46 protein-coding genes (1 of these 46 running past the window's edge) are annotated in these 57,671 nt (G+C 52.2%); 11 read left to right on the top strand and 35 right to left on the bottom strand.

The window, feature by feature from the left end:
- From AC2YIT_RS23350 to AC2YIT_RS23285, 14 genes are all read right to left on the bottom strand, one after another.
- Window positions 1–2,166, bottom strand: partial view of a zinc-dependent metalloprotease gene (locus AC2YIT_RS23350; RefSeq protein ID WP_487280761.1) — the 5' portion only. Its footprint begins 372 nt before the window's first position; only the first 2,166 of its 2,538 coding nucleotides appear in the window; it begins with the start codon at window positions 2,164–2,166; the stop codon falls past the left edge of the window.
- Between the two features lie 32 nt (window positions 2,167–2,198).
- On the bottom strand, window positions 2,199–2,645 hold the full coding sequence (locus AC2YIT_RS23345; protein WP_430843595.1) for a hypothetical protein: 447 nt from the start codon (window positions 2,643–2,645) through the stop codon (window positions 2,199–2,201).
- Window position 2,646: 1 nt separating this feature from the next.
- A complete protein-coding gene (locus AC2YIT_RS23340; protein ID WP_487280760.1) occupies window positions 2,647–3,810 on the bottom strand; it encodes an ABC transporter permease in 1,164 nt (387 codons plus the stop codon).
- Complete coding sequence (locus AC2YIT_RS23335; protein WP_487280759.1) at window positions 3,776–4,444, bottom strand: ABC transporter ATP-binding protein; 669 nt, start codon at window positions 4,442–4,444, stop codon at window positions 3,776–3,778. Before AC2YIT_RS23335 ends, AC2YIT_RS23340 begins: the two co-directional genes overlap by 35 nt.
- Before the next feature lie 119 nt (window positions 4,445–4,563).
- A complete protein-coding gene (locus AC2YIT_RS23330) occupies window positions 4,564–6,156 on the bottom strand; it encodes an amidohydrolase (protein ID WP_487280880.1) in 1,593 nt (530 codons plus the stop codon).
- 93 nt (window positions 6,157–6,249) lie between these two features.
- Window positions 6,250–7,911, bottom strand: a complete 1,662-nt coding sequence (locus tag AC2YIT_RS23325; protein ID WP_487280758.1) for an amidohydrolase — start codon at window positions 7,909–7,911, stop codon at window positions 6,250–6,252.
- An 85-nt stretch (window positions 7,912–7,996) separates the two neighbouring features.
- Window positions 7,997–9,475 carry a RagB/SusD family nutrient uptake outer membrane protein gene (locus AC2YIT_RS23320; protein WP_487280757.1) on the bottom strand — a complete coding sequence of 493 codons (1,479 nt, stop codon included), beginning with the start codon at window positions 9,473–9,475 and terminating at the stop codon, window positions 7,997–7,999.
- Between the two features lie 2 nt (window positions 9,476–9,477).
- Complete coding sequence (locus AC2YIT_RS23315) at window positions 9,478–13,005, bottom strand: SusC/RagA family TonB-linked outer membrane protein (RefSeq protein WP_430843590.1); 3,528 nt, start codon at window positions 13,003–13,005, stop codon at window positions 9,478–9,480.
- Window positions 13,006–13,177: 172 nt separating this feature from the next.
- A complete protein-coding gene (locus AC2YIT_RS23310) occupies window positions 13,178–14,134 on the bottom strand; it encodes a FecR family protein (protein ID WP_487280756.1) in 957 nt (318 codons plus the stop codon).
- A gap of 292 nt (window positions 14,135–14,426) precedes the next feature.
- Window positions 14,427–15,017 carry an RNA polymerase sigma factor gene (locus tag AC2YIT_RS23305; protein ID WP_487280755.1) on the bottom strand — a complete coding sequence of 197 codons (591 nt, stop codon included), beginning with the start codon at window positions 15,015–15,017 and terminating at the stop codon, window positions 14,427–14,429.
- 346 nt (window positions 15,018–15,363) lie between these two features.
- Window positions 15,364–16,062, bottom strand: a complete 699-nt coding sequence (locus tag AC2YIT_RS23300) for a DUF4097 family beta strand repeat-containing protein (protein WP_487280754.1) — start codon at window positions 16,060–16,062, stop codon at window positions 15,364–15,366.
- Window positions 16,063–16,085: 23 nt separating this feature from the next.
- A complete protein-coding gene (locus AC2YIT_RS23295; protein ID WP_430843586.1) occupies window positions 16,086–16,874 on the bottom strand; it encodes a DUF4097 family beta strand repeat-containing protein in 789 nt (262 codons plus the stop codon).
- 138 nt (window positions 16,875–17,012) lie between these two features.
- The gene (locus tag AC2YIT_RS23290) at window positions 17,013–17,786 is read right to left on the bottom strand and encodes a HEAT repeat domain-containing protein (RefSeq protein ID WP_487280753.1); all 774 of its coding nucleotides are present in this window, start codon (window positions 17,784–17,786) and stop codon (window positions 17,013–17,015) included.
- Window positions 17,770–18,288 carry an RNA polymerase sigma factor gene (locus AC2YIT_RS23285; RefSeq protein WP_309990810.1) on the bottom strand — a complete coding sequence of 173 codons (519 nt, stop codon included), beginning with the start codon at window positions 18,286–18,288 and terminating at the stop codon, window positions 17,770–17,772. The genes AC2YIT_RS23290 and AC2YIT_RS23285 overlap by 17 nt, the downstream gene beginning before the upstream one ends.
- 193 nt (window positions 18,289–18,481) lie before the next feature.
- Here AC2YIT_RS23285 and AC2YIT_RS23280 point away from each other — a divergent pair, with 193 nt between their 5' ends.
- Both AC2YIT_RS23280 and AC2YIT_RS23275 read left to right on the top strand, forming a co-directional pair.
- Window positions 18,482–18,826 (top strand): PadR family transcriptional regulator, encoded by a 345-nt coding sequence (locus AC2YIT_RS23280; RefSeq protein ID WP_487280752.1) that lies wholly within the window; start codon window positions 18,482–18,484, stop codon window positions 18,824–18,826.
- Window position 18,827: 1 nt separating this feature from the next.
- Window positions 18,828–21,461, top strand: coding sequence for an ABC transporter permease (locus tag AC2YIT_RS23275; protein WP_487280751.1), 2,634 nt, complete (start codon window positions 18,828–18,830; stop codon window positions 21,459–21,461).
- A 78-nt stretch (window positions 21,462–21,539) separates the two neighbouring features.
- On the opposite strand, the gene AC2YIT_RS23270 is transcribed toward AC2YIT_RS23275, so the two are convergent.
- From AC2YIT_RS23270 to AC2YIT_RS23210, 13 genes are all read right to left on the bottom strand, one after another.
- Entirely contained in the window at window positions 21,540–23,174 is a 1,635-nt protein-coding gene (locus AC2YIT_RS23270; protein ID WP_487280750.1) for a hypothetical protein, read from the bottom strand.
- Window positions 23,175–23,200: 26 nt separating this feature from the next.
- The gene (locus AC2YIT_RS23265; RefSeq protein ID WP_487280749.1) at window positions 23,201–25,429 is read right to left on the bottom strand and encodes a hypothetical protein; all 2,229 of its coding nucleotides are present in this window, start codon (window positions 25,427–25,429) and stop codon (window positions 23,201–23,203) included.
- Window positions 25,422–26,540 (bottom strand): BatA domain-containing protein, encoded by a 1,119-nt coding sequence (locus AC2YIT_RS23260; protein WP_487280748.1) that lies wholly within the window; start codon window positions 26,538–26,540, stop codon window positions 25,422–25,424. Before AC2YIT_RS23260 ends, AC2YIT_RS23265 begins: the two co-directional genes overlap by 8 nt.
- Window positions 26,540–27,433 carry a DUF58 domain-containing protein gene (locus AC2YIT_RS23255; protein ID WP_487280747.1) on the bottom strand — a complete coding sequence of 298 codons (894 nt, stop codon included), beginning with the start codon at window positions 27,431–27,433 and terminating at the stop codon, window positions 26,540–26,542. The genes AC2YIT_RS23260 and AC2YIT_RS23255 overlap by 1 nt, the downstream gene beginning before the upstream one ends.
- 285 nt (window positions 27,434–27,718) lie before the next feature.
- Entirely contained in the window at window positions 27,719–28,702 is a 984-nt protein-coding gene (locus AC2YIT_RS23250; protein ID WP_430843578.1) for an AAA family ATPase, read from the bottom strand.
- 276 nt (window positions 28,703–28,978) lie between these two features.
- Window positions 28,979–29,596, bottom strand: coding sequence for a DUF4159 domain-containing protein (locus AC2YIT_RS23245; RefSeq protein ID WP_487280746.1), 618 nt, complete (start codon window positions 29,594–29,596; stop codon window positions 28,979–28,981).
- A 2-nt stretch (window positions 29,597–29,598) separates the two neighbouring features.
- Complete coding sequence (locus AC2YIT_RS23240) at window positions 29,599–30,936, bottom strand: TldD/PmbA family protein (RefSeq protein WP_487280745.1); 1,338 nt, start codon at window positions 30,934–30,936, stop codon at window positions 29,599–29,601.
- A gap of 172 nt (window positions 30,937–31,108) precedes the next feature.
- Window positions 31,109–32,746: a TldD/PmbA family protein gene (locus AC2YIT_RS23235; protein ID WP_430843575.1), complete on the bottom strand. Its 1,638-nt coding sequence runs from the start codon at window positions 32,744–32,746 to the stop codon at window positions 31,109–31,111.
- Between the two features lie 137 nt (window positions 32,747–32,883).
- The gene (locus tag AC2YIT_RS23230) at window positions 32,884–34,200 is read right to left on the bottom strand and encodes a TldD/PmbA family protein (protein WP_487280744.1); all 1,317 of its coding nucleotides are present in this window, start codon (window positions 34,198–34,200) and stop codon (window positions 32,884–32,886) included.
- Window positions 34,201–34,382: 182 nt separating this feature from the next.
- The gene (locus tag AC2YIT_RS23225) at window positions 34,383–36,026 is read right to left on the bottom strand and encodes a TldD/PmbA family protein (protein WP_487280743.1); all 1,644 of its coding nucleotides are present in this window, start codon (window positions 36,024–36,026) and stop codon (window positions 34,383–34,385) included.
- A gap of 200 nt (window positions 36,027–36,226) precedes the next feature.
- On the bottom strand, window positions 36,227–36,580 hold the full coding sequence (locus AC2YIT_RS23220) for a response regulator (protein WP_291193868.1): 354 nt from the start codon (window positions 36,578–36,580) through the stop codon (window positions 36,227–36,229).
- Between the two features lie 234 nt (window positions 36,581–36,814).
- The gene (locus AC2YIT_RS23215) at window positions 36,815–37,627 is read right to left on the bottom strand and encodes a sugar phosphate isomerase/epimerase family protein (RefSeq protein ID WP_487280742.1); all 813 of its coding nucleotides are present in this window, start codon (window positions 37,625–37,627) and stop codon (window positions 36,815–36,817) included.
- Between the two features lie 24 nt (window positions 37,628–37,651).
- Window positions 37,652–38,503, bottom strand: coding sequence for a phytanoyl-CoA dioxygenase family protein (locus AC2YIT_RS23210; protein WP_487280741.1), 852 nt, complete (start codon window positions 38,501–38,503; stop codon window positions 37,652–37,654).
- Between the two features lie 136 nt (window positions 38,504–38,639).
- Here AC2YIT_RS23210 and AC2YIT_RS23205 point away from each other — a divergent pair, with 136 nt between their 5' ends.
- Complete coding sequence (locus AC2YIT_RS23205) at window positions 38,640–39,536, top strand: AraC family transcriptional regulator (protein WP_430843570.1); 897 nt, start codon at window positions 38,640–38,642, stop codon at window positions 39,534–39,536.
- Between the two features lie 59 nt (window positions 39,537–39,595).
- Window positions 39,596–40,108 carry a heme-binding domain-containing protein gene (locus tag AC2YIT_RS23200; RefSeq protein WP_430843569.1) on the top strand — a complete coding sequence of 171 codons (513 nt, stop codon included), beginning with the start codon at window positions 39,596–39,598 and terminating at the stop codon, window positions 40,106–40,108.
- A gap of 56 nt (window positions 40,109–40,164) precedes the next feature.
- Here AC2YIT_RS23200 and AC2YIT_RS23195 read toward each other — a convergent pair whose 3' ends face one another.
- Window positions 40,165–42,576: a glycoside hydrolase family 9 protein gene (locus AC2YIT_RS23195; RefSeq protein ID WP_487280740.1), complete on the bottom strand. Its 2,412-nt coding sequence runs from the start codon at window positions 42,574–42,576 to the stop codon at window positions 40,165–40,167.
- 286 nt (window positions 42,577–42,862) lie between these two features.
- Here AC2YIT_RS23195 and AC2YIT_RS23190 point away from each other — a divergent pair, with 286 nt between their 5' ends.
- The 5 genes from AC2YIT_RS23190 to AC2YIT_RS23170 all read left to right on the top strand — a co-directional run bounded on the left by AC2YIT_RS23190 (window position 42,863) and on the right by AC2YIT_RS23170 (window position 48,009).
- A complete protein-coding gene (locus AC2YIT_RS23190; RefSeq protein ID WP_487280739.1) occupies window positions 42,863–44,023 on the top strand; it encodes a homogentisate 1,2-dioxygenase in 1,161 nt (386 codons plus the stop codon).
- Window positions 44,024–44,203: 180 nt separating this feature from the next.
- On the top strand, window positions 44,204–45,331 hold the full coding sequence (hppD, locus tag AC2YIT_RS23185; protein WP_487280738.1) for a 4-hydroxyphenylpyruvate dioxygenase: 1,128 nt from the start codon (window positions 44,204–44,206) through the stop codon (window positions 45,329–45,331).
- Window positions 45,332–45,349: 18 nt separating this feature from the next.
- Entirely contained in the window at window positions 45,350–46,078 is a 729-nt protein-coding gene (locus AC2YIT_RS23180) for a phenylalanine 4-monooxygenase (RefSeq protein WP_487280737.1), read from the top strand.
- Window positions 46,079–46,090: 12 nt separating this feature from the next.
- Complete coding sequence (fahA, locus tag AC2YIT_RS23175; RefSeq protein ID WP_487280736.1) at window positions 46,091–47,326, top strand: fumarylacetoacetase; 1,236 nt, start codon at window positions 46,091–46,093, stop codon at window positions 47,324–47,326.
- 80 nt (window positions 47,327–47,406) lie between these two features.
- Window positions 47,407–48,009 carry a TetR family transcriptional regulator C-terminal domain-containing protein gene (locus tag AC2YIT_RS23170; RefSeq protein WP_487280735.1) on the top strand — a complete coding sequence of 201 codons (603 nt, stop codon included), beginning with the start codon at window positions 47,407–47,409 and terminating at the stop codon, window positions 48,007–48,009.
- A 69-nt stretch (window positions 48,010–48,078) separates the two neighbouring features.
- On the opposite strand, the gene AC2YIT_RS23165 is transcribed toward AC2YIT_RS23170, so the two are convergent.
- From AC2YIT_RS23165 to AC2YIT_RS23155, 3 genes are all read right to left on the bottom strand, one after another.
- Window positions 48,079–49,239: an efflux RND transporter periplasmic adaptor subunit gene (locus AC2YIT_RS23165; protein WP_487280734.1), complete on the bottom strand. Its 1,161-nt coding sequence runs from the start codon at window positions 49,237–49,239 to the stop codon at window positions 48,079–48,081.
- A 13-nt stretch (window positions 49,240–49,252) separates the two neighbouring features.
- Window positions 49,253–53,638 carry a CusA/CzcA family heavy metal efflux RND transporter gene (locus AC2YIT_RS23160; RefSeq protein ID WP_487280733.1) on the bottom strand — a complete coding sequence of 1,462 codons (4,386 nt, stop codon included), beginning with the start codon at window positions 53,636–53,638 and terminating at the stop codon, window positions 49,253–49,255.
- Between the two features lie 96 nt (window positions 53,639–53,734).
- Complete coding sequence (locus AC2YIT_RS23155; protein WP_487280732.1) at window positions 53,735–54,070, bottom strand: DUF6660 family protein; 336 nt, start codon at window positions 54,068–54,070, stop codon at window positions 53,735–53,737.
- Window positions 54,071–54,277: 207 nt separating this feature from the next.
- Between AC2YIT_RS23155 and AC2YIT_RS23150 the strand changes: the two genes are divergently transcribed.
- Window positions 54,278–54,649 carry a hypothetical protein gene (locus AC2YIT_RS23150; protein ID WP_487280731.1) on the top strand — a complete coding sequence of 124 codons (372 nt, stop codon included), beginning with the start codon at window positions 54,278–54,280 and terminating at the stop codon, window positions 54,647–54,649.
- Window positions 54,650–54,710: 61 nt separating this feature from the next.
- Here AC2YIT_RS23150 and AC2YIT_RS23145 read toward each other — a convergent pair whose 3' ends face one another.
- The 3 genes from AC2YIT_RS23145 to AC2YIT_RS23135 all read right to left on the bottom strand — a co-directional run bounded on the left by AC2YIT_RS23145 (window position 54,711) and on the right by AC2YIT_RS23135 (window position 55,728).
- Entirely contained in the window at window positions 54,711–55,178 is a 468-nt protein-coding gene (locus tag AC2YIT_RS23145; RefSeq protein WP_430843558.1) for a hypothetical protein, read from the bottom strand.
- Window positions 55,179–55,262: 84 nt separating this feature from the next.
- On the bottom strand, window positions 55,263–55,550 hold the full coding sequence (locus AC2YIT_RS23140) for an SDR family NAD(P)-dependent oxidoreductase (RefSeq protein ID WP_430843807.1): 288 nt from the start codon (window positions 55,548–55,550) through the stop codon (window positions 55,263–55,265).
- Between the two features lie 34 nt (window positions 55,551–55,584).
- On the bottom strand, window positions 55,585–55,728 hold the full coding sequence (locus AC2YIT_RS23135; protein WP_487280730.1) for a hypothetical protein: 144 nt from the start codon (window positions 55,726–55,728) through the stop codon (window positions 55,585–55,587).
- 395 nt (window positions 55,729–56,123) lie between these two features.
- On the opposite strand from AC2YIT_RS23135, the gene AC2YIT_RS23130 reads away from it, so the two are divergent.
- Complete coding sequence (locus tag AC2YIT_RS23130; protein WP_487280729.1) at window positions 56,124–56,930, top strand: hypothetical protein; 807 nt, start codon at window positions 56,124–56,126, stop codon at window positions 56,928–56,930.
- 84 nt (window positions 56,931–57,014) lie between these two features.
- Here AC2YIT_RS23130 and AC2YIT_RS23125 read toward each other — a convergent pair whose 3' ends face one another.
- Complete coding sequence (locus AC2YIT_RS23125; RefSeq protein ID WP_487280728.1) at window positions 57,015–57,566, bottom strand: carboxymuconolactone decarboxylase family protein; 552 nt, start codon at window positions 57,564–57,566, stop codon at window positions 57,015–57,017.
- Between the last annotated feature and the right edge of the window lie 105 nt (window positions 57,567–57,671).

The following is a 57,671-nucleotide window of genomic DNA, read 5'->3' as shown; positions in this document are numbered from 1 at the left end:
CCTGTCGATCACCGGCATGAGTCCGGGTTGCTTCGCGTCGCGTGCATTGTACTCGATCAGGCGCGCGGCGCGCTCGGGATTGAGCAGGTACGAAAGCGTGGTACCGGCGGCGGTTTCGGCAGCTGCAATGGGATCGAATGTCGGGCCCGTGTGGCCGGTGAACGTCTCAAGGCTGGCCGGATAGCCGCTCGGGCGCGGTGGGATTTTGCTGATCAGCGCCTCCGGCAGTGCCAGGGCTTCCGGCGTAATCGTGCCCAGCAGCGACTCCAATGCGCGCCATTGCTCCCCGGGCTCTACCATCCTCGTTGTCACCTGGCCATCGTTTTTCACGGCGTGGGTAAAATACAACCCGCCTACCGACTTTGCCACGGCTTCGATCTGATAACGGTGCAGGAGATAGATTGGCACAAGCACTTCTTCGATGGTCGCCATTGGCTCCCCTTTCTGAATCGCCTTTTCAGAGAAGTTATCCAGAACCTTTCTGCGGACCTTCATGATGTTCGCCATCTGGTCGATCGGGTTGGCGCCGTCGTCCCACTGATGCGAGGTCGGGTGGGCATTACCGCCGATATCCGGGATGTACAAAAAGCCTTGTCTCAGTGTTTCCTGCATGATTTTTTCGAGTCCTGCCTCTTCGTCAGCGCCCTTGGAGAACTCGGTGTACCCCCACATCACGGCGCGCTTGTCCCAGGCACCGATACCTTTTGCGTAAGAATCCGAGATATCGACAGTGCCGTCCGCTTTGAGGGAAAATCTCGGGAATGGGTAGTCCATCACCGAGCCCCGGTCTTTCGGACTAGCGGCAAAATTATGGTTAAAACCGAGCGTATGCCCTATTTCGTGGGCCGAAAGCTGCCTTACGCGCGCCAGGGCAAGCTCCTGCATGGCATTGGTCGTTTTCTTCCCATCTTCGTAGGGTTGCAAAAGGCCTTCGGCGATGAGATAGTCCTGACGATGGCGATCCGACCCGAGCGTCACCACACCTTTGATGATTTCACCCGTCCGGGGGTCGATATACGAGGCACCGGACGAAAACCCGCGCGGCGAGCCGGTGCGGTTGATCCAGTTCACTACATTATACCGGATATCCATCGGATCGGCACCCGCCGGCAATTCCTTCACCTGAAATGCATTCTTGAAACCGGCCGCTTCGAACGCCTCGTTCCAGTAAGCCCCACCTTCGATCAATGCGGTTTTCACCGGCTCCGGCGCACCGCGATCGATGTAATACACAATGGGTTCGACCGCCTCGCTCGGCGCGTTACCGGGGTTTTTCTTTTCCAAACGGTGCCGGCGGATGAAGCGTTTGACAATCGGCTCGGTCATCGGCGCCGAGAAATCCATGTAGCTGAACATCCCGAATGCAGAGCGCGGATCAAAACGCCGGGGTTTATAATTACCATCGGGCAGCTCCACAAAGGACTGGTGCATATTGATCGTCACCGCCCCGGGATCGGGCGCCAGACTGCTGCCACCGCCTCCAAAACGGTTCACATTCGGCGAGCCGCCCGTGAACGTGATCATCGCTTCGAATTCGGTGTTCTTGGGGAAGTTTTTGGTGTTGTCGAGGTATACCACCGAGCGGGATTCGTCGAGCCGGTAGGTACCGCCTCCGCCGCTGCTCGGCTGCGGAACGCTCACGGGCCCGCTCACGCGACGTACGCCCAGGCGTGCCGCGATGTTCTGGCTGTCGCGGATAATGAACGGCGTAAGGTCCACAAGTACTTTCTCGCCTTCCATCGCTACCGGCGCAAAGCCCCAAATCACCGATTTGGCAAATGCATTATTCACCGCTTTTTGCTCGTCGGCGTTCTGCGTAATGGCCCGGTAGTTGGTTACGGGTTCCACGAGCAGGACCTTCGGGCCCACTTTGATGAATTTAGCCAGCGCCGAAGACGCCTGCCCGCGTTCGGGGCCACCATTTCCTACCCCCTCGGAAAGCGAGGCAAAATAGAGAAACTCTTTGTCGAGCTTATCCACTTCGAGCAGCACCTTCCCTGTTTTTTCATCATAATAAAAATTGAAAAAGCCCTCGTACTTCTTCATGCCCTGCGTGGCGGAAGCAATGGTGGCAGCCGTTCGCTGACCTGTTCCGCCCTGATTTTGCGCAAAACTGAGGGTTCCGGCTGCCAGTAAAACAGCCAATGCATAGAATCTCAACTTCATAGGAATCGGGTTATGGATGAATGATTTAAATACTATTTCACCTGCTCCGCTTGAAGCAGGAACACTTCCGACCGGTAATCGCCCGTTTTGTTCAGCATCAGCTTACCCCTGATCTTCACCGGCTTGTCGGTATAGCCGAGTTCTTTCACCATTTTGACCTCCACCATTGAAGGAATATCCCCCTGGCCGCAATAGGGGCATTGGTCCATCGGTACCACCGCGAGCATAAACTCCTTATGGTTCAGGTCGGCATTGATCGGGATCATGTAGCCGGGCAGTTCGACAGCCTTGTTCTGCAACGCTTCCAGCCGGGCCGGAAACGCAGGGACCATCTTAAAATCGGCGTTCTTCTTGTAGGTACGTTGCGCGATAAGCTTCCAGGTATCGTTCATCAGCGGAATATGCGTCGGTGGCTGGGCCATACCGGCATAGCCCGCCAGCAGTAAAATCAGCAAAAGCCATTTTTGGGTAAACATCATTTTAAATTTTCGACATGGTTTCAGAAATATCGGTCCGGTAGGCTTGGATGGCCGGCAACAATGCAGCCACCAACCCAATGAGCAGGCCCATAGCAAACAGCCAGCCTTCTTCCGGCAAGAACGTGAGGCCATCCATCCGCGCCTGCGGCGACCCTTGCCAATAGCCAATCGCATGCAATGCACCGTGGCCCAGTAATATCCCTACAAGCGAGCCAAGGGTCGTCAGCAGCGTCCCTTCCAGTATAATCATGGTAAAAATCACCTCTCGCGACGCGCCCATGACCCGCATGACTGCCAGATCATACACGCGCTCGCGCAGGGAGTTGTATAGGCTCACAAAAACGCTCACACCCGCCAGCAGCATCAATGCCACGGCGAACCAGCGTACCGCATCCACACCCACGCCAATCAATGCAAACAGCCGCGCACTTTCCTTGGCCGGAGAGGCTGCCTGCATGGCCGTTGAACGGTTGATCGTCGCCGGTAATGTCACCATCGCCATCCTTGACCGGTATTGCAGAAGCATCGACGTGATTTCGCGTGTTCCGTCCTTACCGTGCATTTCCCAGATGCTTTCGAGACTGGTAAGCACCAGATTGTCCGCTACATTTCCTCTCTTTTTCAATACCCCGGTAATCACGTAAGAATGATCGTCGTGCAGATCCTCCTCCGATGTCAACCCGTGCGAACCGTAAATGCGGTCGCCGGCTTTCAGTCCCTGTGCATGCGCTACATCCGCTCCGATTACAATTTCAAATGGTTTCGCCCAGAAACGCCCCGCTGCCAGTTGCAGTCCATAGAGGCTCACATAGCCCGTATCAGTCCCGACAATGCGAAAACCCGCGTAGTTATCGCCCAATGCAAGTGGTACTGCCTTTTTCACCATCGGATGCACGGCCAACGAATGCGCGTTTTCCTCGCTGATATTGCCGGTGGGAAAATCAATAAAATAAATACTGCTCAGTATCAGCTGTAACGGACTGCCCTTCGCCCCTGCTACGAGATCCACGCCCCGGGCATTATTACGCAGCCGCTCTCCTACCTGGTTCATTCCCAGCAAGAGCATCGCCAGCATACCCGTACCAAATGCGATCAGCAGCAGATTCAACGCGAGCGTCAGCGGGTTGGCTTTAAGATTTTTCCAACTGATCTGAAATGCGTTCATGGCGGAGTTCAAATACAAAATCCTTGAAAAAAGACTCTTTCACCCGATCGTCGTGCGTGGAAATAATGAGCGTGGAGCCTTGCGATGTGGCCAGATCCGACAGCAGGCGGACCACGGCGTCGGCGTTCCGGTTGTCGAGGCTACTCGTGGGTTCATCCGCCAACAGCAATGCCGGCCGGTTCACGAGCGCCCTCGCAATGCCTGCGCGCTGCGCCTGCCCCTGGCTAAGCTCCTGCGGATAGGCATGTCGCTTGTGCTCCATTTCCAATGCATGGAGCACCTCCCTGATCCTGAAAACGTCTCTTCCGATTCCCGCAAAACTTTGGGCGAGAAGCAAATTCTCCTCCACCGTCATGCTGCGGATCAAATGCGGCTGCTGGAAAACGATGCCGATATGTTGCCCGCGGAAGCGGTCGAGGGCACGTGCGGGAAGGGTATACAAATCAGCTCCATTCACTACTACTCGCCCCGATGAAGGTCGTAACAATCCGCCGAGCATATGCAACAGCGTTGTTTTCCCGCTGCCCGATTCTCCGAGTAGCAGCCATTGCTCACCACGTCCGACTTTCCAGTCGGGGAAGTGTAGCGAAGTGCCATTGGGAAAGGTTTTCGTCAAAAGGGATGTTCGCAGCATGGGTAAGTTTAGTCAGGTGTGGTCAGGGTTTGTCAGGTGTGGTCATTTATTGTCTCGCGCTGTCTGCTCCGGGAAATTCTAAGGAGGCCAGGGAATTACAACACCTGACAACACCTGACCTACTTCCCAGCCCCCGCGCTCTCCCGTACGGTGGGATATTTAATCCCCAGTTGTTCAAGATACGTCGGGTACTTCGCCGGATCATAATAGTACTTCTTCATTTCCGGACGGAATTCGGACATAATCTTTTCGTTCAGGTGGATCGCCGGTTTGTCGGTGTCGGAAATGAGGGCTTTGTATTTGACGTCTTTGGTCTGGACATTATTGAAATAATCCCAGGCATAGCGCAGCACTTCGGGTTTCACGAGCAGATCCAGCAAGGTCATGGCCTCCACTTTGGCACCGGCGGTAACTCCCTTGTGTGCAATGGGCGTCGCCATGGCAATCGAATTCGCCCAGTGGTGGCCCGGCAGGCCGGGGATATTGGCTGGATAGCGCAATACCACCGTCGGCAGGTTCCAGGAAATGTCGGCGATGTCGTCTGAGCCGCCGCCGCCGCTGTTAGGCGTCGCCGATGGCTTGGAAAGCTGGCTCAATGTGGTCGCCAGCCCATTGGTTTCGAGCGCGCCGCCTTCCGGGTTTTGCATTTCCTTCTGGGCCGCCCTCGCGAGTATCTGGTCATCTTCCGACCATTTCGGCAAGCCCACGCGCTTGATGTTCTCATACATCGTTTCGGCAATGGCCTGGTTGAAATGCCCCGGCCAGGCGCTGCCCAGTACCTCGTAGGTCATTTTGGTCTCGGTCATTTGCGCCGCGCCCTCCGCAATCCGGATCCCATCCTTAAACATCTGCGTGATCTTCGGGTAAGTGCGTTCGCGGAAATAATACCATACCGACGCTTTGGAGGGCACCACATTCGGCTGGTCGCCGCCGTCCTTGATCACGTAATGTGACCGCTGGGTGGTTTCCATATGCTCGCGGTGGAAATTCCAACCGATATTCATCAGTTCCACGGCATCGAGCGCGCTCTTTCCGCGCCAGGGCGCCGCGCCCGCGTGAGAAGCCTGGCCTTCGAAGTTGAACTGCACCGATACCATTCCGTTATTGCCGCCGTCGCCATACGAAACCGAGAGATTATTGGCTACGTGTGTGAAAATGCAGGCATCCACGCCCTTGAAAAAACCATCGCGGACGTAATAGGCCTTGGTTCCCAGCTGCTCCTCGGCCACGCCCGGCCAGAGCATAATCGTACCGGGTATCTTCTCCCGTTCCATGATTTTTTTCAATGCCAGCACAGCGGTAATATTCAGCGGCTGGCCCGAGTTGTGCCCCTCGCCGTGGCCCGGCGCACCTTCGATGATCGGGTCGTGGTAAGCGACACCGGGCTTCTGGGAAGCTTTGGGAATACAATCAATATCGCTACCGACAGCAATAAGCGGCTTTCCGGAGCCCCATTTGGCCGTCCAGGCGGTTGGGATACCGGCGATGCCCTGCTCGATGGTAAAGCCATTTTTCTTCAAAATATCCGTCAGGTATCTCGAAGTCTCGATCTCCTGAAAGCCCAGCTCGCCGAAGCTGAACACCATGTCCACCATTTCCTGCGTGAACTTCGCCTGGCTGTCGATCTCTTTGGCCATTTCTGTTTTCAGCGCGTCGATTTTGGCGGGGCTCATTTTCACTTGCGCCGTTGTTTTCAACGGCAAAGCCAGCATCGTACCTGCCGCACAGCCTATTCCCCAATGCCGCATTCTCCGGAACAAACCATTTGTTTTTAAAAGCATCTTTAAAACCGTTTAAATATTGACCTATTTACCTGAACCTGAACTCTTTTCCTCGCCTGGCGCCACAGCGCGGACAGTAGGATACTTAATACCCAACTGTTCGAGGTAGGTCGGATATTTGGCAGGATCGTAATAATACTTCTTCATTTCCGGCCGGAACTCCTCCATGATCTTCTTATTCAGATGAACAGCCGGCTTGTCGGTTTTGGAAATCAGGGCCGTGTACTTGGTGTCCTTGGTTTGTACCTCATTGAAATACTTCCATGCATTGGTCAGGATTTCAGGCTTTACAAAAAGGTCGAGCAATGTCATAGCCTCGGCTTTGGCGCCTGCGGTAACCCCCTTGTGCGCGATGGGTGTGGCCATGGCAATAGCATTGGCCCAGTGATGACCGGGTAATCCCGGAATGTTGGCCGGATACCCGAGGACAATTGTCGGCAAATTCCAGGAAATATCGGCGATATCATCCGATCCTCCCCCGCCCGACGACGCTGTTGCCATCGGTTTTCTCAACTGGCTGAGCGAAGTACTCAAACCATCGTTCGCCCGCTCGCCGCCGAAACCGACAGCAGGACTTCCCACTTCTTTTTGTAATGCACGGGCGAGTTTCTGGTCCTCTTCGCTCCATTGCGGCAAGCCTACGCTTTTGATATTCTCATACATCGCCTCGGCAATGGGCTGGTTCATATGCCCCGGCCATGCGCTTCCGAGCACTTCGTAGGTCATTTTGGTTTCGGTCATTTTCGCCGCCGCCTCGGCAATGCGGATACCGTCCTTGTACATCTGCGTGATTTTCGGATAGCTCCGCTCGCGGAAATAGTACCATACCGATGCCTTGGAAGGCACCACATTGGGTTGGTCGCCGCCGTCGGTGATCACATAGTGCGATCGCTGGGTGGTTTCCATGTGTTCGCGGTGGTAGTTCCAGCCGATATTCATGAGTTCCACGGCATCCAATGCGCTTTTCCCGCGCCAGGGTGCGCCGCCTGCGTGTGAGGCCTGCCCTTCGAAATCGAAGCGGACCGAGATCATGCCATTGCCGCCGCCATCGCCATATGAGGTGCCCAAGTTGCTGCTCACGTGCGTGAAAATGCATGCATCGACATCTTTGAAATAACCGTCACGGACAAAATACGCCTTGGTAGCCAACTGTTCCTCGGCCACGCCCGGCCAGAGCATAATGGTACCGGGGATTTTCTCACGTTCCATGATCTTTTGCAATGCCAATACAGCTGTCACGTTCAGCGGCTGACCGGAGTTATGCCCCTCGCCATGGCCGGGTGCTCCTTCAATGATCGGGTCGTGATAGGCCACGCCGGGTTTCTGTGACGCCTTGGGGATACAATCGATATCGCTGCCGACAGCGATCACCGGTTTCCCCGATCCCCATTTGGCCGTCCAGGCAGTCGGAATACCCGAAATGCCCTGCTCGATTGTAAATCCATTCTTTTGAAGAATATCCGTCAGGTATTTAGAAGTTTCCACCTCCTGAAAACCCAGCTCGCCGAAGCTGAAAATCATGTCCACCATCTCCTGGGTGAACTTTTTCCGGCCGTCGATGTCTTTGGCGAGTTCAGTTTTGAGCGCGTCGATTTTGGCGGCGGTAAGTTTTGCCTGAGCGCTCGCGAGCCCGGGTAGCAAGGTAAAAGCTGCTACCGAATTGAGTATGTACTTGAGTGTTTTCATGGGATCTTCGGTTTAGGTACCGTGCTTCGACTGCGCTCAGCATGACTTAAAGCATTGTCGTCCTGAGCGGAGTCGAAGGACAGCACTAGATTAGTTTATTCGTTGATAATTCCGCATTCGGGATCGGGAAAATGTACTCGGGCTGGGAAGGAGCAATGGACGGTGCCGAAAGTCCGCCGCTGCCTTTGGCCGGGATCGTAAGCAGGTTGCGCAGCAGGTCATTGGAACGCAGGCCTTCTCCGAGAAACTCGATACGGCGTTCGAGCCATATCGTTTTCACCAACGCATCGGCCGTGGCAATGTCGGCAGCAGGAAATGCGTAGGCAGCATCCGAGCGCGTACGGACTGCTTTCAGCAACTCCACCGACTTGGCGAAGTCGCCGGTTTTGGCAAGCGCCTCGGCGTAATTCAGCAATACTTCCGAATAGCGGAGCAAGGGCACGTAATCGATCGTCGGGTTGGTCTGATTGTATTTTTTCAAATAGGTCAATCCACCTGCAACACGTGTGAATGCGGTTTTCCGGACATCGGTATTTGGCCAGGTTGGTTCGCCCAGGATGCCGGTCGGATTCAGGTTGTATTCCAAATTGAGATTGTACTCGTAGGCCAGCGAATTCTGGCCACTCACGAGGTTCAGAGCCGTCATAGGCATTGAGAAAATCGATTCCGTAGTCGTGTAATCCGTAAAAAACACCGTGGTAATGTTCGATTGCAGCTGGTGTTTCACGCCCGAAGGAGCCACGAATGGCGCTGCATCTGACACGATTTTCTTCGCTTCGGTGATTGTTTTGGCATAATCACCCATGGTCAGATACACCCTTGTTTTCAAGGCAATGGCCGTGTTTTTATGGGCGCGGGTGGTATTCAACAGGGCCGTTGAGTAGCTGGCAGGCAACCCCGCTTCCGCCTCTTCCAGGTCTTTCAGGATTTGTGCATACACTTCGGCTACCGTGCTCCGCGCCAGGTCGTTATTGGCAGGGGTACTCTCGCCTTTCAGCCGCAAAGGAATCCCCGGCGAGGCGCCTTTGTCTTTCACATACGGCTGTGCATAGCGGGTGATCAATCCAAAATAGCAGAATGCCCGCACAAACCTGGCCTCGGCGAGGTACTGGGTGGCAGTAGCAGCGTCCACCACATCGGGGTGCAGCGGCAAGCCATCGATCAGCAGGTTGGCCGAGTTAATGGCCGTGTAGGAAGTGCCCCAAGCGGAAGAAGCGTCGTTCGAACCGGAGGTAACGGTGTGGCTCCACGCGTCGTAGCCGGTAAACACGTTCTGGGTTCGGTTGATAAACTCCTCGCCGCGGATATCCGCCAGCATGAGATAGCGCCCGCCATACAAGCTGCCGTTTTTCATCGCACCATACAAGCCATTCACCTGCCCCAGCACACGGGCCGGCGTATCGAAAATGTAAGCATCCTGCAAAGCAATGTTAGGCACCGGGTTCAGCAGTTCCTTTTCATCACACGAGGTCATGAGCGGTGTCAGCGGCAATGCCATGCAGGCCACCCGGAACACCAGGTTATTCACAGGCAACATAGGAGTGTTTTTAAATATCTTTTTCATAATCAGAAACCGAGGTTTAAACCAAATGTGAATGTGCGGCCTTGCGGAATGGAATTCTTCTCCACACCAGGGGTCGTGTTGGAATTACCATTGACCGAAATCTCGGGATCGGTACCGGTGTATTTCGTGAGAATGAATGCATTGAAAACCTGTGCATACAACCGCACCGAACTCAACCCCAGCTTGCTCAGAACCGGCCCCGGCACGCGGTACCCTAGCGAAACCGACTGCAACCGCAGGAAATCGCCCTTTTCAGCATTCTCAGAGATGGGCCACGACGAGCCGTTCGAAAGCAGATCGCCATATACGACGCGCGGTATCTTGGTTACCTGCCCCGGTGTAGTCCACCGGTCGAGCACCTCCGTGGTGTTGTTCCAGAAGCGCTGGTCGCGCCAGGTAGCCTTGGTACCGTTCATCACCAGGTTGCCCCCCGAATACGTGAAATTCACGCCCAGGTCCCATTGCCCATATTTGACATTATTGATAAAACCGCCGTAATACGTCGGCAGCGCATTGCCGAGCAGGTAGTAGTCGTCCACCGCGATTGCAGGAGCGGGAGTGCCGTCCAGATAAGTCCAGCGGCTGCCTCCCGCAGGTACCACGTGGCTGTACTGCACACGTTCGCCCGCTTTGTTGATGAAGATGCGCTGGCCGTTTTCGGGGTTCACCCCATCCGTTTTCGCCCCATACAAGCTGCCTACCGAATAGCCGACGCGCGTGATATTGGTCGCCTCCGCGGCCGTGGAAGTGGTTCCCACCAGTTCGGTTCCCTGCCCGTACAGCTCGGTGACCTTGTTTTTATTATGGGTAAAATTGAGACTCGCATTCCAGCTCAGCTTGCCTTTACGGATAAGGTTGGCATTCACGCCCAGCTCGATACCATGATTGTACATCGCACCAATATTCATGAATATGGCATCGCCCGGAATACCTTTGGAAGGCGACTGCGGCACATTGAGGATCAACCCGTTGACGCTGTTGGCGTAGTAAGTAGCTTCGAGGGTAATGCGGTCGTTCAGGAAGCTCACGTCGGCTCCCACGTTGGTCTGGTTGCTCGTCTCCCAGCCCAGATCGGGGTTACCACCCTGACTGAAATTCCAGGTAGGTACGGCGGCATACAGGTTTGATTCATACAATGCGAGCGAGCCGTACGCGCTTACGCCCGAGTTACCCACGCGCCCCCAGCTTGCGCGGAGTTTCACGCTGCTCATGATGTCGGCCAGCTTGGAATGTTTGTAAAAATCCTCCTCCGAAATGCTCCATCCGGCCGATACGCCGCCGAAATTTCCGTATTTCTTACCGCTTCCGAGCGCAGAATTGCCGTCGCGGCGGTAATTGAGGGTGAAGAAGTATTTCTTGCTAAAATCATAGGTAAACCGGGAGAACACCGAAACCAATGCACTCTCCGTCAGCACGTTCGCAGCCGGCGAGATTTGCCCGTAGCTGCCCTGGAACTCGTCGAAGAACGGATCTGAAAGCTGGGTCCGGGTCGCCCCCCAACTCGATGTTCCGAATTTCTGCACATCATAACCGGCCAGCAGGGAAATGTTGTGATTAGTGGCAATGGTGGTCTGGTAGTTTAATGTATTGGTCCAGTTCCAGTTGCTGATCAACCTGCTGCTATTGGTAGCGCTGCCGTTGGACGAGTTTCCCGGGCCGTGCACGGGGCTGTTGAAGCTCACATTCTCGACTTTCAAGCGATCCATCGCATAGCTCATTTTATACTGCAAGCCTTTGAAAATCTTGACGGTAGTCCCAAAATTGGCAATAATGCGATCGTTTTCAGAGGTATATTTATTCAAATCCAGCAAAGGAACCGGGTTGTAAAAGTTGCTCGCTACCTTGTTATTTCCCATACCCAGCGTATTGGACGAACTGAGGTTGTAAGAGCCATCGGGATTCACGGCGTACACGTTCGGCGCCGAAAGCCAGGCGAGGCGGGCAGATCCCACCAATCCAAACGCATTACCGCTCAGCGACCCGGTATTGGGCGAGGCATTCAGGCTGGTATTGTAGTTGATATTCCCTGAAAACGATAACCAGGAGTTCAGCTTGTGATCGATATTGAAGCGGGCCGCTTTCCGCGTAAACTGGTTGGTTTTCAGAATACCTTTCTGGTTGCTGTAATTCGTGGAAAAGTAATATTTCGTCGATTCCGAACCGCCGGAAACACTGATGCTGTGGTTTTGCGAAACGCCGGTCTGATATACTTTGTCGTACCAATTGGTATTCACGATGGAGCCGTCCTCCTGAATGATCGGAAAGAACAGCGCCGACGCCACGGCATCGTTATTCGCATTGCCGCCGAGGATTTTGGCATTCATCACGCCTTCATTTTTAATATCCATAAACTGCTGCGCATTCAGCATCGTGGGCAAGCGGGTCGCTTTGGTCATACCTGTCCAGCCTTCGTAAGTCACTTTTGCCTTGCCGGTTTTACCGCTTTTGGTCGTGATCAGGAGCACGCCCGCCGCCGCACGCGACCCGTAAATGGATGTCGAGGCGGCATCTTTCAGCACGTCAATCGACTCGATGTCCGCAGGATTAATATCACCCAGCGGGTTGTTAGCCACGGTAGAGTTGGCCGAAACGTCGCCGGTATTAATAGGGATACCATCCACCACGACCAGCGGAAAAGAGCTAAGCGAAATGGAGTTGATCCCGCGGATACGGATTACCGGCGGGTTATTCAGCACGCCGTTCGGCTGGCCGATGCTCACACCGGTAGCCCGGCCGGCCAGCCCCTGGTCGAAACTTTGCACCGGCATATCCTTCAATTTATCCCCGGAAACCCGCGCCGCGGATCCTGTAAATTCCTCCTTCGATTGCGTGCCGTACCCCACGACCATCAGTTCATTCAACTGCTTTGTGCTGCTCGCCAGCTTGATATCGATCGCCGACTGCCCTCCTACGGCCACTTCCTGTGCCACGTACCCCACGTACGAGAACACAAGCACCGGCGCGCCGGAGTCCGACACCTTGATGAGGTACTTGCCGTTCATGTCGGTAATCGTGCCCGTGGAAGTGCCTTTCACAAGCACCGCCACCCCCGGTAATGCCTCGCCATTGTCGTTGTCGGTCACCACGCCTGCTATCTCGCGATCGGCAGGGCGAACGAGCGACGCCAGCAGGATTTCCGTTTTCTGAATCTGGCCGGTTGTCTTCGCTTCTTTTTCCACAATCACCACCGTGCCTCTTTGCTCCCGATAATCGAGGCGTGTCGGGCCGAGCAGTTCGTCGAGCACCTCGTCCACCGGCTTGTGGCTCACCGCAATATTGACGCGGTACGGTGCCACGAGCTCTTCATTGTACACAAATTTGAAACCGGTTTTTTTCTTGATCAGATTGAACGCCTCTTTAAGGCTCCGGTCGCGGAGCGTAAGGTCGATCGTCACTTCCTGAAGACTCTGCCTGGCATCCACTCCCGCCCCGACGGAGGGAAATCCTATCAGCAGCGCGAAAAGTAAGAAGAACGTGGTCAGGCGTGTCCATTTGTGTATGGACAGTAAACTTCTGGTACAATTTTTCATACCTTTGAATGAGTTGGGGTTAATCGTAAAACATTAATTCCAGCTTCCGGATAGCAAGATCAGTCAGTGATTGGCGTTACGTTCTGATTTTCACTATCACTCGGTCCGGCAGGCTCAGGCTTGCCGGATTTTTTGCATTGAAGGGCAATCGTTCATTCCATAGGCGCGGGGTTCAAATGGGTCTTCTTTTTTTGCTGAGTGTTATCTGATTGTCTTCCAGGCGGTATTCCAGATTGTTGGCAAGCGATAGTAGATCGAGTATGTGAGGGAGGGAGTCGGTTGAGGCAAATTCGGCAGACATGTGGTATTCCCGTATCGATTCCTCTGCCTGGATCTTTACATCGAATTTATTTTCCAAAATGGCGATCACGTTGGCAAAGCTCTCATTATCGAACAGTAGCCTGCCTTCCTTCCAAGCCACCGCATTGGCGCTGTTTACATTCACTTTTTTGATCTCACGGGTCGTCACATCGTAAGACACCTGCTCATTCGGCAGCAATAGCTTCCGTTCCGGCCCGGCCGTGCCGCCCGCCCGTTCCACCTCCACTTTCCCACGAGTAACGGTAACCAATATACTTTTCAGAAAATGGTAGGACCGGATATTGAATGCTGTCCCCAAAACGCGGGTCGTGGTACCGGAAGCCGCCACAAAGAAGGGCTTCGACTCATCCCGTTTGATATCAAAGTATGCTTCGCCGTCGAGCAGCACCACCTTCCGCTGGTGTTCCGCGAAATGCCGGGGATATTTCATTTTGCTCGATTCGTTGAGCCAGACCGTCGAGCCATCCGGCAGCTTTATTTCCTTGCGCTCGCCTTTGCCAGTAGCTACTGAAATCGTATTTCCAAAGAGCTGAAAGGCATTATGTTTCCAAACAAAGAACGACAGCGTGAGTACCAGCAATACCGATGCCGCGACACGGAATGTCCGGGAAACAATTATCCATGGTCCTTCTCGCAATGGCCTGGTAATTTCCGGTTCCGGTGCGGCCTTCTCGTCAAGTTGCCTGTCAAGCGGTTCGTCGAGTTGGCCTTCGGCCAGCAAACGGAAGAAAATATCCAGTTCGTCCCTGCTCAACGCATTGGCAACGTAACGTTTGACGAGTTCTTCCAGGAATCTCTTGTCCTCCATTTTTCCGGCTATTTATAGTGAAGACGGGCGATACGGGTTCTAGGGTACCCCCTCGGTCAAAAATTTTTTGTCATTTTGGTCAGGTGCTGTCATTTGTTGCCCGTTTCGTGTAAATCTCTTGATTTGCACACACTATTCGCAGGCCTCCGGCCGGCCCATACGGCAAGGGCAACCATGCGATATCAATCGGCCAGAGGCCTGCGAATAAAGAGTCACGAAGGGAACCTTCGCACCATTTCGCCACTCATGACTAAACATGACCACACCTGACTATACATGACCATACCAACGTTCACCAAACCACCATAACGCAAATTACCAGCGAGTTGAACGACAACCCAAAGCTCTTGTGCGCGGAATATTTAATGAATTTGATGGCTTTGACCATGTGTTTTTTGATCGCATTGCGTGACACACCCAGTACTTCGGCGGCTTCGTCGTAGGAATGCTCCATTTCCCGGCAAAGGCGGAACACCTCCTGGTCGCGCGGGGAAAGCTGATGAAGTATTTTTTGCAGATAATGCTGATATTCTTCCGATTGCAATGCCTCTTCCACATCGCTGGCATGTTGCAGCGATGCTCGGATCACCTCCTCCCGCACCGATCGCTCGGTAGCCGCGTGGCGCAGGAAATCAAGGACACGGTTTTTGGAAACCGTAAAAATATAGGCTCTGAATGATTGCAGATTGGCGAGCGTCTCCCGCTTTTCCCACACTTTCAGGAAAATCTCCTGACACAAGTCTTCGGTATGCTCGGTGGATTTGACAAATTTGAAAACATAACGGCTGATTTCCCCCTTATAATGACGATACACCGCGTCGAAAGCCTTGCTGTCTCCCGAAGCGAGGTCTTTCAGCAAAACAGTTTCGTCGAACGCGTCCATCGTTGAGGTTGTCTTTTATACCGCCAAATATCGTTTCCCTAATTTAGGCACATAATCATTAAAATTTCAAGGTTTCAAAATTTGATACACCATTAATTTCGTCATTTCATCAAATAGATTAGTATAATTATGATTTTTATAAAATAGTTGAAATAATATATCGAACACAAAATGACAGCGCGAGACTAAACATGACCACACATGACAAAACCTGACCACACGGACTAAACATGACAACGCCTGACCACTCCTGACAAAACCTGACTACTCTTGACAACACCTGACCACAAAAAAAAAAGACGCCACCTGAATCCGGCGACGCCCCTTTACTGCAAAACACTCCTGATTAGTCCTTCTTGCGCAGGTACACATTATTACTGATCGATTCCAGCTTCACATCCGGCCCGCCACCCTTGAATTTCCCTTCGAGCAAATAGCCTACGATCGGGTTTTTCTCTTTTTTGTTTCCGAAATCAATATCCAGATCTGAGTACACTTCGCCCGTAACAGTTTTCACCGCTACATTAGCACCTTTGGATTTCGGCCAGCTCATATCCACGAATCCACTGATCGTTTTGGCGGCCACGGCCGCAGTAGCTCCCTGAATATCGATGTTCCCGTTGATGGTTTCGAGTTTCAGCTTGGCCTCGCGCGGCAGGGTTACCTGATAGTTGATCTCGCTGCAAACGTAATAGCGGTTCTTGCCATCGTCGCTGCTCCACGTGCTTTTCTCTCCCGGGCAATCCTCGCCTTTGCCTTCCTTTATCTTTTCCTTGTCGATGTCGGTTTTCAGGACAATTTCGTCGGCAGTAGTCATGTCGGTGACCCGAAATGCGTCATTCAGTTTGTTCTGATTGATTTTGACGGACATGTGCACCGAAACTTCCTGCTTATCCCAGTAGCGCACGCGAATACTGTCACCGAAGCGCAAATTGAGGTTTACTGTCTTGCCTGATTGGTACGGCAGGCTTTTATCGATGATTTTCTGGGCAAATGCGGACGCGCATACCACGCCCAGAATGGCTGATAACAAAATCTTTTTCATGGTAACAGATGCAGGTTTAGGTGTTATTTCTGCTTGCGGATATAAATGTTGCTGCTAATGGTGTTGAGGGTCATTTCTACGCCTCCGCCGTTGATCGCGCCGTCGACGTTGGCCATACCGCCGACTTTCGACATGCCATCTTTGGTACTTTTCACGCCGAGATCGAAATCCGTGTACATTTCGCCATTGATCGACCGCAATTTCAGGTTCGATTTTGCCGTCGCGGGCAAAGTAATGTCCACATCCCCGCTGATTGATGAAATGGCCGTCGGCTTACCTTGCGCGAGTGTCGAGAAGGTCGCCGTTACCTCGCCGCTGGTGGTATTGGCTACCACAGGCCCGGTAATATTATTGAGGATAATGTTGGTGTTGTTCGTTTTAATTTCCAGGTCGCCGTCCATATTCGAGATCGACAAGCCTGATCCTCCCTGCCAGTTGGTTTCCACGAACTTCACCGCTACCTGCCGGGGCAGTTTGATCGTGTACTTGATCGACTTGCGCGTCGCTTTCTCGATTTTCAGTCCCGAAGCGTCGGGAGTTACCGATAAGCCTATACCAGAGTTATCGACGGCCGTATAATACAACGGTTTCAGTCCTTTCGCGCGATCGGGCGGCGCCTCGAAGCCGGACGATGCCTGGATAATGACCTCGTCGCCATTATACCCTTCGATCTTCACCGTGCTGGCCGAAAGTTCGAACACGACTTTTTTATCCTTCGAATTGGCTAGTTTGGTCTTGTATTCGGGCGTTTGGGCACACGCAATGCCGAGGCTCCAAAGGAAGCCCGCACTGATTAACAGTACTTTTTTCATGGTTGTTTATTATTAGGATTTATTTGCTTGTTTGGTCCAGGGGTTGAAAACCCCTGGTTAAAATATCGCTTTTGCACAGAGGGCCAGAGGCCCGGCCCATATCCGGCCAGGGAATTTATTCCCTGGTAAAAGGCATTGTCAGACGTCAGTGTTGAGACGGTTCATGCCTTCGGTTGCTTTCAACCGTACCACGTCGAGTACCTCCTGGTTCCGCGCAAGTTGCTGAAACTGATCCACCGCCCGTTTTTCCTTGATCGCCACCAACGTTTCGATGAGCGAAATCTGGATGTTAGGGTCCGTCTGGATTGCCAGCGACTGGATCAGCGCGTCCTTTACCTCCGCTTCATCGGCAAAGTGCGTCAATGCCTGGCAGGCCGCCAGCCGTACATTCACATTCGGATCGAAATTGAGCGTGTTAATCAGCAGCTGCGTAATGTCGCGGTCGGCATCGGTGATTTCATAGCTATGGTTCACCGCCTGAATACGTTCGCTCGCCGACGTATTGTTCATTTGTTCGAATGCGAGAACTTTTTTCATTTCGGCCACTTCCGTAGCTTCCTGCCCTCCGAGAACAGCCAGCGCCCCCTTCTCCGACTTCGACTGAAACATCCAGCCTGCTCCAAAACCGACGATCAGCAACGTCAGTCCCGCCGCAATGCGGATCAGCCAGCTTCCCAGCCGCCGCATTGGCCCCTGCCTGGGCGGATCGAGCATCAGCGCCAGCTCATGATGGAAAGTCAGCGAAGGCTGCTCCTTGCGTGCATTCGCAAAATAGCCGAATTGCACCGCATGGCTCTGCAAATGCTCCGGCACCTCGCCATGCTGAAAAAACTGCTTCAAGGCACGTTCCTCTTCCAGCGACGTTTCACCGTCGTAATATTTTTCTAATAACTTTTCAATATCCAGTGCCATAATTCTCCGCTTTTAAATAATTCTCACGCAACTTCTGCCTTGCCCGCGAAAGGATCGTACGGATATTCGCATTGCTCAGCCCGGTTACCTCCTCGATCTCCTCCAAAGTATACTCCTCCACGTCGCGGAGGTGCAGTACCAGTTTCTGTTGCTCGGGCAGCTCGCCGATGAGGCGGTGCATCAGGCCAGCGCTGTCGCTGTTCTCGACTTGCCGATAAGGCGATACGTCCGCGGCCTGCATGGCTACCATATCCGTTTCGTTGCTCGTTTTCTGTTTATGATGCGATTTCAGCCGATCCAGACAGAGGTTTTTCGTCATCTGCACCGCCAGCGCCTCCACGCTCTGGTAACTTTCCAGCTGCTGCCGGTTCGTCCAAAGCCTCAGGAACACGTCCTGAATGGCATCCTCTGCCTCCTCGCGGTTGCGAAGAAACATCTGCGCCAGTCGGAACAGGCGACCCTGAACGGGAAGAATGCGTTGGTTGAAGGCTTGTAAATCCATATTCAATGGCATAGACGACCGGCTTCCGGAAACGTTACAGGATTTACGAAAAAATTTTTATTTCCGAACATTGCTGTCCGGTATCGGACAAGGGTGGCCGGGTTGAAACCCGGCGCAATAGCCTAAAAAGCCATTTTTGAGCGCTGGCAAAGTATTTGTTTTGCATTATTATAACTAATAAGCTGCGCGGGTTATGAAAAGAACTTTTCTTGGAGAATTTGAAGAAATCGTCCTGCTGGTAGTGGCTGGCTGCACCGAAGAAGCGTACGGCGTCACCATCTGGGAACGCGTCCAGGAATACACAGGCCGGTCGGTTTCGCTGAGCGCGATACATGCAACTTTATACCGTCTGGAAGAAAAAGGCTTCCTTACTTCTGAAATGGGCGGTGCCACAGCCGAGCGCGGCGGTCGGCGGAAGCGTTTTTTCAGCATTACTAATTACGGTAACCGCGCTTTGCAGGAAATCAACGAGATCCGCCGGCAGCTATGGCAAGCCATTCCGGCAGAGAAGCTGCAACCCAAACTCAGCTTTTCATGATATGGAAAAGGTCCCAAAACACTGCAGCCCACCCCGCTGGGTCGACCGGCTGCTGACGATCGTTATCGCGCCGCATTTCCTGGAAGATATCCTGGGCGACCTGCACGAGGTATATGCGCTGTACGCGAGCCAGGGAGGCGCCCGAACGGCGCGCCTGCGATACCTACTCGCCTGCCTGCGCTACATACGCCCGTATTTCATGAAACGCAAACCCCGCACCTATTCCCCCACTTATATTTTCAGTCCCGCCATGATCAGAAACTATCTCAAAATCTCGCTCCGAACATTAGGTAAAAACAAGGCTTACAGCTTCATTAACATCTCCGGACTGGCCATGGGTATGGCCGTAGCCATCCTGATAGGCCTCTGGATCTACGACGAGCTATCGTTCGACCGGTATTTCGAAAACCACGACCGCATTGCCCAGGTCTGGCAGCACCAGACATTCAACGGGCAGGTCGGCACGCAGACTTCCCTCCCCTTCCCCATCGGTGATGAAATCAGGCGCAACTACGGGGCAGATTTCAAATATGTGGTCATGGCTTCCTGGAACAGCAAGCATATTCTGGCCGTCGGCGACCGGAAATTCAATAAAAACGGAACGTATATCGAACCCGACGCACCCGAGATGCTGACCCTGCGGATGATCCACGGCACGAGGGCAGGTCTGAAAGATCCCTACTCCATCATGCTTTCCGAATCGGTCGCGAAGGCGTACTTTGGTGATACCGACCCCCTCGACAAAACAATAAAGGTCGATAACAACCTTAATGTAAAGGTTACAGGTGTGTATGAAGATTTTCCTAATAATACCACTTTCCGCGAAGTCTCGTTCCTGATGCCCTGGCAACTGATGATCATCGCCAATCCATGGCTCAAAACCATGGAAGATCCGTGGCGCCCCAATTCCTACCATACCTTCGTACAGCTGATCGACAATGCTGACATCGACCAGGCTACTGCACGCATCAAAGACATTAAAAAGAGAAATATCAATAAGGAGCAATTGAAATACAAGCCCGATGTGTTCCTGAACCCGATGAGCAAATGGCACCTTTACTCGGAGTTCAAAGAAGGTCATCGCGTGGGCGGGCGCATCGAATTCGTGTGGCTCTTCGGCACCATCGGCGTATTCGTATTGCTACTCGCCTGCATCAATTTCATGAACCTCAGTACGGCTCGTTCCGAAAAACGTGCTAAGGAGGTAGGTATCCGCAAAGCCGTCGGTTCGGTGCGCAAACAGCTCATTACGCAGTTCTTTTCCGAATCATTTCTGGTGGTCGGCTGTGCATTTGTGCTTTCGATCGTGCTGGTAATACTGTGCCTGCCGTTCTTCAACGAGGTCGCCGACAAGAAAATCGCCATGCCCTGGTCCCAGCCTGAATTCTGGCTGGCGGGCATTGGTTTCAGCATCATTACGGCCATTATTGCGGGCAGCTATCCAGCATTGTACCTGTCTTCCTTCCAGCCTGTGAAAGTGCTGAAAGGAACTTTCCGGGCGGGCCGCTTCGCAGCGGTGCCGAGGAAAGTGCTGGTAGTAGTGCAGTTCGCGGTGTCGATCATTCTCATCATCGGAACTGCCGTGGTGTTCCGGCAGATCCAGCACGCCAAAAACCGGCCGGTGGGTTACAGCCGCGACGGACTGCTCTCCATTTTCATGGCCACGGGCGACATTCACAAACATTTTGAAGCAGTTCGTCAGGAACTGAAAAGCGATGGCGCCATTGCGGAAATGGCCGAGTCGGGCAGTCCTACTACCGAAACCTGGTCATCTACGAGCGGTTTTGAATGGAAAGGCAAGGACCCCGAGCAATCGGTTGATTTCTCATTCGACGAGGTTTCGCATGACTACGGCAAAACCGTCGGCTGGCAATTTGTGCAAGGCCGGGATTTCTCGCGCGAGTTTGCGACGGACTCGGTAGCGCTGGTCGTGAACGAAACAGCCGTGAAATTCATGGGCCTGCAACACCCCGTGGACGAGCCGATGACCTGGTTCAAAAAACCGTATAAAATCATCGGGGTGATCAGGGACATCGTCGTGAACTCGCCCTATGCTCCCGCCAGACCCCAATTTTTCTGCCTTTCGTCTGGCCAGGGTAATGTGATTAATATCCGGCTCAATCCTGCGATAGGCTCATCTGCTTCGCTCGAAAAAATCAAATCCGTTTTTGAGAAATACGATCCGGGCTCCCCTTTCGAATATGAATTCAACGACGTTGCATACGCCCGGAAATTCTTTGATGAGGTCCGCATCGGCAAGCTGACGACCTTCTTTTCTATACTGGCTGTACTGATCAGCTGTCTGGGGCTGTTTGGAGTAGCTTCATTCATCGCCGAACAGCGGACCAAGGAAATCGGCGTGCGGAAAGTGTTGGGCGCGACAGTGATCAATGTCTGGGGCTTGCTTTCCCGCGATTTTGTCATGCTGGTATGCATCGCGTTCCTGATTGCCACACCCGGCGCATACTATTTCCTGAATGGGTGGTTGCAAAAATACGAATACCACACAACGATCTCATGGTGGATATTCGCACTTACCGGCCTCGGCACGCTGCTGATTACCTTGCTGACAGTAAGCTTCCAGGCCATCAAAGCGGCCATGATGAACCCTATCCGCAGTCTGCGGTCTGAATAATGCGTAGTTAGCCATGATATGATTTCAAAAAACCGGGTTTCTGGCGCTCGTCGCAGTCGCTATCGCGGAATAGCATTTTCATAGTTTCGGTTCAATCCAAAGTGCAGCCAGGCAGAGTATCAGCCAGGTAAACCAGGCCCAGCCGGGAAGTTTCCGGGTCGATATTTCGTTGCCCTTTATAGCGGTTGCTGTATTTAGTTCTTGCGTAGATCGAATAAAATGCTGCATGCGCGAAGCATATCGCAACGGGGAATAATCCTGCACATGCAGCTCGGTTTGCAAAGAATCATGCACGGGTGACCAACCGGCTTTATCCGGCAAAAAACGAGCAGCAGCCGACCGGTCATTCATTACGGAGGTAATGGTTGAAACAGTATCCTTACCGACCGTCAAAAACTGCGGCATGGGCTGAAAATTATTCAAATGCATCATAACTGGCACATTTTGAAAAACCGGGGCGTCCCATTCAATCACGGGCGCCACCACAGGACGCACGTATGTGAGGATTTCGTTCCAAATCTTGCCATAAGCAATGCTATCTCCCGACAGCTGCATCGGAAACGTCTCATTCAATAAACTTACCGCAATTTTCCCGGTCGTTTTTTCGATTGCCACAGGGTAATGCGGTACCCGTACCTGAAAATCATTCGGTTCGAAGCGGAAAGGTAATGCAGTCAGTGAAGCGGATACAGTAATCGATTCCCCATTGGAAATTTTCACTGATTGAAAACGCGTACCCAGTGCATTATTGATTGCCCGGAGGTCGGTAACCGGATCGCCCAATTGAAGGAAGAGTACACTTCTGCCTCTATTCACAGCCTTTCTTACATCTGTGGTGGCAGCATTTGAAACACTCGTCACAATCAAGTCCGGCTCAGCGGCACGGTTGATATTCAACTTGCTCCGGATATCCCTCGACAATAACGATTCATACAACACGGAATGTCCCTGCTTTCCGAGCCAGGTCGCCAGGGTGCGTGTTTCAAAATCGGGGTTATCGAGTAGAAAACGGACGGTCAGTTTTTGCTCTGGCCGGGTGAAAAAGCGGAGCGTATCGATGGTTTGCCCGTCGAGGTCAAGGGTCGTGGTAGTACGACCCTCAGAAAATGTGGGGAATGCCAGTCTGAACCGGTTTTTACCGGCATTCAGCATGACGCTGTCGAGCGTTCTGCCGGCGTACCGCACCTGTAATATCTTTTTATCGGACAACTCAATACTGCCTTCAATCCGTTGCATTTCGCCTTTGCACAATATTCCCTTCCATTGGAGATCGCGGAGTGCGTCCGGGGCAAACCAGGGCTTCCAACGCAAATGGGGCATATTCTTCCACTGCCTTATAGAGGTAAAAAGGCTTTCTTCGAACTCCTGGCCCACTATTACCAGTGTGTCTACCGCGCCGTCGGCAGTTTCATCCACACGTATCGATTCCGCGCCCGCCAGACTATCCCGAATGCGCCCGGCAACCCCGGAAGGTACATTTGCGGCAATCAGCAGCCCGGTTTTCGACCTGGCATTAGATTGAAAATAGGGATCGAACAGCCACGCCACCAAACTCACCCAAAACAAAGCATTCAAAATCAACCTGATGCCTACCCTTCCCGAATGACGATGGCGCGTATAAAGCAAACCGCATTGCAATACGAGCAGCGCCAATGCCGCCGTAAGCAGGGTTACGTTTAAAGGTTCGGTCCAGTTGAAATCGGTACGGATCATTCAGGTGTTTTATTCTTGCTAAAATCTCAAAGAGGCTGGCGCAATGCCTTCCGGAACGCCGCCTCCAACTTTTTGTCCCCCGACCATGATGACCGGCTTTGCAATGCAGCATTCGTTCGCCGGTACAAATCGCGCTTCAAGCTAGTTGTTTCGCTGTTGCTCAATATCCTGCCCGCCGCGAGTTTCTGCAATGCAGCGAGCATATTCCAGTTTTGCAAACCGCCATTGAATGGCCCGCTTTCCGCCAACCGCTCCGCCATTTCCGAGCTTAATGCTGCCCGTTTGGCTTGCTCGTTTTGGGGTAACCTATCCTTTTCCAGGTAGCCCAGCAATGCGGCGGCAAGCGTAGCTGTTTGTTTCTCGTTAAACTCCTTTTCAAACTCCCATTTCGTCGAAAGGTCTTTAAGCTCCCCGGTAAGCCGCTTCTCCTTTTCCTTGATAGGCGGCGGGTCGTAGCCGCTTTTCTTCACGTACGTTCGCGCTTTTTGCTGGGCAGTTTTGAGATATTCCAGTGCCTTATGCTCGAATGGAAGTGCTTTTTCGGGCTCATAAGTGCGCAAATGCAGCTCCGATTGCCACATTTGTTCCAAAGCCATTTTCAAAAGGCTGCGTGTGGATTGCTCGTAAAAAGTATTAGTCTCGGCATCGTCGTGCGCATGTGTGTATTGTTCCATGAGCGCGGCAAGCGGATCTTTCTCTCCCGCAGGTTCATGTTCATGCGCGTGTTCATGTACAGGCTCGCCGGTGCGCGCCTCCGCTCCCTCGCCCTGTCCGTCAGAATGGTGTGTGAATGCGTCGATGATATTGCCATTATCCGCCGCGGGATTGTCAATGCCATGGGCTTCTCCGCTAGGGGGCGCCCCGCCAATGGTCGTTTCAAATTCCTCGCCCAAATATTGCCCGTAACGCAACCTGAGCACTTTCTGATCGAAACCTATCTCGTTGGATGTCGCATTAAAATCTCGGGTATTAAGCCTTTTGCGTTTCGCAATCAGCTTCTCGGTATCGATGATAATTTGCCGTTGGCTACGGAAATATTCGGGCATAATGTTCACCGCCATGGTCGCAAGCTCTGCCTCTTCAATTTTCGCAGTATCCTTATACACAATAAAATAAGTATCCGACTTGCTGAAATTCGCTTCCGGCTGGCGGTTGTCGACCGCTGCCCAATAGTAGTAAAGCTCATCGCCCGGTGTGAAATTCAAGGCATTCAGGTCAATCGTTTTTTGAATATTTGCTTCTTTAAAATCGGATGGACTGAGCGGCATGCGCACCTCACGGAACTTGACATTTTCGCCCGAGCCACGCGCCACGGTAGCCACAATGAATGCCTGCTTCACCCGGAAATCGTCCGATATTTTGGCCGACACCCTGATACTTTTCGGGTCTTTGAGGAAATGATAGCGGTACAACTCTTTCGAACCAGGTTCAATGCGCGGCGCGAGATCAGGCAATGCTTCAAGCTTGTAAAAATCGGACTGGTATATCAGCGAATCCTTCCAGTAACCTTTAATTGAATACAAACCCGAACCCGTAAGGCGGTCCTGATGCACAAACACGCCATTGACTTCACGCAAACTCACTTCGTCACCACGACTGTTGGCAAGGCGGACGGATAACTGCTCCGCACGATCAAACCACACCGACCATTCAATCACCGAGCCGACGATCGCGCTGATGCTCAGGTCGCCCGATTTCCTTTGCGGCAAGCCCGTATAGCCGGGAGGCACTATTTTCACCGCCGAAGATTCGAACTTTGGAATAATCTCCTCAGCAACGCTTGTAGCTGCCCTCGCCGCCGACACAGGCTTGTCTTGTTCACCCTTCCGCTCACGGACATTCAACACACCGTGGTAAATGAACGTCGCCAGAACCACCGCTACGAAATATTTCCAGATGCCGCGGTACAATATGTGCCTTGGAAGGGTGATGTTCCGCGCTGCAACGCGTTCGAGCTGCATTTGTTCGGCGATGTTCAGGTCAGTCCGATCAAAGAGGTCGAGGCTGTATTCCGAACCCTGGTCATAACTGTGAATCCATGAAATAGCAATCTTTCGCTTATCGGTAAATGCCCTGGTTCTCCATATCCCAATCAACGAGCCGATAGACCCCAGCGACGAACTCAGCCATGGGCTATCTTCCAAAAAAGTATCCGCCAGCACATGCGTAGCCAGGCCCAGCAGAAAGCACTTCAAAATCGCAATCCATTGCAAATGCGTATTTACCGATTTGACCAGTTTTCTCACATCAGCCATGATTCCTTACTGTTTTGCGCAGCGCCAACCAACGTTCCGCGGCCATTAACAATATCAAAACCAACACCAACCAGGGACGCAGTGCCGCCTGCTCCTGTACACGCGACGCAGTTACCTTTTTAAACAATGCGTTCAGCTGGCTTTTGCTCGAAGGCGCAGTATGGGTTTGTAGACCCAGCTGCTTCACCAGCAAATCGCCCAGCCATTCGGGCAGCCTGCCGCTCTCGACCAATTCCGAGTCGGCCATCCGCAGCGTGTCGCGCAGCTGGACTACCTGAGCGGGGGCATTCCATTGCGGCGCATTGCCTGAAATCACATAGATTGTCCCGGGCTGCGGATTAGCCCACGGGTGATCGGCAAAAACCCAGTCATACCGGCTTGCAGGGCTCATTTCCTGTTGTATTTCAAATGAAAAACCATAAACTTCGGTCAGCGCGGCAAGCGCGGCCCGGACGGTTTGTAATTCCGCCGCATTCTGGTAATCCAGCAATACTCTGATAGCACCCTTATACACCGGCTTGTTTTTCAAAAGATCGATCTGCTTTGTTTTCGACGAATCAGTGGCAGGGAAAAGCCGGTATGCCCCCGGCACATACACCCGGGATTTAAGACTGCCATCATTCAGAAAATACAACCTGAAATCCAATGCATTACCATCTGCTAATACATTGATATTCTGCTGCAAATACGCTACGGAAGAAGCACTTCTCTTTATGTCGACGAGATTAACGACCTTTTCCGGCGAACTACCGAGCCAGTAAACGGGTTCTCCGTCCCGCAGGGCATTTTCGAGCTCGAAGCGGTAAGTCTCCGTGACAAACCGGTCGGCCTGAACCAAATGGACCACCTTCGGTTTGCCCTCATTCGCAAACCAGTTGGCGACGGGTTTGCTCAATATTAATGCAAGAAGTATAACCAAAAGGCACCGAAGAATCATCAGCCACACCTCATTCAGCCGAAGACCGCGGTGTGGCAGCGTGGTTTGCTCGCCAAGCCAGCGCATGGCCGCCCATTCAATCGTTTTACCCCGTTTTTGATACCAGAAATGAATAGCCACTGGTACCGCCACGGCCAGCATCCCCCAAAGCATGTATGGTTGCAAGAATGCCATCAGCCTTTTCTTCTTGTTAAAAATGCTTTCAATACCATCCCGACCGGCTCGCTCATGCGCGCCCTTATGAGACGCACGTGCGGGATTTGCAACGCGGTTTTTAAATCGGTCAGGTAAGTTTGCATCGATGCCCTGAACTGCGTACCCACGGCTTCCGCATCCAGCTCCATTTCCCTGCTGCTTTCCAGGTCTTTGAACCTGTAAAACCCTTTCAAATCAAATTCCATTTCCTGGTTACCGAGTATCTGGAAAATCGCAATTTCGCGGTAAGGCCCCGCCAGTGATCGTATCCACGACAGCCATTCATCGTTCGTTTGCAGCAAATCGCTCACAAAAACGAGCTGCTCTTTCTTTTTCGACTGAAATTCTGAATGCCGCAGCCCCGAAAGTCCCCATGCTCCCGCTGCGGTAGCTTTCTCCAAGCCTACCAATATCTTCTGGAAAGCCTGCCGCGCCGATGAAACCGAGCCCGTGCCGCTGATCGTTTCCACGCGTCCTTCCGTCAATCCATACAAACTCATCTGGTCGTTCTGGATGTAGCACAGGTAGGCCAGCGAAGCCAGCAGAATTTGCGCATATTGCAGCCGGCTGACGCCGTTTTCGGTATAATTCATCGATCCCGACAAATCCAGTACAAACCTGATTTGCCGGTCACTTTCTGTCGACGACTCACGCACGAGGTGTTTGTCGGTTCGCGCGAATAGTTTCCAGTCGATCCGTTTCGGGTCATCGCCGGGTTCATAATGCCGGTATTGCTCAAATTCAATGCCTATCCCCGACCGCTTACTGGAATGGATGCCCAGCATCAGCTCCTCGCTCACCAGTTTTCCGGTCAGTTGCAGGTTTTTGAGCTTGATCAGGCTGGACGCCAAGAGGCCGGTTGTTTTTTGCATTGTCTGTTAGGGTTGTTTCTGACGAAAGTTCGCCATTGTTTTGTTGTTACATGCCTGACGGCATTAGTCAACTAATATGAGCAACGTCCTGGCATACGATCGTCGACATTCAGGCGACTCTTCCGGAGTCTCTCCCGAAATGCTTCCATTTTGCTGCTACCAGAAGGCAGCCACTCCGTGGCTTGCGATACAAATCGCGTTAGCGATGTAATATTGGTAGTAATAACCATGACAACCGGCTCCCAAATCCCGTCAGGGATGTAACAACAAATCCGTTGCCGAACATTATAACCCATTCAATAACTCCTGAATCGCGTGGTCGCTGGTAATGCCTTCGGCTTCCGCCCGGAAATTCATGGCCATGCGATGGCGCAACACCGGAAAGGCTAATGCGCGGATATCCTCCGGCACGACAGAAAATCGCTCATGCAACACTGCGCGCGCCTTCGCACACAACACGAGCGCCTGTCCCGCGCGAGGGCCAGCGCCCCAGTCACACCATTCCTTCACGAAGTCGGAAGTAGTCGTCTCGGGCCTCGTAGAGCGCACCAATGCATTGATTCTCACTAATAATTCATCCGCAATATGCACCTGACGCGTGAGCTTTTGCAGATCGGCCATTTCCATATCCGACAATATTCGCCCGATTTCCGGCCTTGCTGTACCAGTCGTAGTACGCAAAACATCCAGCTCCTCCTGCTCGCTGGGATAACTCAGTTTGATATACAACAAAAACCGGTCGAGCTGCGCTTCTGGCAGCGGGTAAGTACCCGCCTGTTCGATCGGATTCTGTGTGGCGATGATCAGGAACGGGTTGGGCAACGGATAGTTCTCGCCGCCGTAGGTTACACTTTTTTCTTGCATGGCCTCCAGCAATGCAGCCTGCGTTTTCGGCGGTGTCCGGTTGATCTCGTCGGCCAGTACCACATTGGCAAATAGCGGCCCTCGATTAAATTTGAAAAACTTCTTGCCGGTTTCGTGGTCCTCCTCCAATATCTCGGTGCCCACAATATCGCCCGGCATTAAATCGGGCGTGAACTGGATCCGCCGGAAGCTCATATGCAATGCTTCGGACATTGTTTTGACCATCAGTGTTTTCGCCAGGCCCGGAACACCTTCGAGCAGGCAATGTCCCGATGCCAGCAAAGCAATCAATATTTCTTCAATAGCATCCTGCTGCCCGACGATCACTTTCGCAATCTCGGCTTTAAGTAATGGCAGTTTCGCTACCAACGCCCGGTAATGGGAGGTTGTCGTCGAGTTTTCCAAGTTTTGATAATTAAATAGTTACCATATCTAACAAATAGGTCCGGAGGACCATCCTGTTTATAGTACAACCGATCACAATCATTTCCCTGGCCCCGGCGGGGCCTCCTTTTCGTAAAACCGTCGTTCATACAAGGCGACTCCGCCGGAGTCCATCGGAAAATGGTTCCGTCGGGTTTCTATAAACAGGGAGCCACTCGGTGGCTATTTCTTCGGTTTCTACCTTCCATTCACTCCATCCTCCCTTTCCCCCTTCTTCCTTCCTCCATTCTCCCTTCCCTACCCCGTCAACGCATACACTACAATATTCACCCCAAACCGCGTATTGTCAACCGCCAGGAACCGTTTGTTCCGAAAATCGTAATCCCATTCGCAACCATAGTCCTTGTTGCTGTACAGGACGCCGATCCTGCCGTTGATTGTGATCGCTTTGAGGTAATCGTGCACGAGGTCGTCGCCCCAGCCGTTCAGCTCGAAGGAGGTGGTCGGCGGGCCGTCGTCGAATTTGAAAAAACTGTGGTAGATAGGATGGTTGTTCGGGATTTTCTGCAAGGCTTTCGGGCCGAACGTCCGGGCCATTTCCTGCTCGAACGATTTGGCAAAAAGTCCGTCGATATCGTGGTTGCAGTCATCGACGAATACGAACCCGCCATTCTGCACGTACCGTTTGAAATGGTCGCGCTCTTGCGTTGAAAATTCAACCAGCTTATGCCCGCTCAGGTAACAGAATGGGCTTTTGAATATCTCGTTACTGCTCAATGGCACTACTTTTTCCTTCTCGTCGACCGGTATGGTGGTGTACTCAACCAGCGAATGCAGCAAATTGGACGGCATTCGCTGGTCGGTATCCCAGTTACCGGAAGTGTATTGGATTCTGGTGAAGAAAAAAGGTTTCAATACTAAACTGCGTCGGATAACGATGAGAATGTGAATTCCCGGATTTTCATCGGCGGGATCAGGTAATTGCTATTGCTTTCGGTGCTCACCACGCGTTCGGGCTTGCCTAGCGCTTCGAGGTTATTGAGCATAATCACCGGACTTTCATTAAAACGGAAGTTTTTGATCGGATGTTTGATCACCCCGTTTTCGATGTAAAAAGTACCGTCGCGCGTAAGGCCCGTAAGCAGGAGCGTTTGCGGATCCACCTCACGGATATACCAGAGCTTGGTAACCAATATCCCGCGCTGCGTGGATTTGATCAACTCCTCCATACTCGCCGTCCCTCCCGCCATAATCACGTTCGTCGGGAATGGCACTGGCTTCATATTGTTCTTTTGTGCCCAATAACGCGAATAGACGAGGTTTTTAACGACCCCGTTCTCGATCCAGCTGATCTTGTTGGCCGCTTGCCCGTCCCCTGCCCAGGGCGAGGCTGGTAAGTCCGGGTGCGTCGGATCCGAGTAAATATGAACCCGCTCATCGACGATCTTTTCGTTCAACTTGCTCTTACCCCCCGCTTTGCTCAGGAACGAACGGCCTTCGTCGGCGCTCCGGGCATCGAGATTGAAAAATATATTTTCCAAAAGCACGGCGGCGGCGGTCGGTTCGAGGATCACCGTGTATTTGCCGGGTTCCAGTGCTTTGGCATCGACAGAACCTTTGGACTTTTGAATGGCAACCTTCGTGGCAGCGGCCGTATCCAGTTTGGTTACATCGCTATAACCCTTAGCCACATAGCCCGAGCCCTTGCCGTCCGGCGTGCGTACGGTAAGCGAGAAATTCACGCTCGTACTTGGGTAGTAGGCAAAAAGCCCTTTGGAATTCATCATGGCCGAATAGCCCTTCTGATTTTCCAGAAAACCGGCTGCGGTCATATTTTGTGTACGCGTCAAGTCGAGGCTTTTGGCGACGGCGTCAGCGCGATAAGCAGGGTTAATGCCTGCCGTGGATTCGAAGAAACCGTTGGATTTCAGATAGGTCTGCGGTTCCAGCACGCCAACATACTCGGGGTTTTCCGGCGCCAGCCGGGCCAACTCTTCCGATCTTCTGACGACTTTTTCAATCGACTCGTCGCTGAATTCGTCGATCGTGGCAACGCCAACTTTCTTGCCGAATGCGGATTGCACCTGCAAATTCTGGTTGATAAGCGCCCCGCTCGTCGACACTTCGTTGCGGGCATAGCGCAGGTTGCCGCGCTCCTCGCCCAATATATTCACCTCGCATTCATCTGCTTTGGAATAGCTCAGCACTTTTTGCAACAGCGCCTTTGCTTCTGTTTCTGTTAGTATGATGGCCATGTTAATTTTGAATGATTGAATGATTGACCGGGTCGCCGGAGCTGTGACCGAATGAGTGAATAGAAAGTCAAGTGTGGTCAAGAGTGGTCAAGGGTTGAATTTTTGACAATTTCATGACCACATCTGACTCAATGACGATTATTTAATCATCCATAATTCACTCATTGACTCACTATATCTTCCGTGCGGTATTGATGACGTTCACCCCGTTAAACCGTGCTGTCGAACTGCCGTGTGATACGGCGCTGGATTGCATGGGTTGCCCCTTGCCGTCGAAGAACGATCCGCCCAGGCGGTAGTCACGCTCGTCGCATACCTGCACGCACGAGTTCCAGAATTCCTGGGTGTTCGACTGGTAAGCCACATCTTTCAGCATACCGGCAATCTTTCCATCTTTGATTTCGTAGTACAGCTGTCCCCCGAACTGGAAGTTATACCGCTGCTGGTCGATTGAGAATGAGCCGTCGCCGATAATATAAATACCTTTTTTAACATCCTTGATCATCTCCTCCACCGACAATGGCGTTTTGCCCGCCGCCAGCGACACGTTCGGCATGCGCTGAAACTGCACTGAGCTCCAACTGTCGGCATAGCAGCAGCCATGCGATTCCTTCGCGCCTATGATATGCGCCTGGTCACGGATGGCCTGGTAGTTCACCAGTATACCGTCCTTCACGAGGTCCCATTGTTTGGTATTAACCCCTTCATCGTCCCAGCCTACGGCGCCGAGCGAGCCAGGCTGCAGCTTGTCGGCCACGAGGGTCACCTGCTTGCTGCCGTACTGGAAGTTCTTGGACTGCCATTTATCGAGCGTCGCGAAAGATGTTCCCGCGAAATTGGCTTCATAACCCAGTACCCGGTCGAGTTCCAGGGGGTGACCGACCGACTCATGGATCGTGAGCCACAAATGCGAAGGGTCCAGCACGAGGTCATATTTTCCTGCCTCCACAGATTTGGCCGTCAGCTTTTCCCTTGCCTGTTTGGATGCGGCGACGGCATCTTCGAGCATATCATAACCTTTGTTGTAGCGGGTCGTTACGCCGGTCACTTTATCGGCCGGGTTCGACTGTAAATAGTCGTACCCCATGCCCATCGGTGCGCTCAAAGAACGGCGCGTTTCAAACTTACCTGTTTTGGGGTCAATGGCCGTGACATTGAAGAGCGGCCATATGCGGTGAATGTCCTGATCGATGTAGGAGCCGTCGGTTGAAGCAAAATATTTCTGCTCATTCACCTGAAAAAGGATCGAGTTCACATAATTAGCTCCGTTTTTCATCGCTGCGTCGTTCACTGAGAGCAGGAGATCCACCTTTTCCTTAATGGGTACTTCAAACGCATTCTTTTTGAACGGCGCTTTCCAGCTCACTTCGCCAAAGCCTTTTTGCGGAGCAAGCTGCACAGGCTCTTTCATGAGTTTTGCATTGGCTTTGGCAATGGCGACCGCTTCTTCCGCCGCTTTCGCCAGTTGGGCTTCACTTTTAGCATCGACCACCGCAGCAAAGCCCCAGCAGCCGTTGGCGATCACACGCACCCCGACGCCATAGGATTCGGTATTGACGATATTTTCGACCTTGTCTTCCCGGGTCGTCACATATTGGTTGAGGTACCGGCCAATGCGCACATCGGCATAGGAAGCTCCTTTCGATTTCGCAGCATTGAGGGCTGCGTCGGCCAAGCGTTTTTTAACGGCAACATCGTCGCCGGGTGCCAGAAATACCTCCGGCGACACGGGACGGCTCATTGCAAAGCCCGGCAACATAAACGCTCCCGTTCCGAGCCCGGCCATTTGAATAAAATCTCGTCGTTTCAAAGTGTAGATGTTTAGCGAATAGTGTTTGATTGGGTGAGTTAAAAAAGTGCAATTCATAAGTTAATGAATGGCCGTCCTTGTTTCAACTCACCTGTTATGGATGGCAGGATAGCGGTTTAAATGGATTACGTTTGCCGCTAGACAGCGTCTGAAAGGCTTGTGAACGTAAAATCACGGATTTTCAGCGGCGGTATCAGGCTGCCGTTGGTGCGTACCGGTTTCCCGATCGCCTCCACGTTGTTGAGCATGATCACCGGGCTTTCATTGAACCGGAAGTTCTTGACCGGATATTTGATCTGCCCTTTTTCGATGTAAAAAGTACCGTCGCGCGTAAGGCCCGTGTAGAGCAGCGTTTGCGGATCAACGGTGCGGATGTACCAGAAGCGTGTTACAAGAATACCTTTTTCAGTGCCTTTGATCAGGTCTGCAAGCGATTCGTTACCGCCTTGAAAAATAATGCCATCCGGTGATGGAACCGCCTTCACGCCCTTTTTATCCGCCCAGAAACGCGAATAGTACATGTTTTTCACGACACCTTTTTCAAACCAGGTTACTTTCTCCTGCGGGCGGCCATCGGCGGCAAATGGCGAACCAGGGATTTCGGTATTCGTGGGGTCGGAATAAATGGTAACGCGCTCATCCAGAAGCTTCTCGCCCAGACGCGTTTGTCCGCCTTTCTTCCCGAGAAAACTCCGGCCTTCGTCCGCGCTGCGTCCGTCCATATTCCGCATCATATTGAGAATGAGGTCATGCGCGGCGGTAGGTTCCAGGATGACCGTGTATTTACCCGGCTCCAAGGCCTTCGCATTCACCGATGCCATTGCCTTTTGCATCGCGATTTCCGTCGCGGTTTGGGTATTCAACTTGGAAACATCGTTGTAATCGCGCTGTACAAAGCCAGAGCCCGTACCATCCGCTGTTCTTACAGTTACGGAAAAATCCACAGAGGTGGATTTGTTATAACCAAAAAGGCCCTTGTTGTTGCCTAATGCCGTAAAACCGCTAGTGTCTTCCATATAGCCAGCGGCGGTCAGGTTCTTCTTGGAACAAGGTTCAATGCTGCCGAAAGCTGCCTTTGCCCGATGTTCAGGGTTAATGCCTGCGGTGCTGTCTACAAATGCATTAGTGTTCACATATGGCTGGGCCCCGAGCATGGGCATGTATTCAGGATTGTCGGGTGCGAGCTTCGCGATTTCCTCCGCACGGCGCACGGTCTTTTCGAGTGACGCATCGTCGAATTCGTTAATCGTAGCCGTTCCCGATTTCTTACCAAAAACAGCTGTGACAGAAAGCGACAGGTCGGTGGTTTCTCCGCTGGTCGACACCGAATTGCGCGCATAGCGGATATTACCTGTCCGGTTCCCCGAAAGCGACGCGCTGATCTCGTCTGCCTTCGAAAACGCCAGCACTTTATCTATGATTTTTTTAGCTTCTTCTTTTGTTAAAATAGCCATGTTGTTAAGAGTTTGGAGGTGGCAGGAAGATTTAATTTTGAATGATTGAATAAGTAAATGATCGTGTGTAGTCATTGATAGTCAGGAATAGTCATTGATGTATCCAAACAATCAAAACAATACCTGACAACTCTCGACTAAACCTGACCATTCGGTCATCGCTCCGGCGACCCGGTCACTCATTAAATCTTCCTCCCTGTATTAATAACATTCACCCCATTAAACCGCGTGGTCGAGCTGCCATGAGAAACGGCGCTGATCTGGGAGGGCTGCCCCTTTCCGTCGAAAAACGAGCCGAATGTCCGGTAATCGTCCCGATCGCAAAGCTGCACACACGAATTCCAGAACTCCTGGGTGTTCGACTGATAGGCTACGTCATCGAGCATGCCGGTGATTTCGCCATTTTTGATCTCATAGAAAACCTGGCCCCCAAACTGGAAGTTATAGCGCTGCTGGTCGATCGAATAAGAACCTCTTCCGATAATGTAAATACCTTTTTCAACACCTTTGATCATATCCATCACGCTCCGTTTCTCGGTTCCGGGTTTGAGGCTGATGTTTGGCATACGCTGAAACTGAACGGAACTCCAATCATCGGCATAGCAGCAGCCGTGTGACTCTTTTTCGCCCAAAATCTGCACCTGATCGCGAATGGCCTGGTAATTGACCAGGATACCGTCCTTAATAATATCCCATTCCTTGCAAGGTACGCCTTCATCGTCGTAGCCCACCGCGCCGAGCGTATGCGGCTGCGTTTTGTCCGCCACTATATTGACAAGCTTGCTGCCATAGTTGAAGTTCCTGGACTTCCACTTATCCAGCGTCGCAAAGCTGGTACCGGCATAGTTGGCCTCATAACCCAGCACACGGTCGAGCTCCGTGGGATGCCCTACCGACTCGTGAATGGTGAGTCCCAAATGGTTGGGGTCCAAAACAAGATCATATTTACCCGGCTCCACGGATTTGGCTGTTACCTTTTCTTTTGCCTGCCTGGCGGCCACAATGGCATCCTCCACCATATCGTACGAATTGCGGTACCCCACCAGGCCATTCGGGCCGGCGATTTTCTCGCTGGCCAGTCCGTCGAGATACTCGTATCCCATGCCCATTGGGGAACTGATCGCGTCGCGCGTTTTGAATTTACCGGAAGCCTTGTCGGTTACCGTGACCGTGAATGTCGGCCAAATCCTGTGGACATCCTGATCAATAAAGGAGCCGTCAGTGGAGGCGAAATATTTCTGCTCGTTGATGAAAAATAGGTTCGAGGTTACAAAGTTGGCCCCATTATCCATTGCGGCGCTATTGACCTTCATCATGAGGTCGATCTTTTCCTTCACCGGTATTTCAAAAGCATTTTTGATGATCGGCGTTTTCCAGGTCTTGTCGCCAACGCCTTTCTGTGCCGCAAGCACCACCGGCTCCTTCTGAAATTTCGAATTTGCCTTGGCAATTGCCACGGCCGTGGCGGCGCATTGGGCAATGCCATCCGGCGTGACATCGCTCGTAGCCGAAAAGCCCCAGGTACCATTGGCGATCACCCGGATACCGATGCCGTAAGATTCGGCATTGACGATATTCTGCACCTGCTTTTCCCGTGTAAACAGGTATTGCTGCAAATAGCGGCCGATGCGGACGTCAGTGTAAGTTGCCCCCTTGTCGCGGGCGGCATTCAGCGCGGTTTCCGCGAGTTTTTTCTTGGTAGCGGCATCGAGCCACGGACTGAGCAGTTGCGCTTCGGCCACGGGACTCCCGACGACCGGGACCTCGGAGAGCATCATAGCGCCCAAGCCAAGGCCCGACATCTGCATGAAGTGTCTTCTTTTCATTTGGTTAAAAGGTCGGATATTGAATCTCCAATGTAATCAATATATCCTCAACAAATATTCGTGTGGCAATTTTTTTTGTACCAAACAAAAAGCGCCGGAAGTTATTGAAACTTCGGCGCTCTTCTGGTGCGGCCGGCCGCCGCAGTACTTTCGATGCTAGTAAAATACCACGCCCTGCATGGTATTTTGATAACCTTAACCTAATACAAACGCGATATCATCAGCGTCCGCAGCTGTTGTTCATCCCAGGGTTTGTTGACATAGCTGTGAAAATATCCCTTTCCGGCGGCCCAGCGAAATTCATCCGTATAGGCATTGCCCGTGAGCAACACGCGCATACTGGAAGGATACTGATTGGAAGCCAGTTTGAGAAATTCGAGGCCAGTCATTTCGGGCATCTGGTGGTCAGCGAAAATGACGTCGATTTTGTGCTCGCCTAGGATTTTCAGCGCTTCTTCCGTTGAGTTGGCCAGATAAATCTGGGCGTCTCTCCGGAAGGTCGCTTTAAAGGAATTCAGATTATTAATTTCATGGTCAACATAAAGGATGCTCATAGTTATTAGATCGATCGGGGGTTACTACAAAGCAAATTTATGAATTAACTCATTATCCGGAACAAAATCCCGGACCGCATAAAACAACCGAAGGCTCTGTCAAATTCCCAAAGATATCACATTTCGCACCCTGGTAATGAAAACCAGCTCATTGTCAGCATTTTAATGGTAAAAAATTTATTTAACGGTAAAATTTATTTCAATTAAAATGTTAGAAAAAATTAGCGCTGCCGCTCAAATCCGTTGGTAACGATCTTTGAGAAGGTTCATCATGTGTACGTTCACATCCCATTGGCTAACGAGCGGCATTTGCGTGTAGGGCATCGCCGGCATGTAAGGCGCGGGACCAAACTCGGTGGTGACGGTGAGCGTAGTACCGTTTTGCGCGTGAAGCGCCGCCACGCGATCCCACCAGCCGAGGTGTGCATCCAGCACCTCCTCCCACTCGGGCGCGCGCGGATCGTTCACTTGCGGGCCTTCGGGGTGGCCCACCCGGCTGTGGATGTGATCGGTACGTGCGACAGCGAGCGCCACCTCGTCGGGGAGGTCGGCGAGCAGCGATTCGTGGACGGTGCACCAGTGCGAGATATCGAGCGCAATGCGGAGGCCGGGATCGGATTGCAGGTAGCCCATCGTGATATGGGCAGCAAAGAGACTTTTACCACGGTGCGTTTCGTGAATAATAGGAATGCCGGATTCGGTCGAAAGCCTGGCTGCCAACGCAAAAAGCCTCTGATTTTGTGCTGTATTGAAGTAGTCCTTGCCGGTTTGACAGTTAATCAGCACAGGCCGGGCTTCAATCAAGTTGAGAAGGTACTTTTCGTAATTCGCGGCATGCTCGTCGATATCTTTTTCAAAGGATTGCCAGTACTGGCCGATCAGCCGGAGGTCATAAGCCGCCAGCGTGTCCAGAACAGTCCGCTTTTCATTCGGATTGAAAGGCAATGCCATTTCAACGCCATCATAACCGGCAGTTTTTACATTTTGGCAAAAAGTATCAAACGGAAGGGTATTTCCCCACTCCGGCGCGTAAAATTGAATGGTCATGGGATGGGTAATCAACTTTTAAATCTATTTTAATGAAACGTCTGCTTCCTTACTCAGAAAATCAGCCTCTGACTCCGTGAGACCAGCGGCGTCCCAGGTAAGCAACGCTTCATCCGGGACGATATCGATGGGTGTAATGCTCGACGCCGATGAGGACGACTCGTGATAACCTATATTCGTCGACCGATTGTAGCACGAAATCAGCGACCAGCGCGGATGATCCGACAGGTTAGCCTCGGAACGGTGCAGGATATTGCTGTGAAAGAAAAGAGCATCACCCGCATCGAGCTCCACAAACACATGCTCCATTGTTTTCAGCGCCAAATCCACATAACGCTGCGACGCACCTACCTGCTCACCGGAGAAACCATGCTCTACCCGGCCCATTTTGTGGGAACCTTTGATCACTTGCAGGCAGCCGTTTTCAACATTGGCATCCGTTATGGCAATCATGACCGACATAAGCTGTTCAGGAAAGAGAAATTCGTTTTTATACCAATATCCATAATCCTGGTGCCATTCCCAAGCTCCGCCTACACGGGGTTCTTTTTGCATGAGTTTAGAATGGTAATGACAAACCGAATGGCCCTCGTCGCCGGGCCGGCGATCCAACAGCTGATCCACCGACCCCACGAGTGTTTTGCCCCTCGTCAGCAACCCGTACACATCATCGCCCGGCTTGTACCACAGCGAAAGCTTGCTCCGCTTACCGGTACTGTCGTTGACATTGATGGCATGCTTACTGATCATCGCATCGTCGAGCGCAATGCGGTAAAGTTTCGAAACCTCCTCGTTATCATAAAACCCGCGAACGATCAGATAACCGTCCGTATGATACTGCTGAATTTGTGCGTGGGTCAAAAGTTGCTTAGCCATGAGAATGGGATTAGGAATAGTACTTTAACATTTCAAAATTCAGCTATTCCATGAAATAAACGAATGAACGATTTTGTCCAAAACATGGATTATTCTACCTTTATCATATCCGTTATAGCTCTTTAAAACACACATTATGCGCAAAAGCAGAGGCTTCGAAGGCGAGCTTATCATCGAAATACCCAAAGTGGCCACATCCCACTGCGAACAGCTGCCACTGATCAGCCAGTTGTTCATCTCCCGAATGGGTTATTATCCCAAGGCATTGCACCACTACTACCAGCGCCCTAATGGCATTTCTCAGGCCATTCTGCTGTATTGTACTGACGGTCAAGGATGGATCGAACTGAATGGGAACACGTCGCGGATGCATGCGGGCGAGGTGTTTATTCTGCCCGTCGACGTACCGCATTCATATGGGGCTGATCCGCAAAATCCCTGGAGCATTTACTGGATTCATATCCACGGTACCCATTGCGGCGCGGTTACTACGACGGTCATGGAACGCGACGGCCAGCCGTTCAAAGCTATTCAGGTGGGGTTTTCGGACGAGCGTAACGCACTCTTCACCCACATTGCCCGTACCCTGCTGAAAGGATACAGCGCTTCCAACTTGCTGCAAGCCAATCTCGCGCTGCCGTATTACCTCTCGTCGTTCATCGGTCCCGAGCATTTCGGCTCGCAGAAACCGTCGGCATCGGATGCAAGTCCTACCGAAAAGGCGATCCTATATATGCAGGACAACCTGTCAAATTCCCTTTCACTGGATAATATTGCCCGTTCGGTAAATTTATCGGTCTCTTTCTTTTCCCGGAAATTCAAAAAGGATACAGGCTACGCGCCGATCGAGTACTTCAATTACCTACGCATCCAGAGGGCCTGCCAACTGCTGCATTTCAGCTCGTGGCGGATCAATGAGGTAGCCTCCGCCATCGGGATCGACGACCCGTTCTATTTTTCGAGGCTCTTCAAACAGCAAATGGGCCTGTCGCCGGCCCATTACCGAAAAAATAAGGGTATAGAGCGGCAGTAAAAAGTGGTCATATCGGAATTATTGTACATATTAAGACCTAATCTAAATCACCACCGGACATGTTAAAAAAAATCCTGCTTGCCCTCCTGGCCGTTTTTATCATCATTCAATTTATCCGCCCCGAAAAAAACCTCTCTGACGACCAGTCCATGAACATCGCGACGAAATATGACGTCCCTGCCGATGTGAAGAACATCCTGGAAGTGGCTTGTAACGACTGCCACAGCAATAAAACCGTTTATCCATGGTATTCCAATATCCAGCCTTTGGCATGGTGGATGAACGAGCATGTCGAGGACGGCAAACGGCACCTGAACTTCTCGACGTTCACAAGCCTGTCCATCGCCCGGCAGAACCACAAGCTGGAAGAGACGGTGGAAATGGTAGAAGACGACGCCATGCCCCTCAAATCATACACCGCATTGGGTATGCACCCGGAGGCCAAGCTCAGCACCGCTCAGCGCGAGCGCCTTATTCAATGGGCAAAGGCCCAAATGGATACGCTGAAAGCGAAATACCCGGCCGACAGCCTGATCATGCCGAAAAGAAAGCCCGAACCAGGACAGCACTGATCCCATTCAAAAGCAACGGGCAGCTGCGCATTCGTTTGCCGCTGCCCGTTACCGGTTTAATTTTTGAAAATCCTCTGTGTAAAAAGCCTTTCATTTCCCTGCTCCACATGCAGGAGATAAATCCCCCTGGCTACGTCAGGTATCCGCATACGGCCACTGCCGTCCATATCGCGGCGCATTACCTCCACCCCGGCCATATTGATGAGCCTCACCGTGGTCTTACCAGTGCGAGGCGGCATTTGCAAATCCACGTAATCACTCAACGGATTCGGGCCGATGCGGAATGCGGCATCGCCGTTGCGATATAATGCGATGATTTTGGAATACTCGAACTTTCCGTCGAAATCGACCTGTTTCAATCGGTAATAGGTCGTAACCGCCGGTGCCTCGGTGTCGGTAAATGTATAATAATGTGTCGTAGCGGTGGTGTTTTGCCCCTTTAACTCCCCTATCATCCGGAAATCGACACCGTCCGTAGAACGCTCGATCTCGAAATGCTCATTGTCTGTTTCCGAAACAGTTTTCCAGTAAAGCTGCACCTGGCTTTTTCCTATGTCGTTCAAGTGAAAATCAGCGAGTTCCACAGGCAGCGGGTCCTCCACGGGCAGCGTCGAGTGAGCAAGTAAGCGAATGTAGGCGGCCTGGTAATAAATAGCCGGCTCGGTGATTTCCCAACTGTTGGTCGGCCAACCGGTATTGAAATCCAGGTAACTTTTCTGGCGCGGCTGACCAAACGGCGGCGACTGGCCGCTGATCGTGTAGTCGGCATTGGGCCCACCCACCACATAACCCGGCGCCGGACCGTTCGGCGACGTCAGCGCATTGTCGTAAACAGTGCCGTCGTTGAACCACGTGTGGTAAATTTCATTGGCACAACGGTCGCCGCCCACCCCGTACATATTCGACAAATACACCATCCCTTGCGGGTTAACGCCGTGAAAATAGTGGATTTGTTCCGCAGCCTTGCGCGTGAGGCTGGCCGCATTGCCCAGCCCGGCTTTAAGCATGCTGCGGTTCACATTGGCATAATCGGCCTTGGGCATATTACTACCCCAGTGGTACGACCAGTCGGGCATGAATGCACGGTAGAGATCGGCCGTCGTCCAGCCGAAGAAATCGTTCCAGTTACCGTCCACAGCTGTTCCCGCCGAGTTCAGGATTGCCGAGGCGACAGTCGGGTTGGCGCCGGGAAGCTTCGCATAGCGCAGCAATGCATCCTGCAATTCGGTAGCATCCACACCCCAGTAACCGGAGGTCATGACATCAGTACCCGCGTAATTATTAACCACAAACTGATTGTAAACCGCATTGCCGGTCCGCTCGAAAAGGTAAATCGCGGCAATCACCATCATGCTCCGCTGCGGTCCTACACCCACATCGGCATCACCCGAAACGATGCTTCCGTCGTCGCAATCGGTTTGCAAGGTATTTGCATTGAAGAACGGCAATACATAATTGAAGCAACTCACAGCCTTGGCTTCCAACTGCCCCGCGTAGGCCGCGAGCGCGGGGATACCCGCGTAGACGAGGGCTGCGTGCGAGAACACCGAGGCAATGGTGGCCGACGCTGAGGTGCAAATGGGGCCGTAGTAGCGGCCATCCACATTCACGCTCGGAGGTGAAGAAATGTTCTCGCTGTAATTCCGGCTGCCCATTTTGTTGTGCGTGCTGCCATCAGCATTCGTCATTTTGAAAAGCCAGTCGAGCTCCCATTTCACTTCGTCGAGCAGATCGGGAATGCCGTTTTTACTTTCGGGAATATTGAAATTGTCTGTAAAAACAGTCGGGTTCTCCTCATAGGCATACAGCAAGTCGTGCAAAGGACTATGCGTGAACGACACATATTTATTATAGTCACCGGCATCGAACCAGCCGCCTGTCAGGTTCTTTTCCAGCGCCGCATTGCCCTGGTCATACACGTAGCGACATTGCTGGTCCTGCAATGCATGCATGAAATTATCCCCGTCGGTCCACTTGCTTTGCGCGTACGGGGCCGTTTTCGCCATGTTGCAGCGGTTGTAATAGAACATTTTCACAGCCGCCAGCATCACATTGCCGTAAGGATTGGGCGAAATTTCAAAAACCGCCGAACGCTGGTTACCGACCGGATCAAACACATAATAGCTGCCTGTGGCCGTCAGTGCCGAAAAATCGAACCACCAGCCCTGGTCACCCGAATTGGCCTGGGTACTGCCGCTATTCCAAACGGTAACCGGACCGCTGAACGCCACCGCATTGGTGACACTGTTGCGCACTTCCATTGTACCCGGCGGTGTGTAACTCAATGCGGCATTGTATCCCACGATCGGGTTGCTGAGTACCGCCACCTTTTCGGCCGCGGGCGCGTACCCGAACTGGTCGACGTGAATAAACGGGCTGATCTGCGCGACTCCCGGCGCCGACAGCGTCAGGCATAGTAAAAATGCAAGAATACCCTTCCCAGGTAAATGGAGGTAGTGTTTCCTCATGGCTGAATGGTTTGATTTGAATGAAAATACTGCGTCAGGAACAACAACAGAAGCGGCAAATGCCTTTTTCAACTAGGATGGGAGTCGTTTTCAGTCCTTTGGAGGACTGAAATGCATTCAAATTTATTCTTAATATTTTATAGAACAAATAAGCATATACCATAGAAATTATTAACCGGGAGTACTTTTTGCTATTTTAAAATAATACAAAAATTTATTTAAATATTGATTTGTTTTTCCTATAATTGCATAAACAACTATTGGCTAACTTACAATCGCGAAGCACATGCCGATCTATCAACAACTAGGAACCATCCCGCCCAAACGGCACACGCAGTTTCGCAAAACTGACGGCGGGCTTTACTATGAAGAGCTCTTCGGAACCATCGGTTTCGAAGGCATGTCTTCCCTCCTCTATCACACCTGGCGGCCCACTCAAGTGAAATCGCTCGGCGAACCTTACGATGTGGCGCCGCGCATTGCGGTAGCCAACAATATGACCATGCGGAAGCTGATAGGCTTCGATGTAAAACCTGCCGCCGACTACCTCGACAGCCGCACGCCCCTGCTCGTGAACCGCGACCTCATTCTGGGCCTCGCTGCTCCTACCGGCGCGCCTATGTCCTATTTTTATAAAAATGCGGACGCCGACGAGCTGCTTTTCGTCCACCGGGGCTCCGGCAAGCTGCGGACACCTTTCGGGCAGGTACCGTTTACCTATGGTGATTATGTATTGATTCCCAGGGGTACCATTTACCGGATCGAATTCGACGGGCCCGACAACCGCCTGCTCTACCTCGAATCGCATACGCCGATTTATACACCCAAGCGGTATCGAAACCATTTCGGACAGCTCACCGAGCATTCGCCATACTGCGAACGGGACTACATTCTCCCCCGGGATTTGGAGACTTACGATGAGCACGGTGATTTTCTGGTTAAGATCAAAAAGCAAAGCCATATCCACCCTGTAACCTACGAAACCCATCCGTTCGATGTGATTGGCTGGGACGGGTACAATTATCCCTGGGCGTTTTCGATCCACAATTTCGAACCCATTACCGGCCGCATTCACCAGCCGCCGCCGGTGCACCAGACATTTCAGACCGACGCATTCGTAGTGTGCTCGTTTTGTCCGAGGCTCTACGACTACCATCCGTTGGCCATCCCAGCGCCCTACAACCACAGCAACATCGACTCCGACGAGGTACTGTATTACGTCGACGGTGATTTCATGAGCCGCAACGACATCGCGCAGGGACATATTACGCTGCACCCGGGCGGTATCCCGCACGGCCCGCACCCGGGTGCATACGAACGGAGCATCGGCAAAAAAGAGACCCAGGAGCTTGCCGTGATGGTCGATACCTTCCGGCCCCTGATGCTGACCGAACAGGCAATGACCATCGACGACGGGCGGTATTTTGGCAGCTGGGCAGAATCGTGACGTAGCAACTTTGTCAGGAATAGTCAGGAATAGTCAAGAATGGTCAGGTATTGGCAGTGTTGTCAGGTGTTGTCATTTGAATGTCTTTTCAACAATCTATTCGGGGATTAACCTCATCCACTTATTCACTCATTCAATCATTCAATCATTCAATCATTCAGTCATTCAAAATTCATCAACATGTCCACCCTAACAGCACCATCCGCCCCGCCCGTATCGACCGACTTCCTGCCGATTAACGGTACGGATTATGTAGAACTCTACGTAGGCAATGCACTGCAATCGGCACATTATTTCCGGAATGCATTCGGATTTCAGCCGCTGGCCATGGCCGGGCTTGAAACCGGGCTTACCGACCGTGAATCCTATGTGGTAGTGCAGGATAAGATCCGGCTCGTTTTTACCTCGCCATTGCACGGCGGCACGTCTATCGGCGCGCATATAGACCGACATGGTGACGGCGTAAAAGCCATTGCATTATGGGTTGATGACGCCAAAGCCGCTTACCGGGAAACCGTCAGCCGGGGCGCGCGACCGTTTCTCGAACCCGTGGCGGAAAAAGATCACGATGGCGAGACGGTCAGATCCGGGATATGTACTTATGGCGATACCGTGCACATATTCGTAGAAAGGAAGCATTACGACGGCGTTTTCCTCCCCGGATTCGTGCCCTGGCAACCTGAACATTCGCCGGAGCCGGTCGGGCTGCGGTATATCGATCATATGGTCGGAAACGTGGGATGGAACGAAATGAACCGGTGGGTGAAGTTTTACGAGGATGTGATGGGGTTCAAAATGATGGTTTCCTTCGATGATAAAGACATTTCGACTGAATATTCGGCGCTGATGAGCAAGGTCATGAGCAACGGCAACGGGCGTATCAAGTTCCCGATCAACGAGCCGGCCGAAGGGAAAAAGAAATCACAGGTGGAGGAATACCTTGATTTTTACGGTGGCCCCGGCGTGCAGCACATCGCCGTAGCCACAGACCACATTGTCGATACCGTACGCGCATTGCGCGACCGCGGTGTGGAGTTCCTTCGCGTTCCCGCTGCCTATTACGATAATTTGCTCGCCCGCGTAGGACATATCGACGAAGACATTGAAAGCCTCCGCGAACTCGGCATCCTCGTCGACCGCGACGATGAGGGATACCTTTTACAGATTTTTACCAAGCCGGTCATGCCGCGCCCTACCCTGTTTTTTGAGATTATTCAAAGAAAAGGCGCGCAGTCATTCGGGAAAGGCAATTTTAAAGCATTGTTCGAAGCGATCGAGCGCGAGCAGATGCTGCGTGGTACACTTTAATGCAAACCCTTTTCAATCATGAACCAGGCGTATGAACAATATACCGAAGCTGACCACCGGATGTGGAAACAGCTTTTCAAACGGCAGATGGAGCAGCTTCCGCACATTGCCAGCCGGGCTTATCTCGACGGGATTGACAAGGTACGGTTCGTGGCCGACCATATCCCGCATTTCGAAGATGAAACCAATCCGGCACTGCGCGCATTGACAGGCTGGGAAGTATACGTGGTACCGGGGCTTATCCCCCACCGCGAGTTTTACACGCATTTATACAACCGACAGTTCCCCGCGACAAGCTGGCTCCGAAAACCGGAGCAAATCGATTACCTCGAAGAACCGGACATGTTCCATGACACATTCGGGCACGTACCGCTGCTGAGCAACCAGGCGTTCTGCGACTTCATGGCGCATTTGAGCGAGGTCGCATTGAAACATATCGATCAGGAGGAAATTCTGCAGCGCATTTCGAGGCTGTATTGGTACACTGTCGAATTCGGGCTGATCCGCGAAAATAGCGCGTTGAAAATCTATGGCGGAGGTATCATTTCCTCCTCCGGCGAAAGCCGCTATTGCCTGGGCCACGATGTACCGAAAATCGATTTCGACCTTGCCCTCGTGCTCGACACGCCCTACCATATCGACCGGTACCAGGACCACTATTTTGTGATTCAGTCCTACGACCAGCTTTATGAGTCTGTGACAGGTATTGAGCCGTTACTGGAAGCCTATCTGGCACAACAAGCCTAAATCTCCGCCATAATGTTACAATCCTGGCTTCCGGTCGCACCCGATTCCGATTTTTCGATCCATAACCTGCCCTTCGGCATATTCAGCGACGAACGTCCTGCCCGCGCGGGGCTGGCCATTGGCCACTGGGTCGTGGACCTGGCGGCTGCCTATGCATTGAATATGTTTCCGCAATATCCCGAGGCAGGAAGTGCATTCAGGAAGCCGGTGCTGAATGATGTGATGGCACTCGGTCGTGGTTTTTCCGAATACGTGCGTAAAATCATCCAAACAGCATTGTGTGATCACCAGTCGGATCTGAAACAGTTTGCCGAGCACCTGCTGATCCCACAGAAAAAAGTGCAAATGCATATGCCCCTCAAAGTCGGTAACTACACGGATTTTTATTCGAGCGAGGAGCATGCATTCAGCGTCGGGCAGCTTTTCCGGCCCGACAACCCGCTGTTTCCCAACTGGAAGCATCTGCCGGTCGCCTACCATGGTCGCGCTTCCTCCATCGTCGTTTCGGGCACGCCGGTACCACGGCCCTGGGGGCAAATCGGCCAGTCAAACGGCACGCCTGCCTTCAAGCCGACCAATGCACTCGACTATGAGCTCGAACTGGCGTTTGTAATCGGTAAAGACTCGGTTATGGGCGAGCCTATTCCCGCCGACGAGGCAGAAGACTACATTTTCGGTGTGCTGCTTTTAAATGACTGGTCGGCGCGCGATATTCAGCGATGGGAATACCAGCCGCTGGGACCATTTACGAGCAAGAACTTCGCTTCGGGCATCTCGCCATGGATCGTTACCTGGGAAGCATTGCAGCATTTTCGCACATCCGCGCCCGCACAGCGGCCCGAGCCCTTTCCCTACCTTACGCACCACCCGCGTCAGAACTTCGATCTTTCCCTTTCGGTCAGTATTAAACCCGAAGGTTCGGGGGAATTTTTAGTATGCCAAAACAATGCGGCCGGCATTTACTGGACTGCCGCGCAACAAATCGCTCATCACACTGTCACGGGTTGCAACCTTCAAACGGGCGATCTGCTCGCCACCGGGACCATCAGCGGCAGCAGTATTACCCAAAAAGGCTGCTTGCTGGAATCCACCCGTAACGGCACTCAACCTGTAAAACTCCGTGAAGGCATCGAGCGGCGATTTCTGGAAGATCACGATGAAGTGATCATGCGCGGTTTTGGACAAAAGGGTGATATCCGGATCGGATTCGGGGAATTAAGAGGAAAAGTATTCCCGGCGCTCCGCTAACTTTTTACCAGTCGATTTTAAAAGTAAAATCGACATCCCGCCTATTTGTAAAAATAAATACCAATTGGTATATTTGTTATATGAACATAGGAACAACCAAAGCCGAGCGCACCCGGAATTTCATCATTGAGAAAACCGCCGAGATTTTCAACCGGAAAGGCTATGCGGGCACCTCCATGTCGGACATTACCGAAGCAACCGGCCTCACGAAGGGCAGCATTTATGGAAATTTCGAGAACAAGGAGGAAGTAGCGCTGGCTGTATTTGAATATAACCGGTCGCTGGTATTCAACACCGTACAGGCGCAGCTAAAAAAAGCGGAGACTTATTTCGAAAAACTGATGGTTTACGGCCGCGTGTACAGGGATGTGATCTCCAGTGTAGGCGATCGCGGGGGGTGCCCCATCCTGAACACGGCAGTGGAGGCCGACGATACCAATGTCCCGTTGCAGCTGAGTGCCGCCAAGGCATTGTTCAGCTGGAAAAAGAACATTGTTGAGATTATCGAAAAAGGGACCGAAGCCGGCGAATTCCGCCAGGGCGTCAATGCTGAACAAATGGCCGTTTCCATTATCGCATTGATCGAAGGCGGAGTAATGTTTTCAAAGGCTACCAATGATTACCGCAATATGGACCACGTGCTGGCAACGGTACAGACACTTGTAAGGGTCATCAAAGCATAATCAATCGGTAGCCGCGCTGGGTTAGTCGCGGTGCGGCTGCCCTAGCGCGGCTACCGATTGATCAACAATTTAGTGTCCTTCCTCCTCTTCCGAGTTTTTCAGCTTCGAAAGCAATGTATAGGCTCCCTTCAACACAAACTGAGGGCTTTCAGCGGCGCCGGCCGGCATTTTTACTTCTGTGAAACCATTTTCCGAGATACCTTTTGTAACCTCCACCATATCGAAACTCCTTTCGCCTTTGGGGTCTTTTACAAAAACATAAGATTTCCCTTCAAAATCGACCACGGCTTCATCTGGTAATGCATTCACCGGATTGGCGCCTGTTTCAATAATCGCTTTGACGAAATTCTGCGGCAGCAAAGCATTATCCTCTTTTTCAAGGTGGCAGTGCACCCGTACGGTACGATCGTCGTTGATTTTCTGATTGATGAGGTAAACTTTGGCCAGATCTTCCTGCCCCGGGTTGTTGCTCACACGGAACCGCACCAGTTGTCCCAGCTTCACTTTTGGAATATCCTGCTCAAAAACAGACAGTTCCACATGCAAGTGATCGGTATCCACAATCTCGAACATCACATCCGTCGGGTTGACGTATTTGCCCAGGTTCACATTCACGACCGTCACCGAACCCGCAATCGGAGAACGAATAGAGGCAACACTCGTAATATTCCCCTTTTCCAGCCCGGCCAGATCCACACCCGCCGTACGGACGCGCTCCTTCAAGCCTGCCAGCCGCGCGCGCAACATTTTCAGTTCCGACGCAGATTGCTGCAATGCCTTCTGCGCATTCACATTTTCCTTGCTGAGGTCGCTCTGGCGCTGGTATTCCTGCTCTGCGAACTCCAGCTTGCTGCGTGTTTCGAGGTAATCCTGTTGAATGGGAATAAAATCGGGGTTTTCGATCACCGCGAGCACTTCGCCTTTTTGCACCTTCATTCCCTGCAAAAGCTCCGATTTGCGTACAAACCCGCCCAGCGGTGCTGAAATACTTACCAGGTTCTGCGGCGGAATATCGATGACCCCGTTCGCCGCTACCGTTCCGCTCAGTTTCCGGACGGAAAACCCGCCCGTTTCAATACCTGCAGTTTCGTATTGGGCTGCTGTGAGTTCAACATGATTGGTTTCCTCCGCAGCATGCTCGCCCCTTGCCTCCGCGGCCTCCTTTTCGCTCCCCGGCTTGCAGGCAGCTATTACCAGGAAAAGTACCAGACCTGATACTATATTTTTCATTGAGATATTCGGATTACTGCTCATTTAAAAGGTATTCTATTTGGATAACCGATTGATTGTAAACACTCAGCAAATCGAGCCAGTTGAGGCGGATGCTCAGTGCCCGGTTCCACGCCTGTCCGTACTCGATATACCCGATCTCGCCCGATTCATAAGCTTTGGTAGCGTTGTTTTGAATGGTGCCTGCCAGCACGAGCGTACCGGTTTCATACAGATCGAGATTTTGCCGGGCTGTTTCCAGGCTTCGGATCGCCTGTTCCAGATCACTTCCGAGCCGCATACGCGCCGTCTCGACTTCGTTTCTTGCGACTTGTTCTCCTATCTGAGCGGCTTTGATTCTGGCTTTGGAAGCAGCATTGAAAATCGGCAACTGCACACCTATTTGCACGCCCTGAAAACGCTTGCCTGAGCCGTAGAAAACTTCTCCGCTGCCCGTGTTCTGAAAGCCCGTGAGCGACTGGTTGAAATACCCGATATTAAACTCAGGTAATAGGGCCGCCTTTTGCAAGGCGGTTTGCCTGCTTCCCACTGCCACCTGCTGCGCGAGGAAGCGCAGGTAGGGATTGGCGCTCAGTGCGGCGGTGTCGGGCGCAGGTGCGGCTAAGCTCCTGCATGTAAGCGAGTCCGTTTCGGCTTCGGCAGGCGCGTTGCTGTTCAGCAAAGTCTGCAACGCCCGTTGCAAATTGCGCAGATCGCCCTCATTCCGGATGCGCTGCGCACGGACATCCCCCAACTGGCTTTGCGCCGTAGCATATTCCAGCTGATTCGTTTCTCCGGTTTTGAATCGCATTTCAGCCGCCTTTACGAAACGCTCCGCACGAAGGAGCTCGGCATCCAGCAGTTTTTGGCGGGATTTGAGTAAAACCTGCTGCTGATAGTTGATTTTGACCTCCTTCACGAGTTCCGCTTTGGTGACTTCCATAGCTGCCTTCACGCCATTCACTTCTTCGGACAGCAGCGATTTACGTTTTTTCACTGCCACAGGGTTCGGCAGGTTTTGGGATAAAAGAAAATGATTGTCAAACTTGACACTATTGTACTGCCCCCCCATCCAGGCCAAATCCGTTTTGCCCGGATCGCCGGCGGTTTTCATCAGCGCCTGCTGATAGCCAATGCGGTACAAATCTCCTTTAATCAGCATATTGCGTTCCAATGCCTCATCCACAGCCTGGCGGAGTGAGATTTTCCGGGTCGGCGCCATCTGTTGAGCGCTGGCATGATCAGACAATAGCATTGCCAGCATGACGACGGTACCCGCCACCGCCACTTTGCTGCCACGCCCTGATCCCCACCGCCTTTCTACGATCCCATACCAAACCGGAAGGACCAGCAACGTAAGCAAAGTAGCCGACACCAGCCCGCCGATCACCACGGTCGCAAGCGGGCGCTGTACCTCCGCTCCCGCGCTCGACGACAGCGCCATCGGCAAAAAACCGAGCGATGCCACGAGGGCCGTCATCAGCACCGGCCTCAGGCGCGTTTCGGTCCCCTCAAAAATCACTTTGCGCAGATCCGCCTCGCCCGATTTGCGAAGCATATTAAACTCCGCGATCAGCACAATCCCGTTCAATACCGCCACCCCGAACAATGCGATAAAGCCTATCCCGGCCGAAATACTGAATGGCATGTCTCGTACCCAGAGCGCCAACACGCCGCCAACCGCCGAAAAAGGAATGGCCGTGAGCACCAGCAGACTCTGCCGCAGGGAGTGAAATGTAAAATAGAGTAGTACGAAAATCAACAACAATGCCACCGGCACCGCTACGGCCAGGCGGCTGTTAGCCTCCTGCAAGTTCTGGAACTGTCCGCCATAAGTCACAAAATACCCCGGCTGCAATTTGATCTCCCGGTCGATGCGCCCGCGCAGTTCATTCACAATACTTTCCACATCCCGGCCACGCACGTTGAATGCGACGGTAATGCGACGCTTGGCATCCTCGTGCTGGATCTGGTTGGCACCGACCAGCATTTCGATGGTTGCTATCTGACCGAGTGGTACCTGCTGGCCTTCCGCGTTAGCAACGAACAGGCCCCGAACGTCGTCAATGCTCCGGCGATCGGCTTTTTGCAGGCGTACCACGAGGTCGAAGCGCTTCTCGCCTTCGTTAACCAGCCCTGCGCCGGCACCGGCGAATGCGGCATTGAGCGTTCGGTTCGCTTCGGCGACCGGAATGTGAAACTGCGCCAGTTTATCACGGTCGAAGCGAACGACGATCTGCGGCAAGCCGGTCACGGACTCTACATAAACATCTTCCGCGCCGCGCACCGCGCCCGCGAGCTTGCCTATCCGTGCAGCCTGGCGTGCGAGCTCGTCGAGGTCTTCCCCGAAGATTTTGACTGCCACATCCTGCTTTACGCCCGTCATCAACTCATTGAAACGCATCTGGATAGGCTGCTGGAACCCGAATGTTACCCCGGCAATGGATTCGGTCAGTACCGCCTGCATTTTCTCAGCCAACTCCTCCCTGTTTCCAGCTTTTTTCCAAAGCGATTTTTCTTTCAGGATCACCATCATATCACCGGCTTCCACGGGCATCGGGTCGGTTGGGATTTCGCCGGAGCCGATTTTACCGACGACTTCCAGCACCTCGTCGGGGAAGTTCTTTTGCAGCACGGCTGCACCTTTGCGTGTAGCGTCGATCGTTTCGGAAAGTGAGCTGCCGGTAAGCACGCGCATTTCCACCGCGAAATCGCCTTCATCCAGCTGCGGGATAAATTCGCCCCCCATCCGCGAAAAGAGCCAGAAGCTCCCGCCGAGCAGCACAACGGCTACGAACGAGACCAACCACTTTTTTCGTAGCGAAAAATCCAGCGCGGGTAGGTAAATGCGCCGGAAAAAACCGACGATCCGATCGGATATGCCTGGCTTATATTCGTTTTTCTTGCTCAAAAACAAGGCCGACATCATAGGAACATAGGTTAATGACAGGATAAATGCACCAAGGATTGCAAAACTCACCGTCTGCGCCATCGGCCTGAACATCTTGCCTTCGATTCCCACCAGCGCCAATATCGGCAGGTATACGATCAGGATGATGATCTCGCCAAATGCCGCCGAATTCCGGATTTTGGAGGCCGATTCGTACACCTCCCGGTCCATTTCGTCCTGGGTGAGGCGATGCGTGTAACGTTTAGAAACAATGTGGTGCAAGGTGGCCTCCACGATAATGACCGCACCATCGACGATCAGCCCGAAATCGATCGCTCCTAGGCTCATCAGATTCCCTGAAACACCGAAAAGGTTCATCATACTGACCGCGAAAAGCATTGCCAGCGGGATCACCGAGGCCACTACCAGCCCGGCACGCATGTTACCGAGCAATAGTATCAGCACAAAAATGACGATCAGCGCTCCTTCGACCAGGTTTTTCGAAACAGTACCTATCGCATTGTTGACCAGCTTGGTACGATCCAGGAACGGCTCGATCACGACGCCGTCGGGCAGGCTCTTACGGATCTGCGCAATGCGCTCTTTCACATTGCCGATTACCTCCGAAGAATTAGCGCCTTTCAGCATCAGTACCAGCCCTCCTACCACTTCCCCCTCGTCGTTGCGCGTCATGGCCCCATACCGCACGGCGTTGCCGAAACCGACCTCCGCAATGTCGCGTATGAGCACCGGCAGACCGGTTCCGGTTTCTCCTACCTGGATTTTACGAATGTCATCCAGCGAACCTATCAAGCCTTCGCTGCGGATGAAATAGGCATTGGGCTTCTTATCAATATAAGCTCCGCCGGTATTCTGGTTATTTTGTTCCAATGCTTCAAAAATACGTGCGATGGAAATTCCCGCGCTCCGGATCCTCAGCGGATCGACAGCGATTTCATATTGTTTCAAAAAGCCGCCAAAACTGCTCACATCTGCCACTCCGGAGGTACCCAGCAGTTGCCGTCGCACGATCCAGTCCTGAATGCTGCGCAGCTCCATCGGTGAGTATTTGTTTTCAAAACCCGGTTTGGTATGTAAAACATATTGGTAGATTTCCCCCAAACCCGTGGTAACCGGCGCCAGACTCGGCGTTCCCGAACCAGGCGGAATCTGCTCCACGGCACTGTGCAGCCGCTCCGATACCTGCGCGCGTGCCCAGTAAACATCGACGTCGTCTTCAAAAACAATGGTTACCACCGACAATCCGAAGCGCGAGATCGAACGGATTTCTTCGGTACGTGGGATGGTCGCCATCACCGTCTCGACGGGAAAAGTAACCAGCCGCTCCACTTCCTGGGCCGCCAGCGACGGGCTTGTGGTGATGATCTGCACCTGGTTGTTGGTAATATCAGGTACGGCATCAATGGGCAACCGGGTAAGCGAGTAGGCCCCCCAGGCCACCAGGGCAAGCGTGAATATTCCGATCACCAACTTATTGTGGATCGAAAAATGAATGATTTTATCTAACATTTCTGATTTAAAAAGAATGGATATACCGCGTCACGCCGGATGCTCGAATGCAACAGGCGAACGACTTGTCCGATAAATTGCCCATTGGGGCACGGATTATACCCTTTCCTGCGGCGGCTGCCAGATGCCGGCCATATCGCCGCCGTACAGAATTTGGAGGTAGGAGAAACCTGCTGGTGGTATCAGTTGGGAAACAGCGTTTTCGGGCAGAGCGGCGACGTTTGCACTGATCGTCACGCTTGCGCAGCAGGCGCAAATGCAAAAGGGAGAACACAGGTCAATTGCTTCCCGGTGGGAGCCTCCGGCGGCCGTAGCGAGCGCCGTGGCTTCAGTTCCGTTGCTATCAGGCAACGGCAGCGCCTCGTCCTGGCAGGGAATGCAGGAGAGCGCGAGCACGCAAAACGCCAGCAGATATGCAACGATGACCTTCATGCCTCAAAAGTAGGGGAAATGCGAATGCAACAGGTAGGCAAAAACAAATTCGCGGCAAGTAAGCAGTGCATTGCCGTTAATCAGCCATTAACACCGATAGTAATTTAGTTACTGAAAATATAACATTGCCGGGATCGCAACCTATTTGCTTTTTTCTAAATTTGATGCCATTCCATTTAGTAACCAATCGCATAAACCATCAACACAATGAAAGTAAAGTATTTGCTAACCATGATCCTGGCCGTTACGGTGTTCGCTGTAACTGCCAAAAACCTCAAAACAGCCAACGATCTTATCGGAACCTGGAAATATACCGTTTCCAACGTGCCACCCGAATATGAAACCGGCTTCATGACGTTCGAACAAAAGGACGACAAAACCACGGGCTACCTAGGTCAGCAGGAACGTATGGAAATGAAGGAACTGACCATCGACCAGGGCAAAGTTACCTTCAAACTCGACTTCCAGGGCGGCATCCTCACCGTGACCATGACGCAGGACGGCGAGAAGCTGAGTGGCACAATCGTTTCACAAGACGGCGAATTCCCGATCACGGCAACCAAGGAGCCCGCGAAATAAGGTTTTGCAAATCAAACAAAAAAGCCGGAAGCAGCGCTGCTTCTGGCTTTTTCTTTGCATATTACTTCACCCGCACGTACTTTTCAATATTCAATCGCTCCACACCCGCCGACTCTACTTTCTCGACGCCACGCTGCACCAGCGTATCGTTGTGAATCGAAATCGTGAAGTGGAACTCGTTTCCTTCCCAGTCGCGGGCGGTACAATATTCCAGCTTTTCGGTGTAGGCGCTGTCTTTCAATGTGTAGGCTCCGCCGCCAGCCGAAAAACTTGCAGTGGAATCCTTGCCTTTGTTCAGATCGTGCTGCAAAAAGGCAAAATGGCTATCGTTAATGACTTTGATAAAGGAAAGCTTCTGTGTGTAATCCGTTACCGTCGTGTCGCCCTTCTCGATCAATGTGCCGCTCAGGAGTTTCCAGGTGCCTTCGAGTTCGTTGGGAGCTTCTTTTGCGTCCTGTCTGGCTTCCGGGTTTCCACAGGCTGCCAACATCGAAGCGGCAAGAAGTAATACAGAGAAATGTCTTTTCATAACTGGCTGAAAATGTTAAGAGTCCTGATGTAAATACCAATTGAACCTTCCAAAATCTATAAAAACCGGCTATTTTCATAACATTCACCTATTGCCGGCCGGGTAAACGACTTTTGTAGCCTCCCCAGCCCATTGCCACAGCCGCGTACAGCGACGGCAATGCCCCTGCCAGGGATCCATCAGCTCGCCGATGCGGGCGATCGCATAATGTCCCAGGAAATTCACCCCGAATTGCAGCTCGAAACCATCGTCGGTCATGGAAGGAGGCTGCGTCATTACGCCCGCATTGTTGATCAGAATATCGAGTCGATGATGTTTTTGAATAAATGAATAGGCAAAATCGCGCACAGCATCGAGCTTAGCAAGGTTCAGAACCGCGATTTCAAGACTTCCTTTTCCGCCTTACTTACGCAGGCGTGCCTCCGCGTCCCGTGCAATGCACTCGCTGATGAGCTGTGAAGTAGTCTTCCGGCCCAAAAAAGCTTCCGTAAAAATGCACACATAACCCGCTCTGCTGCTCATCGACCCGCTCCCAATGGTAAGAGATCATCGGATTGGTAAATACCAATGCCGCGCCTTTCGCCTCGATGCATTGATCGGCATAATGGATCTTACTATGCCCATTGACGAGACTGACTTTGAAGAAATTCCTTCTGCTGTAGGTGGCCGGCCTGTCCCGGAAATGATCAGGTCCTCCACTTTGAAGCTATTAAAATGCCCCCCGCTTTCCGGCGCACGGTTGATATGCTTGTAAAATGATTTGAGTTCGAGGAACGACGACATAGGTAAAAGATACGAAAATCAAAGCATACTAAACATCTTTCCAAACAGGTCACAGAAGTAATTAGGATTGTAATACCTACAAAGCTCGACCACTTTCCGCTCAATAACCATACTACACCGCCCATTCATTCCGTGCGGTCACTGTCACTTAAACAGCATTATTTGCAGCCACTTAAAATCACTTTTTTACACGTAAATCAATTTTCAAAAATGACTTTAATTCAAAAATTACCATTAGGATTGGCGCTGGCTGCTTGTATGATAATGAGTAGCTGCTCAAAAGATGATGCACAGGTGGCGCAGCCAGAGAAAGTAGCAAGCGGTTTTAACAACGAACGTGGCGGCGGTTTGCAAGGCCTCCCGACAATCCCTACCACAGACGGCACAGCGGGCATTAACATGCTTGTAGCTGATTGGAGTTTTTCTCAGTTAGGCAATCCCATAGAGGTAGGGACTTCGACGAAAACACACTTGTGGGGTGACCCGAATTTTCCCTGGACTAAACCTTTCCTCAATCCCCCAGGTGCTAATAATAACAGCGCAAACAATTTTGTCACCATCATGTCGCAGAAGAATGTCCTCGCTAATGATAATAAAATAACTACCTCTTTTGCCTCAGCAAAAATCAAGCATCTTACGCCTGGTAAAAAATACGCTCTGACCATATCTGTTGCTAGCAGCATCTGTATTAAAAATGGAGAACCGACTGTATACTCGCCTGGCGCCCGTGTTCAAATTCCAGGGACGATTAGTCCGAATTCGGGAAGTGGCATAACCCCTTTTGACCTAGGAGGAAAGCAAGCGGAGTGGGTAACTAAAACTATCACTTTTGTAGCACAAGGAACTGAAGAAACAGCTGTTTTTTCACAATATGTAAACATGGATTTGCAATTTTATTCGACTCACAATAAGTATCTTACTTACATGCATGCATTTGTCGGCGAAAACGCCATTGTCGAGGTCCCATAGTTTAAAAATTAAATAAACAATAATGGGGTTGTCCTGATGGTCAACTCCATTTTTGTTTTTCGAACACCTATTTCTACTTACCCTTCACTCATACCCCCTAACCGCCGAATACCCGTTCTTCATCACATTCACTGCCCTGGCCCGGTACACATCCGGGTCGGTCGGCGCAGTGGTGGCGAGCCCGTCGACGTAGCGATTGAACATGCAGAATGCTGCGGCGATGAGTACGGTGTCGTGGATCTGGCGGTCATCGGCGCCGTACTCGCGGGCGCGGGCGATTTGCTTGGGCGTAACATGCTTGCCCCCGCGCTGGACGCTGCCTGCGATCGACAGCAGGGCTTTCATCCTGTCGGAGAGTGCGGTTTCGCCAAAATTCTCCTTGACACTTTTGACAAACGACCAGTCCTCGTCTTCCAGGTAGGCGCTGGCAATGGCACCGTGGATGGTCTGACAGAAGAAGCAATCATTTTGGGACGAAACATACGTCCCGATCAACTCGCGTTCGCCGCGGCTCAATCCTTCGTCCGAACACATCAGCGCGTTGGCCAGTGCATTCATCGGCTCCGCGGTATGCGGACTGAACCGCATCGGGCCCAAAATACCCGGAAAACCTTTCTCAAATTCGATATATGGCATTGATAAAAGTGAATGAGTGAATGATAAGGTCAGATGTGGTCATGGCGGTCATATTTTGTTATTAATGGTCAGGTATTGTCATGTGTAGTCAGGTAAGGTCAGGAA

Source organism: Dyadobacter sp. SRI_021, assembly GCF_057586235.1.
The sequence above is the reverse complement of the archived record's forward strand: the minus strand, read 5'-3'. Positions and strand labels throughout refer to the sequence as shown.

Bases quoted from the DNA above. Each gene is read 5' to 3' on its own strand.
- AC2YIT_RS23345 (WP_430843595.1), bottom strand. From the start codon at position 2,645: ATGATGTTTACCCAAAAATGGCTTTTGCTGATTTTACTGCTGGCGGGC.
- AC2YIT_RS23340 (WP_487280760.1), bottom strand. From the start codon at position 3,810: ATGAACGCATTTCAGATCAGTTGGAAAAATCTTAAAGCCAACCCGCTG.
- AC2YIT_RS23335 (WP_487280759.1), bottom strand. From the start codon at position 4,444: ATGCTGCGAACATCCCTTTTGACGAAAACCTTTCCCAATGGCACTTCG.
- AC2YIT_RS23330 (WP_487280880.1), bottom strand. From the start codon at position 6,156: ATGCTGGCTTTGCCGTTGAAAACAACGGCGCAAGTGAAAATGAGCCCC.
- AC2YIT_RS23325 (WP_487280758.1), bottom strand. From the start codon at position 7,911: ATGAAAACACTCAAGTACATACTCAATTCGGTAGCAGCTTTTACCTTG.
- AC2YIT_RS23320 (WP_487280757.1), bottom strand. From the start codon at position 9,475: ATGAAAAAGATATTTAAAAACACTCCTATGTTGCCTGTGAATAACCTG.
- AC2YIT_RS23315 (WP_430843590.1), bottom strand. From the start codon at position 13,005: ATGAAAAATTGTACCAGAAGTTTACTGTCCATACACAAATGGACACGC.
- AC2YIT_RS23310 (WP_487280756.1), bottom strand. From the start codon at position 14,134: ATGGAGGACAAGAGATTCCTGGAAGAACTCGTCAAACGTTACGTTGCC.
- AC2YIT_RS23305 (WP_487280755.1), bottom strand. From the start codon at position 15,017: ATGGACGCGTTCGACGAAACTGTTTTGCTGAAAGACCTCGCTTCGGGA.
- AC2YIT_RS23300 (WP_487280754.1), bottom strand. From the start codon at position 16,062: ATGAAAAAGATTTTGTTATCAGCCATTCTGGGCGTGGTATGCGCGTCC.
- AC2YIT_RS23295 (WP_430843586.1), bottom strand. From the start codon at position 16,874: ATGAAAAAAGTACTGTTAATCAGTGCGGGCTTCCTTTGGAGCCTCGGC.
- AC2YIT_RS23290 (WP_487280753.1), bottom strand. From the start codon at position 17,786: ATGGCACTGGATATTGAAAAGTTATTAGAAAAATATTACGACGGTGAA.
- AC2YIT_RS23285 (WP_309990810.1), bottom strand. From the start codon at position 18,288: ATGGATTTACAAGCCTTCAACCAACGCATTCTTCCCGTTCAGGGTCGC.
- AC2YIT_RS23280 (WP_487280752.1), top strand. From the start codon at position 18,482: ATGAAAAGAACTTTTCTTGGAGAATTTGAAGAAATCGTCCTGCTGGTA.
- AC2YIT_RS23275 (WP_487280751.1), top strand. From the start codon at position 18,828: ATGGAAAAGGTCCCAAAACACTGCAGCCCACCCCGCTGGGTCGACCGG.
- AC2YIT_RS23270 (WP_487280750.1), bottom strand. From the start codon at position 23,174: ATGATCCGTACCGATTTCAACTGGACCGAACCTTTAAACGTAACCCTG.
- AC2YIT_RS23265 (WP_487280749.1), bottom strand. From the start codon at position 25,429: ATGGCTGATGTGAGAAAACTGGTCAAATCGGTAAATACGCATTTGCAA.
- AC2YIT_RS23260 (WP_487280748.1), bottom strand. From the start codon at position 26,540: ATGGCATTCTTGCAACCATACATGCTTTGGGGGATGCTGGCCGTGGCG.
- AC2YIT_RS23255 (WP_487280747.1), bottom strand. From the start codon at position 27,433: ATGCAAAAAACAACCGGCCTCTTGGCGTCCAGCCTGATCAAGCTCAAA.
- AC2YIT_RS23240 (WP_487280745.1), bottom strand. From the start codon at position 30,936: ATGGCCATCATACTAACAGAAACAGAAGCAAAGGCGCTGTTGCAAAAA.
- AC2YIT_RS23230 (WP_487280744.1), bottom strand. From the start codon at position 34,200: ATGGCTATTTTAACAAAAGAAGAAGCTAAAAAAATCATAGATAAAGTG.
- AC2YIT_RS23225 (WP_487280743.1), bottom strand. From the start codon at position 36,026: ATGAAAAGAAGACACTTCATGCAGATGTCGGGCCTTGGCTTGGGCGCT.
- AC2YIT_RS23220 (WP_291193868.1), bottom strand. From the start codon at position 36,580: ATGAGCATCCTTTATGTTGACCATGAAATTAATAATCTGAATTCCTTT.
- AC2YIT_RS23215 (WP_487280742.1), bottom strand. From the start codon at position 37,627: ATGACCATTCAATTTTACGCGCCGGAGTGGGGAAATACCCTTCCGTTT.
- AC2YIT_RS23210 (WP_487280741.1), bottom strand. From the start codon at position 38,503: ATGGCTAAGCAACTTTTGACCCACGCACAAATTCAGCAGTATCATACG.
- AC2YIT_RS23205 (WP_430843570.1), top strand. From the start codon at position 38,640: ATGCGCAAAAGCAGAGGCTTCGAAGGCGAGCTTATCATCGAAATACCC.
- AC2YIT_RS23200 (WP_430843569.1), top strand. From the start codon at position 39,596: ATGTTAAAAAAAATCCTGCTTGCCCTCCTGGCCGTTTTTATCATCATT.
- AC2YIT_RS23195 (WP_487280740.1), bottom strand. From the start codon at position 42,576: ATGAGGAAACACTACCTCCATTTACCTGGGAAGGGTATTCTTGCATTT.
- AC2YIT_RS23190 (WP_487280739.1), top strand. From the start codon at position 42,863: ATGCCGATCTATCAACAACTAGGAACCATCCCGCCCAAACGGCACACG.
- hppD (WP_487280738.1), top strand. From the start codon at position 44,204: ATGTCCACCCTAACAGCACCATCCGCCCCGCCCGTATCGACCGACTTC.
- AC2YIT_RS23180 (WP_487280737.1), top strand. From the start codon at position 45,350: ATGAACCAGGCGTATGAACAATATACCGAAGCTGACCACCGGATGTGG.
- fahA (WP_487280736.1), top strand. From the start codon at position 46,091: ATGTTACAATCCTGGCTTCCGGTCGCACCCGATTCCGATTTTTCGATC.
- AC2YIT_RS23170 (WP_487280735.1), top strand. From the start codon at position 47,407: ATGAACATAGGAACAACCAAAGCCGAGCGCACCCGGAATTTCATCATT.
- AC2YIT_RS23165 (WP_487280734.1), bottom strand. From the start codon at position 49,239: ATGAAAAATATAGTATCAGGTCTGGTACTTTTCCTGGTAATAGCTGCC.
- AC2YIT_RS23160 (WP_487280733.1), bottom strand. From the start codon at position 53,638: ATGTTAGATAAAATCATTCATTTTTCGATCCACAATAAGTTGGTGATC.
- AC2YIT_RS23155 (WP_487280732.1), bottom strand. From the start codon at position 54,070: ATGAAGGTCATCGTTGCATATCTGCTGGCGTTTTGCGTGCTCGCGCTC.
- AC2YIT_RS23150 (WP_487280731.1), top strand. From the start codon at position 54,278: ATGAAAGTAAAGTATTTGCTAACCATGATCCTGGCCGTTACGGTGTTC.
- AC2YIT_RS23145 (WP_430843558.1), bottom strand. From the start codon at position 55,178: ATGAAAAGACATTTCTCTGTATTACTTCTTGCCGCTTCGATGTTGGCA.
- AC2YIT_RS23135 (WP_487280730.1), bottom strand. From the start codon at position 55,728: ATGATCTCTTACCATTGGGAGCGGGTCGATGAGCAGCAGAGCGGGTTA.
- AC2YIT_RS23125 (WP_487280728.1), bottom strand. From the start codon at position 57,566: ATGCCATATATCGAATTTGAGAAAGGTTTTCCGGGTATTTTGGGCCCG.